Here is a 57,671-nt window from a genome sequence, read left to right as displayed (position 1 = left end):
TCTGCGGGTACACGGTCGTGGTCGCCGCGCCCGCGCACATGATGCCGAGGTCGACGAGCACCCACTCGACGCGGGTCGAGGAGGCGAGCGCCACCCGCTCCTGCGGGCCCACTCCCAGCTCGACGAGGCCCGCGGCGATGGCGTACACGCGCTGCGCGGCCTGCGCCCAGCTCAGCGACTTCCAGTCGTCGGGGCCCGTGCCGGTGGCCGAGGGCACCGGATAGCGGTAGGCCTCGGCGTCCGGTGTCGCCGTCACGCGCTCCAGGAAGAGGTTCGCCACGGAGGGCGGACGGTTCTCGATCAAGGTCTGTGTGTCGCTCACGACGTCCTCCGGGGCCCGCGGCAGTGCGGCTGGTTCAGCGGCTTGTTTAACTGGTGAGTAACCATTGGGCAGTGATCAGGGTAAGGGTCACCGTCCTGGCACGTAAGGGGCTCCGGCCTCCGATTTCATCGGACTCTCCCCCAACGTCCCCAGCCCACACACGGCCCTCACAAAAGCAGCGGGCGCCTGTCCGGAGAAACGGACAGACGCCTCGTGCTTCATGCGGTCCTCATGCGCGGGGACCGGCGCGGCGGGCTACTTCTTGCTCTTGCCGCCGCCGCTGTCGTCACTGGAGAGCACGGCGATGAAGGCTTCCTGCGGCACCTCGACGGAGCCGACCATCTTCATGCGCTTCTTGCCCTCCTTCTGCTTCTCGAGGAGCTTGCGCTTACGGGAGATGTCACCGCCGTAGCACTTGGCGAGGACGTCCTTGCGGATGGCGCGGATGGTCTCGCGGGCGATGACCCGGGAGCCGATCGCCGCCTGCACCGGCACCTCGAAGGCCTGCCGCGGGATCAGCTCCCTGAGCTTGGCGACGAGGCGCACACCGTACGCGTAGGCCTGGTCCCGGTGCGTGATGGCGGAGAAGGCGTCCACGACGTCGCCGTGCAGCAGGATGTCGACCTTGACGAGGTGCGCGGCCTGCTCGCCGGTGGGCTCGTAGTCGAGCGAGGCGTAGCCCTTGGTCTTGGACTTCAGCTGGTCGAAGAAGTCGAAGACGATCTCCGCGAGCGGCAGCGTGTACCGGATCTCGACCCGGTCCTCCGACAGATAGTCCATGCCGAGCAGCGAACCGCGCCGGCCCTGGCACAGCTCCATGATCGAGCCGATGAACTCGGACGGGGCCAGGAGGGTGGCGCGCACGACCGGCTCGTGGACCTCCGCGATCTTCCCCTCCGGGAACTCGCTCGGGTTGGTGACCTCGTGCTCGACACCGTCCTCCATGACCACGCGGTAGACCACGTTGGGGGCGGTGGCGATGAGGTCGAGGCCGAACTCGCGCTCAAGCCGCTCACGAATGACATCGAGGTGCAGCAGCCCCAGGAATCCAACGCGGAAACCGAAGCCGAGCGCGGCGGAGGTCTCCGGCTCGTAGACCAGCGCGGCATCGTTGAGCTGCAGCTTGTCGAGCGCGTCGCGCAGCTCCGGGTAGTCGGAGCCGTCGAGCGGATAGAGCCCCGAGAACACCATCGGCTTCGGGTCCTTGTAACCGCCCAGCGGGGTGTCGGCGCCCTTGTGCAGGGAGGTGATCGTGTCACCGACCTTGGACTGCCTGACGTCCTTCACGCCGGTGATGATGTAGCCCACCTCGCCGACGCCGATGCCGTCGGCCGGGGTCATCTCGGGCGAGGACACACCGATCTCGAGCAGCTCGTGCGTGGCCCCGGTGGACATCATCCGGATCCGCTCGCGCTTGTTGAGCTGACCGTCGACGACTCGTACGTACGTCACGACGCCCCGGTAGGAGTCGTAGACCGAGTCGAAGATCATCGCGCGGGCGGGCGCGTCCTTGACGCCGACCGGGGCCGGAACCTCGGCGACGACCTTGTCGAGCAGCGCCTCGACGCCCATGCCGGTCTTCGCGGAGACCTTGAGCACATCCTCGGGGTCGCAGCCGATGAGGTTCGCCAGCTCCTCGGAGAACTTCTCGGGCTGGGCGGCCGGCAGGTCGATCTTGTTGAGCACCGGGATGATCTTGAGGTCGTTCTCCATCGCCAGATACAGGTTGGCGAGGGTCTGGGCCTCGATGCCCTGGGCGGCGTCGACGAGCAGGATCGTCCCCTCGCACGCGGCGAGCGAGCGCGAGACCTCGTACGTGAAGTCCACGTGACCCGGCGTGTCGATCATGTTGAGGATGTGGGTACTGCCCTCGTCGGGCCCCACGGTCGGGGCCCAGGGCAGCCGCACCGCCTGGGACTTGATCGTGATGCCGCGCTCTCGCTCGATGTCCATCCGGTCGAGGTACTGAGCACGCATCTGCCGCTGCTCGACCACACCGGTCAGCTGGAGCATCCGGTCGGCGAGCGTCGACTTGCCGTGGTCGATGTGCGCGATGATGCAGAAATTGCGAATCAGAGCCGGGTCGGTGCGGCTCGGCTCGGGCACATTTTTAGGGATCGCGGGCACGCAGGGTCCTGTCTCTTGAGGCCTTCTGCCTCAGGTCGGCCTCGGTTGGGATCAATACGTAGCCTCCATGGTCCCATGAGCGGGGCGCTGCGCCCGGTTTGGGCCACCTGGAGGACGGCTGATACCGTGGGCAGCTGTGTCTCATGCCCTCTAAGCCGAGGCACGCACTCAGTGACAATCACCGGTACGGGTCCCTGACCGGCCCCGTGCCTGAACCTGAAAAGGCTCATTTCGTGGCGAACATCAAGTCCCAGATCAAGCGGATCAAGACCAACGAGAAGGCGCGACTGCGCAACAAGACGGTCAAGTCCTCCCTCAAGACCTCGATCCGCAAGGCCCGCGAGGCCGTTGCCGCCGGTGACGTCCAGAAGGCCGTCGAGGCCCAGCGCGCTGCCGCGCGTCAGCTCGACAAGGCCGTCTCCAAGGGCGTCATCCACAAGAACCAGGCCGCCAACAAGAAGTCGGCGCTTGCTTCGAAGGTCGCGTCCATCCAGGGCTGAACCTGACCTGACCTGATCGACCGTCGGTGGGACCCGGGCGGGCCCTCTCTCTCCGCCCCCGACCGACACCCAAGAGCCCGCACGCGACTGCGTTCGCCACGCGGGTGCGGGCTCACAAAGCTTGACCCGAGGCCCCGCCCTTTTCAGGGCGGGGCCTTCGGCGTTCCCTGGGCACGATCGAGCACCCATTCCCCGCCCGCCCGGCTATCTCCAGCCCGTCCGGCGTTTGAGGACAAGGGGGTCTGGGGGCGCAGCCCCCAGGGACGGGACGGGAAGGGGCGGCGGGGGCGATTCCCCACCGCGCCGCGCACCGCGCTACCCGCGCCCCCGCGCACGCGCAGCCCGCGCCACAGTCACCACAGCCTTCTCCAGGGCGTACTCCGGATCGTCCCCGGCCCCCTTCACCCCCGCATCCGCCTCCGCGACCGCCCGCAACGCAACAGCAACCCCATCCGGCGTCCACCCCCGCATCTGCTGCCGCACCCGATCGATCTTCCACGGCGGCATCCCCAACTCCCGCGCAAGATCCGCCGGCCGCCCCCCACGCGCGGACGACAGCTTCCCGATCGCCCGCACCCCCTGCGCCAACGCACTGGTGATCAGCACCGGCGCCACCCCGGTCGAGAGCGACCACCGCAGCGCCTCCAGCGCCTCGGCCACCCGCCCCTCCACGGCCCGGTCGGCGACGGTGAAGCTGGACGCCTCGGCCCGCCCCGTGTAGTACCGCCCGACGACGGCCTCGTCGATGGTCCCCTCGACGTCGGCGGCGAGCTGCGACACCGCGGACGCCAGCTCCCGCAGATCACTCCCGATGGCGTCGACGAGCGCCTGGGAGGCCTCGGGGGTGGCGGACCGCCCGATCGCGCGGAACTCGCTCCGCACGAAGGCCAGCCGGTCCGCCGGCTTCGTCATCTTGGGACAGGCGACCTCCCTGGCCCCGGCCTTGCGCGCCGCGTCCAGCAGGCCCTTGCCCTTGGCGCCACCGGCGTGCAGCAGCACCAGCGTGATCTCCTCGGCGGGCGAGCCGATGTACGCCTTCACGTCCTTGACCGTGTCCGCGGACAGGTCCTGCGCATTGCGTACGACGACGACCTTGCGCTCGGCGAACAGCGAGGGGCTGGTCAGCTCGGCCAGCGTCCCCGGCTGCAACTGATCAGAGGTGAGGTCCCGGACGTCGGTGTCCGCGTCCGCGGCGCGCGCGGCCGCCACGACCTGCTGCACCGCGCGGTCGAGCAGCAGATCCTCCTGCCCCACCGCGACGGTGAGGGGAGCGAGCGGTTCGTCGTTTGCACTCTTCCTGGCCATCGCGCCAAGCATCCCACGCGCCACTGACAACCCCCCGCCCAGCGGCTCATCAAGCCCCTGCGGCGGGCGGGCACTTCAAGCCCCCGCTGCTCAAGCCCCTGCGGCGGGTGAGCATTCCAAGCCCCTGCGGCGGGTGAGCATTCCAAGCCCCTGCGGCGATTGAGCAGCGGGGTTCGGGGCGGAGCCCCGAGTCCTCACCGGGGACGGCCTCGCGGCAACAGCCCTATGGCTCCTCGCGCCAGCCGTCCCACTCGCCCGCGAACCCGTCCAGCGCCTCGGCGGACAGCCGCCCCTCCGCGTCCTCGACGACCAGCAGCCACTGCGCGTCCTCGGCGTCGTCCTCACCGGCCAGCGCGTCCCGTACGAGCTGGGGTTCCTCGGCCACCCCGAAGCGCTCCCGGAGCGCCTCCGAGGCCTCCTCCGCGGCGTCCCGGTCGGGCAGCACCAGTACGTGTCTCACATCGCTCACGCCACCATTTTCCGGCACACCGACGGCGCCGCACGCACGGGGTCAGCCCTTGAGGACGACCACGGAGTCAGCCCTTGGGCACGACCTGTATGTCGAGCTCGATGCGGACGCTGGAGCCGACGACGGCGATGCCCCTCGCCAGCATGGTCTGCCAGCTCACGGTGAAGTCGTCGCGGTGCAGCTCCGTGGTCGCCCGGCAGGCGGCCCGAGTCTCGCCCTCCATGCCGGTGCCCACGCCCAGGTACTCGGCGTCCAGCGTGACCGTCCGGGTCACACCGTGCAGCGTGAGCGCCCCGGTGATCGCCCAGCGGCCGCCGCCCCTGTGCACGAAGCGCTCGCTGTAGAACTCCAGCGTCGGGTAGCGCTCGACGTCGAGGAAGTCGGCCGACCTGAGGTGGTCGTCGCGCATCTTGACGTTCGTGTCGATGGACGAGGCGTCGATGACGACGTGCATCGCGGAGTCCTCGACCCGCTCGGCCACCCGCAGCACACCGGCGAACGTGTTGAACCGGCCGTAGACCCGCGCCATCCCGATGTGCCGCGCCGTGAACCCGATCGAGGAGTGCATCGGCTCGACCTCCCAGTCCCCCGGCGTCGGCAGCGCCGGAGGCGCGGACACCTGGAGCGTGACGTCACCGAGCGCCGCCTGCTCGCCCTCGGCCACGGCCGCCCCGCCGCGGAACGGCGCGTACCCCTCGGCCGACACGGCGAGCCGATAGTCCCCCGCGGGCACCGTCGCCACGAACGAGCCGAACGGGTCGACGCCCCCGCTCACCACCTTGCGCCCCATCGCGTCGTTCACCGAGAACTCGGCGCCGCGCACCGGCTCGCCCACGGCGTCGATGATCCGGCCGCTGAGCACCCCCGCGCCCGGCGGCATCGCCCTCCCCCCGCGAGAACTCGAATCTACTGACCGGTTAGTACGGTTTCTCCGCCGGAGTCCGAACATGCCCTACCCACCCCAGAACGCCTGGACAACTACCTGATCTGCTGCATTCGACAAGCATTCGATCATCGTGGGCAGTTTCGAGGCAACATGCGCCCACATGACAAGAACGCCGCCCTGAGCAGCATCGACCGCGCTACGGGGCGACCCGGAGCTCCCCACCACCCCCTCCCACGACCGCCACCGCCCCGTCCCGGTCCGTCCTGAGCACGGCCGCACCGCGCGCCCTCAGCGCCGCCAGCGTGCTGGGTGCCGGGTGGCCGTACGGGTTGTCGCGGCCCACCGAGATCAGCGCGACGCGCGGCGCGGCCCTGCGCAGCAGTTCCGGATCCTGGTAGGCCGAGCCATGATGGGCGACCTTGAGCACGTCGACCGAGGGCAGCCGGGCCCCGGCAGGCGTTCTCAACAGGGCGCGCTGCGCCGGGGGTTCGAGGTCGCCGAGGAGCAGCAGGGTCAGCCCCGCGACGCGGACGAGCAGCGTCACGCTCGCGTCGTTCGGCCCGTCCGGCGTCGGGGCCGGGGGCAGGCCGGAACCCGCGCCCGCGTCCGGCGGGGGCCACAGCACCTGCCAGTCGAGCGGCCCCGCCCTGCGCCGCTCCCCCGCCACCGCGCGCACCACCGGGACACCGCGCCGGGCGGCCTCCCTCCGCACGAACGCCACCTGGTCCGGCGGCTCCTCGAACCCGGTCGTCTCGATCTGCCCCACGGCCCTCCCCCGCAACACCCCCGCGAGCCCGGCCACATGGTCCGCGTGGAAGTGCGTGAGCACCACCGCCGGGATCCGGGTGACGCCCAGCGAGCGCAGGCACCGGTCGACGAGCAGCGGATCCGGGCCCGCGTCCACCACCACTCCTGCCCCCGCCCCCGCGTCGAGCACCAGGGCGTCGCCCTGCCCCACGTCGCACATGGCCAGACGCCAGCCGGTCGGCGGCCAGCCCGTGACGCCCCGCACGAGCGGCGCGGGCCGCGTGACCGCCAGGACGAGCAGCAGCGCACAGACCCCGCAGATCCACGGCGACGCGAGTGCTCTGCGCCCCGCGAGCACGAGGACCGCCGTGCCGAGCGCGAGCAGCGCTCCGCCGCGCCAGCCACCCGGCCAGTCCACCCCACTGCCGGGCAGCGCGGCCCCGGTCCGGGCGAGGTCCGCGATCCATCCGGTGGGCCAACCGGCGCACCAAGCAAGGGACTTCGCCACCGGCAGCGCGAGCGGCGCCGCCGCCAGCGCCGCGAACCCGAGCACGGTCGCGGGCGCGACCGCGAACTCCGCGAGCAGATTGCACGGCACCGCCACCAGGCTCACCCGCGCCGCCAGCACCGCGACGACCGGAGCGCACACCGCCTGCGCGGCAGCGGCGGCCCCCAGGGCCTCGGCGAGCCGCCCGGGCACCCCGCGGCCACGCAGCGCCGCGCTCCACCGCGGGGCCAGCGTCAAGAGCGCGCCGGTGGCGAGCACCGACAGCAGGAACCCGTAACTCCGCGCCAGCCACGGGTCGTACAGGACGAGCAGCAGCACCGCCGTGGCCAGGGCGGGGATCAGGGATCTGCGGCGCCCGGTCGCCACGGCGAGCAGCGCGATCAGCCCGCACGACGCCGCCCGCAGCACGCTCGGCTCGGGCCGGCACACCACGACGAAGCCGAGCGTGAGGACCCCGCCGAGCACCGCGGTCGTCCGCAACGGCAGCCCGATCCGGGGCGCGAGGCCGCGCCGCTCGACGCGTTGCGCCGTACCGGGCGGGCCGATCAACAGGGCCAGCAGAATCGTGAAATTAGCCCCACTAACCGCCATAAGGTGCAGCAGGTCCGTCTCCTCGAAGGCGGCATGCAGCTCCGGTGTCACGCGCGCCGTGTCGCCGACGACGAGCCCGGGGAGCAGTGCGCGCGCGTCCGCGTCGAGCCCTCCGGTGGCCTCGCGCAGCCCCGCCCGCAGCGCCCCGGCCACCCGCTGCGACCGGCTCGGCGCCGCCACGACCCGTGCCCGCTCCTCGCTCCCGACCCGCAGCACCGCCGCGACCCGGTCCCCCGCGACCATCGGCGGCGCGAGACTCCCCCGCACCCGCAACCTGGTACTCGGCAGCACCGCCAGCCAGGAACTGCCGCGCACCTGCGTCGACTTGCCGGGCGCACGCGCGGACACGGAGCCCGTCCCCTCTCGGCCTCCACCACGCTCCCCGCCCCCTCCGCCCCCTCCATGTTCCTTGTCCCCTCTGGCGTCCCCCTTGCCTCCCGCGTTCACCAGGACCAGCACGGGCGCCCGCGTCCGCACCGTCTTCCCGCCCGGCCCCGTCACCCGCACCGCATCCGCCTCCACCAGCACCGACGCCGGTGCCGCGTGGTCCCCGCGGATCCGCGGCCGGGTGCGCCGAGGGTCGGAGGTCACCTCCAACTCGACGTCCACGGGGGCGAATCGGGCCCCGAGCTCGGGCACGGGGCCGCGCCGCAGGTCGGCCCCGTGCAGACCGGCGGAGGCCGCGGCCGCGGCGGTGCACAGGAGCAGCGCCGCCGCCGAAGGACCGCGCCAGGACCGCGCCGCACTCCCGGCCCCGCCGCGCCCCGCGATCAGCAGCCCCGCCCCACCGAGCGCACACGCCACCGCCACGAGCCCCGCCCACCACGGCGAACCGGTCACCGTCAGCGCCGCCGTGCCCCACGCCGCCAGCGCGGGCGGCACCAACCTCAGGTCCGGCGGCCCCTCTTGGCGAGGATGCGCGTCGCCGAGTCGCCCCACCCCGGCCGACGTCTCCCGGTCACCCCTCACGACCGCGCGACGCATGACCGGGCGATTCGTGACCGGGCGATTCGTGACCGGGCGGCTCATCGCCGTGGCCGGACGATCCATGGCTGGGGGATTCGCGGCCCGGCGGTTCATGGCCCCGCGGTTCATGGCCCCGCGATTCACGGCCCGGCGGTTCATGGCCGCACGGCATTCTGCAGATCCTCGAAGCGGCGATCGCCGATGCCATTGACCTCGCGCAGTTCGTCGACGGAGCGGAAACCGCCGTGCTCCGTGCGGTAGTCGACGATGTGCTGCGCCAGTACGGGGCCGACGCCCGGCAAGGTGTCGAGCTGTTCCAGGGTGGCCGTATTGAGGCCGATCGGGCCCGCCGGGGCCGACGCTCCTGCGGACCCGCCCGACGGCGCGGCGGCGGCCGCCGCCGCGGGCTCGCCCACCTGGACCTGCTCGCCGTCCACGAGGAACCGCGCCCTGTTGAGCCCCGCGGTGTCCGTACCGGGGCGCAGCCCGCCGGCCGCCCGTAACGCGTCCGCGACGCGGGCCCCGGCGGGCAGCCGATGGATCCCCGGCCTTCGCACCTTTCCGCTCACGTCCACGACGATCCCGGCGGTGCCGCTCGCCACGGCCCCCGGCCCCACCGCGGTCGGCGAGGCGCCACCGCCAGGGGGCGGCCCCACGGCTCGCGGCGCCGCCGCCCGCACCGTCTCGGGCGCCCGCACCGGCTGCGGGCGCCCCGCCCAGAAGTGCTGCACGGCGAAGAGCCCCACCACTGCGACGAGGACGCCCAGCGCCACGGCCCCGCGCCGCTCGACCCCGCACCGCGTCTGCACCCACAGCGGCAGCCGGTCCCGCAGGGCGAAGGCCGCACGCTCCCGCCGCGAGGGCGCCGGGGCCACGGCGGGCTCGACCGGCGGCTCTGGCTCGCGCGCCCACGACGGAACGGGAGCCGCCCGTGCCGTACCCCGCATCTCCCGCTTCGGTGGCGCGAACAGCGCCTCCGCCCGCAGCCGGGTCCGCTCCGCCTCGACACGCCTGCGCCGAGCGCGCCGCCGCACCACGTGCCGCTGCCGGGCACGGCTGTCCGATGCGGCGCCGCGCCCCGGCCCGCTCGATGCGTTTGCCGTCCGTGCCCGTGATCGAAGTTCCATGTCACGAGACGGTAGGCACCGCGCCGCCGACTAGTGGATCTTGCTCAATTTCCGGGGACAACCCACCAGTTGTGGAAAACTCCGTCACCCACGTAGGGCGACGGAGTACGCGTCGCCCTACGTCCGCGGCGAGACCACGGCCCCCAGCAGTCCCGGTCCCGTGTGCGCCCCGATCACCGCACCCACTTCGCTGACATGCAGCTCGGCCAGGCCCGGCACCTGCTCGCGCAGCCATCCCGCGAGCGCCTCCGCCCGCTCCGGCGCGGCCAGATGGTGCACGGCCACGTCGACCCGCGCGCTGCCCGCCCGCTCGGCCACGATCTCCTGCAGCCGCGCGATCGCCTTCGACGACGTACGGACCTTTTCCAGGAGTTCGATCCGGCCGCCGTCGAGCTGGAGCAGCGGCTTGACCGCGAGCGCGGACCCGAACAGCGCCTGCGCGGCGCCGATCCGGCCGCCCCGCCGCAGATAGTCCAGCGTGTCGACGTAGAAGTACGCCGAGGTGCCCGAGGCCCGCTTCTCCGCCGCGTTCACCGCCTCGTCGGCGGTGCCCCCCGCGTCGGCCGTCTCCGCCGCCGCGAGCGCGCAGAAGCCGAGGGCCATGGCCACCATCCCGGTGTCCACGACGCGCACCGGGACCGGGGCCTCGCGCGCGGCCAGCACCGCGGCGTCGTACGTCCCGGAGATCTCGGCGGACAGGTGCAGCGAGACGATGGCGGTGGCGCCGGACTCGGCCACCTTGCGGTAGGTCTCCGCGAACAGCTCCGGGCTGGGTCTCGACGTCGTCACCGACCGGCGCTTCTGCAGCGCCTCCGCGACCGAGCGGGCGGAGATCTCCGTACCCTCCTCGAGCGCCCGGTCACCCAGGACCACGGTCAACGGCACCGCCGTGATGCCGTGGCGCTCCATCGTCCACTGCGGCAGGTAGGCCGTTGAATCGGTGACGATCGCGACATGGCGGGACATGCACCGGAGATTACCTGCCGCGGTCTCCCGGCGGCAGCCCGGCCCCTGTCTCCCGGCCGTCGGCCGACGTGGTCCCGCGGGCGATCAAGTCGTGCTCTCCGGACGGGGTTTCTTCTCCCACGGATACACGGGGCGTACACCTGGCGGAGTGATCGCGGCCCGGTTCTGCTCCCGACCCCGCCCCTGCCCGCGGTCCGTCCGCGGCTCCTCCCAGGCGGCCCCCGGCTCGGACCCTGTCCCGGATCCCGCACCCGGTCCCGGCTCGGTCGTCCAGTGCCTCAGCGCCCCGGCCTCCAGGTCGATCTGCGAGCTCAGCGCGTCCAGGTCGTCGCTCGCGAACCGGCCGGCCCGGTCGCGGGCCGCGTGCCGCAGCGCGTCGGCGGACCGTGTGATCTGCTCCGTGCGCGTCCTGAGCTCCGGCAGCACCCGCGCCACCTGCCCCTTGTCGGGCTCGCTCTCCAGGCGCTTCAGCTCGGCGTCCACCTCGTGCCCGTGCGCGCTCAGGCGCTCGAAGAGGCCGAGGGACTCCTTGAGCGAGGAGTCCTCCGCCACGCGCTCGTGCAGCGCGTCCTGCGTGGCCCGCATGGAGGTGCGCAGATGCAGCCGCAGTTGAGCCAACTCGGCTGCCGTGCCGGGCTGCACATAGCTCTTGGCGCGCAGTGTGGTGTCCTCCACCGCCCGCCGCGCCTGCTCGACCTTGCGGTCCACCCCGCGCTTCGCCGCCCCGACCGCCTTCACCGTCACGTACCCGCCGAACGCCAGGAACGCGACGAAGAGCAGCGCAATGATCACAAGCACAATATCCATAGCGCTCTCTCCTCCAGGTCGCCCCGCCGGGCCGCTCTCTCCACCGTAAACGGAGCGGGCAGGCCGAGGGTTCCAGCAGAACCCCCAACCTGCCCGTAGGGAACAACCCTGAGCCGTGGGACCGCGGCTACGCGGGCACGATGTTCACCAGCTTCGGCGCCCGCACGATCACCTTGCGGATGCCGGCGCCGTCCAGCGCGGCGACGACCTTCTCGTCGGCCAGGGCGATCTTCTCCAGCTCCTCGTCGGAGATCGCCGGGGAGACCTCCAGGCGGGCCTTGACCTTGCCCTTGATCTGGACGACGCAGGTCACGGCCTCGTCGACCGCGTACGCGGGGTCGGCGACCGGGAACTCCTGGTGGACGACGGAGTCGCTGTGGCCCAGCTTGCGCCACAGCTCCTCGGCGACGTGCGGGGCCAGCGACGCGACCAGCAGCACCAGGCGCTCGGCGACCGAACGCGGCAGCGAACCTCCCGCGTACGACTTGACCAGGTGGTTGTTCAGCTCGGTGACCTTGGCGATCGCGGTGTTGAACCGCATGCCCGCCAGGTCACCGCCGACGCCGTCGATCGCCTTGTGCAGGGCGCGCAGCGTGGCCACGTCGATGTCCGCCTCGGGCACGTCCACGACGGTGACCTCGCCGGTCTCCTCGTCGACGACATTGCGCCACAGGCGCTGCAGCAGCCGGAACTGGCCGACCACCGCGCGCGTGTCCCACGGCCGGGAGACGTCCAGCGGGCCCATCGCCATCTCGTAGAGACGCAGCGTGTCCGCGCCGTACTCGGCGCAGATCTCGTCCGGCGTGACGGCGTTCTTCAGGGACTTGCCCATCTTGCCCAGCAGCCGGGAGACCTTCTCGCCCTGGTAGTAGTAAGCGCCGTCGCGCTCCTCCACCTCGGCGGCCGGTACGGCGATCCCGCGCGCGTCCCGGTAGACGTACGCCTGGATCATGCCCTGGTTGTACAGCTTGTGGAACGGCTCGGCCGACGAGATGTGGCCCAGGTCGAACAGCACCTTCGACCAGAAGCGCGCGTACAGCAGGTGCAGCACGGCGTGCTCGGCGCCACCGACGTACAGGTCGACGCCACCGGTGGGCATGCCCTCGCGGGGGCCCATCCAGTACTGCTCGATCTCCGGGTCGACCAGCTTCTCGCTGTTGTTCGGGTCCAGGTAGCGCAGCTCGTACCAGCAGGAGCCCGCCCAGTTGGGCATGGTGTTGGTCTCGCGGCGGAACTTGCGAGGGCCCTTGCCGTCGCCCAGGTCCAGCGTGACGTTGACCCAGTCCTCGTTGCGCGACAGCGGCGTCTCGGGCCTGGTGTCGGCGTCGTCCGGGTCGAAGGTGCGCGGGCTGTAGTCGTCGACCTCGGGCAGCTCCAGCGGCAGCATCGACTCGGGCAGCGCGTGGGCGATGCCGTCCTCGTCGTAGGCGATCGGGAAGGGCTCGCCCCAGTAGCGCTGGCGGCTGAACAGCCAGTCGCGCAGCCGGAAGTTGACCGTGCCCGCGCCGATGCCCTTGCGCTCCAGCCACTCGGTCGTGCGGGCCTTGGCGTCGGCGACGCCCAGGCCGTCCAGGGAGATGTCCTCGCCGCTGGAGTTGACCAGCTTCGCGTCGCCCGAGACGAACGCGTCGTCCCACGTGGCCGGGTCGGTGCCGCGCTCGTCCGAAGGCTGCACGACACAGCGCATGGGCAGCTCGAAAGCGCGCGCGAAGGCGAAGTCGCGGCTGTCGTGCGCCGGGACGGCCATGATCGCGCCGGTGCCGTAGCCCATCAGTACGTAGTCGGCGATGAAGACCGGCACCTGCTCGCCGCTGACCGGGTTGATCGCGTACGCGCCCGTGAAGACGCCGGTCTTGTCCTTGGCCTCGGCCTGGCGCTCGACGTCGGACTTCGAGGCGGCCTGCTTGCGGTAGGCGGCGACGGCCTCGGCGGGGGTCGCGTGACCGCCCGTCCACACGTCGTGGGTGCCCTCCGGCCAGGCGGCCGGGGTGATCTTCTCGACCAGCTCGTGCTCGGGGGCCAGCACCATGTAGGTGGCGCCGAACAGGGTGTCCTGGCGGGTCGAGAAGACGGTGATCTTCTCCTCGCCGGAGCCGGAGCCGGAGCCGGCACCCTCGGCGGACGGTACGGCGAAGTCGATGCGCGCGCCCTCGGAGCGGCCGATCCAGTTGCGCTGCTGCAGCTTGATCGCCTCGGGCCAGTCCAGGCCGTCCAGGTCGTCGATCAGGCGGTCCGCGTAGGCCGTGATGCGCATGTTCCACTGGCGCAGCTTCGACTTGAAGACGGGGAAGTTGCCGCGCTCGGAGCGGCCGTCTGCGGTGACCTCCTCGTTGGCCAGGACGGTGCCCAGGCCCGGCGCCCAGTTCACGGGCGCGTCGGAGGCGTACGCCAGGCGGTAGTCGCTCAGGATGTCGGCGCGCTCGGCCTCGCTCAGGCCGCCCCAGTCGCCGCCGCCGGGCACGGCCCGCTCACCGGTCTCGAACTGCTTGACCAGGTCGGCGATCGGACGGGCCTTCTTCAGGTCGTCGTCGTACCAGGAGTTGAAGATCTGCAGGAAGATCCACTGCGTCCACTTGTAGACCTCCGGGTCGATCGTGGCGAACGACCGGCGGTTGTCGTGCCCCAGGCCCAGGCGGCGCAGCTGCGCCTTCATGGTGGCCATGTTGGCCTCGGTCGACGTGCGCGGGTGGGTGCCCGTCTGCACGGCGTACTGCTCGGCGGGCAGGCCGAACGCGTCGAAGCCCAGGGTGTGCAGGACGTTGTGGCCGTTCATCCGCTGGAAGCGCGCGAAGACGTCCGTGGCGATGTAGCCCAGCGGGTGGCCGACGTGCAGGCCCGCACCGGAGGGGTACGGGAACATGTCCATGATGAACTTCTTGGGCCGCTCCGCGACCTGCGGGTCGCCCGCCAGGTCACCGCTCGGGTTCGGCGCCTCGTAGGTGCCGTCGGCGTCCCAGAAGTCCTGCCAGCGTGCCTCGATGTCGGCGGCCATGGCCGCCGTGTAGCGGTGCGGCGCGACCGCCGCCTCGGAAGCGGTGGCGGTGTTCGTCTCGCTCATGATCCTCAAAGCTCCATCGATCGTGTCTGCCAGCGGCCCGTGCCCAGGAAATGAAAAAGCCCCTCGCACAGGAGGGGACGCCGCGCCGATTCCGACCACTCACCCCGGGGGCGGGTCGGGACTGATCAGCGCGGCTCGCTAAGCAGAAGGCGTACGGCACGCATGGCGTCAGGGTACCGCAGCCTCCACTCCGCCTGCGACGGGCTTCCCCGCGGCCCACCGCACCCCACGGGTTACTCGGCGTACCGCCCCCTATCGGGACAACGCAAAGACCAAACATCTCGTAGATAACAGCGAGATAACTCAAACCTCGTACTGCCCGGTATGCCTCGATCTAGAGTGCGGGCCGTGGGACCACCGTGCCGAACCGTTCGGAGTCACCCCCATGAACCCTCGAACCCCCCGCTCCCTGAACTCCCTTCGCACACCGGGGAGTTCAGTCACCCCCGGTGCCAGCCGTCGTAGGAGAACAGGGCTGCTCATCGCGGGAATCGTCCTCCTGTTACCCGTGCTCGTGTCCACCGGCGGCGACGCTCTGCGGACGACGCTCGACTTCGGTGCGGGCGTGCTCTGCCTGGTCTCGCTGACCTCGTCCGTCGTCTGGGGCCTGGTCGCCTCCGACCGGGTCTTCCTCACCTCGCGGCAGCGGCTGCTCGCACAGGCCGTGCACCGGATCACCGCGGTCTCCTCGCTGGTCTTCCTGCTGCTGCACATCAGCGTGAAGCTCGCGCTCTCGCACGTGACGCTGCTCGGCGCGCTGGTCCCGTTCTCCGGGGGCTTCATCGGCAGCGCGGGCCTGATCGGCCTGGGCGCGACCGCCGGACTCCTCATGGTCGCCACGGGCGTCACGGGCGCGCTGCGCAGCTCCATGGCCTCCCGGCTCGCCACCCGCTGGCGCGCGACCCACATGCTCGCCTATCCGGCCTGGTGCTTCGCCCTCATGCACGGCCTGTACGCGGGCCGGCCCGCGAAGGCGTACGTGACCGTCCTGTACTGCCTGGCCCTGGTCGCGGTCGCCGGCGCGATCGCCCTTCGGGCGTCGCCGCAGGCCGTGCGGCGCAAGGTGGCGGTGCGCATCCTCGAATTCCTGGACGCGGGACCACGCGCGAGCGGCTCCAGGCGGGCCGGCTCTCCCCTCCCGCAGCCCCGCACGGAGCCCGCGCCCGCCGCTCCCCAGCCCCGTCCTGAGCCCGCCCCGCGGCCCGCCTTCGACCCGCCTCCCCCGACGCAGGCCGACATCGGCTTCGCGGCCGCCTACCGCGCGGTGTCCGCCGTCCCCCGCTCGGAGCTGCCCACGCAGTCGGTCCCGTACCTGGAGCAGTACGCGGAGCCCACGGCATCCGCGCCCACCGAGCGCTGGCCCGCCCCTTCCCCGCCACCGCCGGCCCAGGCCCCGCCCTCCCTGTACGACCCGACGTACGACACCCCCTACGGAGGCGTGCCCGGCTACCCCGCCTCCTACGGGGACGGCACGAACAGCGGCGCCTACGAAGGGGGCCACGAAGACCTCCATGGGGGCCTCTACGCAGACCTCTACAAAGAAGCGCCCGATCCCACCGAACCGCTCCCCGGCCCCTACCAAGCACCCGCTTCCGGCGAGCCCTGGACCACGCCCTACGGAGGCACGCAGTGAACACCGCACTGCCCGACGTCCCGGAAGTCCGGGTCGTCGGACTTCCCCAGCTCACTTCGGGGTTCGACCTCGTGGAGCGGCTCGACCTCGACATGCACCTGAAGGTGCACGGACCGCTGGAAGCCATGGCGGGCGAGCCGCTCGCGCGGCTGGCCCAGGCGATATCCCTGCGCGGCCGGGGCGGCGCGGGCTTCCCCTTCGCCAAGAAGCTCCGCGCGGTCGCGGAGTCGGCGATCCGGCGCGGAGTGCGCCCGGTTGTCGTCGTCAACGGCAGCGAGGACGAGCCGGCCTGCCGCAAGGACACCGTGCTGATCAACCGGGCCCCGCACCTGATCCTGGACGGCGCCCTGCTCGTCGCGGAGGCGATCGGCGCGCGCACACTCGTCATCGGCGTGACCCGCGACAGCACCGAGGCGTCGATGCAGGCGGCCCTCGCCGAGCGCGGCCTGACGAACCGTCGGAACGCACCGCTTCGCGCACGCGTGCAGCGCAATCCGGTGCGCATGGTCACCGGGGAGTCCTCGGCCCTGATCCGCTCGGCGGACGGCGGCCCGCCCATGCCGCCGGGCCGCAAGGTCCGCGCCTCCGACTCCGGAGTCGGCGGTGCCCCCACGCTTTTGTCGAACGCGGAGACCTTCGCCCAGCTCGCGATCGCGACCCGCACGGGCGCCGAGCGCTACTGCCGCACCGGTCTGCACGACGAGCCCGGCACGGTCCTGCTGACGCTCTCCGGGGCGGTCGCCCGCCCGATGGTCCTGGAGGTGCCGTCCGGCGTGCCGCTGCGCTACGTACTCCAGCTCGCGGGCGCTCCCCCGCTCCCCCAGGGCGTCCTCACGGGCGGATATCACGGCAAGTGGCTCGACGGGGTCGGCGCGCAGGACGCCATCGTGTCCCGCGCCTCCCTGGAGGCCTCTGGCGGTGCGCTCGGCGCCGGGGCGATCCTGCCGATCGGCCCGGACACCTGCCCGCTCGGCGAGGCCCTGAAAGTGGCGCAGTGGCTGGCCTCGGAGAGCGCGGGCCAGTGCGGCCCCTGCTACCTGGGACTGCCCGCTGCGGCGCGCGGCCTCGAGGACGTGCTGAACGGAGGCGGCCCGGCCGCCCTGGAGGCGCTGCGCGAGGTCACGCGCGCGGTGAAGCGGCGCGGGGCGTGCAAGCACCCGGACGGTTCGGCGGCGTTCATCGAATCGACGATCTCGGCTTTCACCGACGACCTGGCCGCGCACGTTCTGGGCGCCGGCTGCGGCCGCCCGGTACTCGGTGTGCTGCCGCTGCACGCGGAGGCGCCGGCGAGCCCGACGTCCAGCGGGAAGCGGCTCGCCGTCGACTGGACGCTGTGCCGGGGCCACGGCCTGTGCGCGGACATCGTGCCGGAGCTGCTGCAGTTGGGCCCCGACGGCTTCCCGACGGTCGCGGAGGCGGCCGTGCCCGGCTACTCGGAGGCGAACGCGGTGCGGGCCGTGCGCCGCTGCCCGGCGCTGGCGCTGCGGATCGAGGAGGACGCCTCGGCGGCCGCGCAGGACCGCAGGCCGTCGCGCCCCGCGCTCCCGCCCGGCCGCAGCCGCGCCCGGAGGTAGCGGGTCACATACCTGGGCCACGGTCACGTACCTGGGTACATACGAAGACGGGCCATCCGAATCGGATGGCCCGTCTTACATTTCTGTGGAGCTAAGGAGAATCGAACTCCTGACCTCCTGCATGCCATGCAGGCGCTCTACCAACTGAGCTATAGCCCCATGCTTTGGTTCCCCGGGGCTTCCCTGTCGGTCTCCCCGGCGGCGTCGCCAACATTACACGGTCACCAGGGTGCATCACCAAATCGTTTCCCTTCCGCCCCCTTCTGTATGGAAAAGTCGCCCTTGACGACTACTAGTGTTCCCTCATGTGACTGTGCTCGCCCTGCCCCGCACCCGCCACGCACCGGCTGCGCTCGGAGCCTGCCTGCTCTCGTTCGCGGCCTTCGTGATCGCCCAGCGCGCGGCCGACGTCTCGATGATCGATCTGATGGTCTACCGGGCGGAGGGCTGGACGGTCCGCACGGGCGGCGACCTGTACGCGATGCGCGCGACCTACGCCGATCTGCCGACCACCTACCCGCCGTTCGCCGCGCTGCTGTTCCTGCCGCTGACGTTCCTGGACGTCGTGACCATGAAGGTCGCCGCGACCGCCCTGAACCTCGCCCTCCTCTTCGGCTTTGTGCACCTCTCCTTGCGCCTCGTGCGACGCCACGCGCGCGTGGAGCACGCCTTGTGGGTGGCGGCCGCCGCCGTGTGGTGCGAGCCGGTGTGGACGACGCTGCGCTACGGGCAGGTCAACCTGCTGCTCGCCGTGCTCGTCCTGTGGGATCTGACGCGCCGGCCGGGGCACCGCTGGGCGGGCGTGGGGATCGGCGTCGCGGCGGCGATCAAGCTGACGCCCGCGCTGTTCGCCGTCTTCCTGCTGTGCACGGGGCTCGCGCAGTTGGCGCGGCGCGGGGCCTGGCGGCCGTGGGTGCGCGGGGCCTGTGTGGCGGTGGGCTCGTTCGTCTGCGTGACCGTGCTGACGGCCGTCGTCCTGCCGCGCGACTCCCGGCACTTCTGGACGCGGACGGTCTTCGAGTCGGACCGCCCCGGCCACGCCGAGGAGACCGGCAACCAGTCGCTGCGGGGCGTACTGGCCCGGCTGCTGCACACCGGGGACCCCGGGGTCTGGTGGACCCTCGCCGCCGCCGTGACGGCCATCGCCGGGCTCACGGTCGCGGTCGCGGCGGCGCTGCGCGGGCGCCTCGCCCAGGCGACGGTGGCGTGCGCGACGACGGCGCTCCTGGTCAGCCCGGTCTCGTGGTCCCACCACTGGGTGTGGTGCGTGCCGTTGGCGCTGCTCGTGTGGGAGTCGGGCCGTCAGAAAGCCGCGCTCGCCCTGGCCTTGACGTTCTGCGCCTACGCGCTGTGGTGGGTGCCGCACACCGACGGGCGGCCCGAACTCCACCAGAACGCGGGGGAGTCGATGCTTTCGGCGCTCTACGTAGGAGTGGCCTGCGCCTTCCTGGCGTACTCCGGGCTCAGGCTCTGGCGAACGAGTAGAAGCGTTTGAGCGTGCAGTGCTCGTCCAGGAGGCGGCCGTAGATCGGCTCGCCCTCCAGCTCCCGGTACGTCTCGATCGGGTCGCCTTTTATGATCAGCGCCCGCGCGCATTCCTCGCACCAGTACTGGTAGTCGGGGTTCAGCGGCTCCATGTCGCGCACGATGGGCGTGCCGCTGCCGCACCAGTCGCACTTCCTCCTGTGTGCACCCATGTGTTCCGCTCAGCTCCAGCTGTGGCCGCAGGCCGTGCACACGTACGAGATCCCGCCGTTGTCGCCGAGCATCTGGGCGACGTGGGAGGAGCCGCAGGACGGACAGTCGAGGGACGGGACTTCTTCCGAACCGGCCGGGGGCTCAGCGGGTATCGCTGCCATGCCGAGGAAGCGATCGGCTTCCTCGTTGATGCTCAAGGGCATCGCGCACTCCCTCCCCAGCGGGCCGCCTTCGTCGGTCGGACACAGCCCCGTTCCGGCCGTCCGATTCTGCCACGGCGGAAGCGACCCGGTCAGCGACGCCCGCGTACCAGTCCGGACACGACGTCCGCAGAGGTATACGCCCCGGACGCCCCGGCATCTCAAACCCGCCGCAAAATCGGCAACGAAAAATCCCGCCCCTTACGGGACGGGATCTCTGATTCCTGTGGAGCTAAGGAGAATCGAACTCCTGACCTCCTGCATGCCATGCAGGCGCTCTACCAACTGAGCTATAGCCCCTCGCGTTCTTCCCCCTCCGGGCTTTCCCCGGCGGGCCGAACAAGAAGAACTTTAGCCTGCGACCTGCCGGAAAGTGAAATCCGGCCCCAGCGCCCCTAGTCGTCGTCGCCGAGGACCGGTTCCGGCAGCGTGCCCGCGTTGTGCTCAAGCAGCCGCCAGCCGCGGGCGCCCTCGCCGAGGACGGACCAGCAGCAGTTCGACAGGCCGCCGAGCCCCTCCCAGTGGTGGGCCTCCAGGCCGAGCAGCCGGCCGATGGTGGTGCGGATGGTGCCGCCGTGACTGACCACCACGAGCAGGCCGTCGTCGGGCAGCTTGTCCGCGTGCCGCAGCACGACGGGAGCGGCCCGGTCGGCGACCTCGGTCTCCAGTTCGCCGCCGCCGCGGCGCACGGGCTCGCCGCGCTTCCACGCCGCGTACTGCTCGCCGAAGCGGCCGATGATCTCCTCGTGCGTGAGGCCCTGCCACTCCCCCGCGTACGTCTCGCGCAGGCTCTCGTCGTACGAGGCGTCGAGGCCCGTGAGCGCGGTCAGTTCGGCGGCGGTGGACGCGGCCCGATCGAGGTCGGACGCGACGATCGCGTCCGGCTTCAGGGAGGCGAGCAGCCGGGCGGCACGGCGGGCCTGGGCGACACCGGTCTCGGTCAGCCCGATGTCCGTGGTGCCCTGGAAGCGGCGCTCCAGGTTCCACGCGGTCTGGCCGTGCCGCCACAGGATGACGCGCCGCCCCCGGGAGGTGCTGGTCACAGCACGTCCTCGGCCTCGGCCTCGGCGGCCCGCTCCTTGGCGTGCTCCTCGCCCTTGCCGCGGGTGGCCTTGGCCTCCTCGGGCAGGTCGATCTCGGGGCAGTCCTTCCACAGCCGCTCAAGGGCGTAGAAGACGCGCTCCTCGCTGTGCTGGACGTGGACGACGATGTCGACGTAGTCGAGCAGGATCCAGCGGGCGTCACGGTCGCCCTCGCGGCGCACCGGCTTGGCGCCGAGCTCCTTGTTCAGCTTCTCCTCGATCTCGTCGACGATCGACTTGACCTGGCGGTCGTTGGGCGCCGAAGCGAGCAGGAAGGCATCCGTGATGGACAGCACATCGCTGACGTCGTAGGCGATGATGTCGTGCGCGAGCTTGTCTGCGGCCGCCTGTGCGGCGACGTTGAGGAGCTCGATGGAACGGTCGGTGGCGGTCACTACAAGGCTTTCCGTCGGCGGTCTGAATCCCCTTCGAGATTCCTCAGGGGGGTACCACAAGGGTCTCACGGTCCGCCGACACGCCTCACGGCCTTACCGGTGGCCCCACGCGCGCGGGCGCCGGGCCACCGGTGGGCGGTCACTGCCCGGTGTAGTCCCGGCCCAGCACCACGGAGACGTCCGCGTTCCTGGCCGCCTTGCCCTTCGCCACGGACGACGTCGGCAGGCCCAGCGTCTTGGCGACCTCTACGGCGTCCTTCTTGTGCGAGGCGTCCGCGTACGTGACCCGGGAGGTCGCGATCGCCGTTCCGGTTCCACCCGATACGAACGTGTAGCCGCCGTTGACCAGGGCGACGCGGGCCTTCTCGGTGCGGGCCTTGTCACCCGTGGCGTTCTCGATGCCGACGCGCGGCGAGTCGCCACTGGCCGGGGACTTCACGGTGCCGCCGAGCACGTTCTCGACCACGGAGTCCGCGGTGGAGCGGGAGATGGCGCCGCCGCGCTGCACCGGCAGCACCTCGCTCTTGTAGTCGCCCTCCTTGGCCCGGTCGGCGAGCTTGGCGAGGAAGGCGCCGAGGTCCTTCTCGGTCAGCGACGGGTCGAGGATCTGGGCGAGCGTCTGCACCGTGGTCGTCGCGGCCTGCGGGTCCGACGACAGCTTGCGCAGCACGCCCTGCATGACCTGCCCGAACCGGCTCAGCTGCGCGGTCTGCGGCTCGCCCTTGGCCCGGTACGTCGCGTACGCCACGGCGGCCGGGCCGCTGAGGGTCTGGTCCGCGCCCTTGTGGACGAGCACGGTGCCCTTCTTGGCGGGGTCGGGCACGCTCGTGTCGGTGCTGACGTCGATGTTCCCGACGAGCTCGACGAGGTTGTTGAGGTACGGGGTGTCGAGCCGCCAGGTGCCCTGGATGTCGGTGCCGAGCAGGGTGTCCAGGCCGTCGCTCGTGCCGGAGGAGCCGTCCTCGTCGACGGACTTGGCGAGTGTGGTGCCGGTGCCGTCCTCGTCCGCCAGGGCGAGGGAGTTCGGCAGCAGGACGGAGGTGGCCCGCTTCGTGGTGGTGTTGTTCACGAGCAGCGCCGTGGACGTCCCCCCGCCCTTGGTGTTGTGCAGGTGGACGACGATGACGTCACGGTTCTGCGGACCGGTCGCGGCGGCCGCGCCCGCCTTCGCCGCGTCCTTCGACAGGAACGGCAGCTTGTCCTGGGACCAGAGGTAGCCGGCGCCGCCGACCACGCACAGGGCGAGGACGACGACGAGGGCGACGCCCCGGTTGCGGCTGCGGCGCCGCGCCTCCTCGCGCCGCTCGGTGCGCGACTCGGTGAACTTCAGCCAGTCGATGACGTCTTCGGAGTCCTCGTCCGGCTCCTCGACGAACTCGAACTGCTCGGTGCGGTAGTCGCGCTCGGGGTGCGGGGCCTGCGGCGGCGCGGGCGCCTGAGCCGGCTGCGGGGCCTGCTGCGGGATGTACGCCGTGGCCTGCTGGGGCTGAGGCTGGTACGGCTGCTGGGCCTGCTGCGGCGCTCCGCCGTAGGTGTCGTACGAAGGGGCCTGTTGGGACTGGTAAGGCTGCTGGGGCTGCTGCCCGGTCGGCTGCTGCTGCTGCCCGGTCGCGTACGGGTCGTAACCGTATCCGTACGGGGAGTTCTGGTCGTACGACGGCGCTTGCTGGACCGGCCGGTAGACCGGCCGGCCGGACTCGTCATATCCGACCAGCTCGTAATTCTGCTGGTCGTAACCGTCGTATCGGTCGTTCACCGATGCCCCTCTCGGCGGTGCAGGGTTCAGTCGCCTCGGTACAGCTGGCGCTTGTCGATATAGCGCACCACACCGTCCGGCACCATGTACCAGATGGGGTCACCCTTGGCGACCCTGTCGCGGCAGTCCGTGGACGAGATGGCGAGGGCGGGAACCTCGACGAACGAGACGCCGCCCTCCGGAAGACCCGGATCGGCGAGCGTGTGGCCCGGCCGCGTGACTCCGATGAAGTGTGCCAGGGAGAACAGCTCGTCGGTGTAACGCCAGGTGAGGATCTGGCCGAGAGCGTCGGCACCCGTGATGAAGAAGAGGTCGGCCTCGGGGTTGAGCTGACGCAGATCGCGCAGCGTGTCCGTCGTGTACGTCGGACCACCGCGGTCGATGTCGATGCGGCTCACCGAGAACTGCGGGTTCTCGGCGGTCGCGATGACCGTCATCAGATAGCGGTCCTCGGCCGGAGAGACGTTCTTCTCGCTCTTCTGCCAGGGCTGCCCGGTGGGCACGAACACGACCTCGTCCAGATCGAACTGCGCGGCGACCTCGCTGGCCGCCACCAGGTGTCCGTGGTGGATCGGGTCGAACGTGCCGCCCATGACGCCGAGGCGTCGCTTGGTCGGTGAGGCCCACTCGTGATCCGGGCCGCCGGCCGGGCTGTTGACCGGGCCGGTAGGCATGTCCTGCGCTCCCATGCGTGCAGAGCCTACTGGCCCGTTCCCAGTGGTCCCGTCCGGGTCAGCGGTCGCGGTTGAAACGGGTGGTGATCCACAGCAGCAGCAGGAGGATGACGAAAGCGGATCCGCCGACGACGAGGGGGTTGAGGCTTTCGTGGTTGCCGCCGTTCTCGCCCTCGGCGGCGAGAGTGGCGAGCTGGGCAGCGGTGCTGTGGAGGCTCATCTTCAGCAGGACCTATCCGGTGTGGAATCGGGAGAAAGACTTCTGACCCATCGTAAGCGGTGGGTTCAGTCGTCGCTCTTGTAGCCCCGCAACAAGAACCAGGCGAGGAAGCCCGCGCCCAGAAAGCCCACAATCAACACGGTTCGCAACAGGTTTCCCGCTCCCTGTTCCGACGCCGCACTGATGACGTGATCGATGTGCTCCATGACGGTTCGCTCCTTCGGTGTGCTGCCCAGTCACGGTATATCCGCCTAGTGTGGACCCCACCTTGGGGGCACGGCCGGAACACGGCGATACACGTCGAATCTCACGGACATGGGGGAAGTCGGATGCCCGACGAACCGAACGAGCAGCACGAGAACGTACCGAGCAGGCAGCGTCGGCGCTTCCCGGGGATCTCCTCGCGGGCGTACGAGCACCCCGCGGACCGCTCGGCGCTCGTCGCGCTGCGCAAGCTCAGCGGGTTCGACACGGTCTTCAAGGCGCTGAGCGGGCTGCTGCCCGAGCGCAGTCTGCGCCTGCTGTTCCTGTCGGACTCGGTGCGGGTGTCCGACGAGCAGTTCGCGCACCTCAACACGATGCTGCGGGACGCCTGTTACATCCTGGACCTGGAGAAGGTCCCGCCGATGTACGTCAATCAGGACCCGCAGCCGAACGCGATGTGCATCGGCCTCGACGAGCCGATCATCGTCGTCACCACGGGACTTGTGGAGCTCCTCGACGAGGAGGAGATGCAGGCCGTGGTCGGCCACGAGGTGGGCCACGCGCTGTCCGGCCACTCGGTGTACCGGACGATCCTGCTGTTCCTGACCAGCCTCGCGCTGCGCGTCGCGTGGATCCCGCTCGGCAACCTCGCGATCATGGCGATCGTGACGGCGCTGCGCGAGTGGTTCCGCAAGTCCGAACTCTCCGCGGACCGCGCCGGGTTGCTGGTCGGCCAGGACCTGCAGGCGTCCATGCGCGGCCTGATGAAGATCGCCGGCGGCAACCATCTGCACCAGATGAACGTGGACGCGTTCCTCAAGCAGGCCGAGGAGTACGAGGCCGGGGGCGACCTGCGCGACTCCGTGCTGAAGATCCTCAACGTGATGCCGCGCTCGCACCCGTTCACCACGGTGCGCGCCGCCGAGCTGAAGAAGTGGGCGGAGAGCCGCGACTACCAGCGCCTGATGGACGGTCACTACCCGCGCCGCAGCGAGGACAAGGACACCTCGGTGACGGACTCGTTCCGCGAGTCGGCCTCGCAGTACACGGAGAACATGAAGAACTCGAAGGACCCGCTGATGAAGCTGGTCAGCGACATCGCGGGTGGCGCGGGCGACCTGGGCGGCCGGGTGCGGCGCGGCTTCGGGAACTTCGGCGGCGCGGGCGGCGGGGGCAACAGCGGGAACCACGGCACGACCGACGAGGGCGAGGGCACGGGCAACGGCAGCGGCGAGCGCTGATCCGCCCCCCTGATCCGCCCACCTCCCCGAACCGACCGCCCGGACTACACGTGCGGCTGCGCGTCCGGCGCGAGAGCGCCGCACAGCGCGGTCGCACTGTCCGTCGCGTACGGGTCGGTGCCGGCCGGGCCGCCCTGCTTCGCGCTCTGGCCCGCGAGCAGCGGATGCAGATATCCGGCCGCGTCGGACGAGCAGGCGAGCGGGCCCGCCTGGACGTACGAGACGAGCAGCTCGGTCTGGTGGTTGCGCAGGTCCTGGCGGTCGAAGCGGAAGTGCATGGAGCGGCGGACGGTGAACAGGGAGGCCTTGGGCTTCCCGTCGCCGTCGGCCGCCTTCTTGTCGCCCTTGTCGACGGGACGCAGCGCGTAGACGAACGTGTGGTCCGAGGTCACTTCGAGGGTGTCCGCGTCGGTCTCGGCCACGTGCAGCGCGCCGCGGACCCGGATGCGCGAATCGGCGAGGGCGGCCTGCGAGGGGTCGAAGCGGACGAGCCAGCCGGTGGCCGCGTGCCGCCCGTCGGTGACCGGCCTGTTGACGCTCTGGTCGAACTGCGGGAGTTGCTGCGGGTCGATCAGCATCCGCACCGGGCGTACGGCGCCGCGCGTCAGCACGTCGGGGTCGAGCGAGGAGTCGACGAGGTAGTCCTTGGCCGTGGTCAGCGCGGTGACGACCTGGCTGTCGGAGAAGTGCGCGGTGGCCTTGGGGTCGGCCGGCAGGTCGATGGCGCGGGCGGCGTACTTGAACCGGGCGGCGGGGCTGTGCTCGTACAGCTCGTGCACGGAATCGGAGCCGGGGACGCGGCCCGTCGGGGCGAGCGGTATGACGGTCATCCGCAGCGGTTCGGTGTTCCGGACGGCCGGGGTGGTCCGGTACGGGCTCCGTACGCCCATGTAGACCGCGGTGCCGAACGCGATCACGATCAGGACGACGAGGATGACGGCCTGCCGGGTGAGGCCCCGGCGCAGCACGGGCAGGCGGCGCACGGCCGGGGAGTGGTCGCCGATGCGCTCCTGCGCGGAGAACTCCTGGAGCCGGGCAGCCTTGACGAACGATTCGTCGAACACGACGGATCGGTACTCTTCCTCGCTGCCGCCACTACCGGGACCGCTGTCCGGTGTCCCCTCCGGTGGGTCTCCTGGCCCGCTCATACCTTCAGGGTAGGTCTCCCCGACGCCAGGTAAACGCCCCGGTGCACGGTCAACTTCCACGCCCCCCGCGCGAGCGCCCCGAGCGCCGCCTCACGGAGTCCGGGGAACCGCCGAAACCGCAGGCTGTGAGTAGTCCGCGGAGGCGGAAGGCGTCCCCGGAACGTTCTTCTCCAGTTCGGTCGTCGCGGGCGGCGGGACCTCGTCCTGGCTGCCCGATGACGCGCCCCGGTAGACAGCCGTGAAGGCGAGGGCGACCATGCCGATGCCCATCAGCAGGGCGAGCGCCCAGGCGACGGGCCTGCGCCAGCGGACGCTGCCCGCCTGCCGGCCCTCGCGGTCGAGCTCCTCCTCGTACAGCTCGTCCGACTCGTCCCCGTAGCAGCCGAATTCGCCGTCTTCGCCGCGGCCGTACCCGTCCGCCTCGTCGTAGAACTCGTCGTCGGGCGCCGGCCGGATGCGGGTCCTGCGGGCCTCGGCCTCCTGGGCCTCGGCGCGCGCCTGCGCGGCGGCGAGCAGTCGCTCGACCGCGGTGGGCTCATGGACCTCGGCAGCCTTGACGAAGTCCTCGTCGAAGACCACGGAGGCGAACTCTTCGTCCCAGCCCCCGCGGTCGTGGTCGTCGTCGGGCTCCCAGCCGTCCGGGAACGGCGAGCCCCCCACGTCCTCCGGCACGCGTCCAGCGTAGACCGAAGGGGTCAATTTGGGCAGACGGTAAGGGAATTCATCGGGTGTGGCCGTCGCCCGTGACGATGTACTTCGTGCTCGTCAGCTCGGGCAGACCCATCGGGCCGCGGGCGTGCAGCTTCTGCGTGGAGATGCCGATCTCGGCGCCGAAGCCGAACTGGCCGCCGTCGGTGAACCGCGTCGAGGCGTTCACGGCGACGGTCGTGGAGTCGACGAGCTGCGTGAAGCGGCGGGCGGCCGCCTGCGAGGTCGTGACGATGGCCTCGGTGTGTCCCGAGGACCACAGGCGGATGTGCTCGACCGCCCGGTCCATGTCGTCGACGACCGCGGCCGCGATGTCGTACGAGAGGTACTCGGTCTCCCAGTCGTCCGGGGTCGCCTCGACCACGGTGGCCTTGGATCCGGCCGCGTACTTCGTGATCCGCCGGTCCGCGTGCACCGTGACGCCCGCCTCCGCCAGCGCGTCGAGGGCGCGCGGCACGAACGCGTCGGCGATGTCCTGGTGGACGAGGAGCGTCTCCGCCGCGTTGCACACGGAGACGCGGTGCGCCTTGGAGTTGACGAGGATGGCGACCGCCATGTCGAGGTCGGCGTCGGCGTCCACGTAGACGTGGCAGTTGCCGGTGCCGGTCTCGATCACGGGGACGGTCGAGTTCTCGACGACGTTCTTGATGAGCGAGGCGCCGCCGCGCGGGATCAGCACGTCGACCAGGCCGCGGGCGCGCATCAGCTCGGTCACCGAGTCGCGGCTCTCGCCGGGGACGAGCTGGATCGCGTCGGCGGGCAGTCCCGCGCCGCCGACGGCGTCGCGCAGCACGCGGACGAGCGCGGTGTTCGACTCGTACGCCGATGAACTGCCGCGCAGGAGGACCGCGTTGCCCGACTTGAGGCAGAGGGCGGCGGCGTCGACCGTGACGTTCGGGCGGGCCTCGTAGATGATGCCGACGACGCCGAGCGGGACGCGGACCTGGCGCAGGTCGATGCCGTTCGGGAGGGTGTTGCCGCGCACGACCGTGCCGACGGGGTCGGGCAGGGCGATGACGTCGCGCACGTCGGAGGCGATGGCACGGACGCGCTCCGGGGTGAGGGTGAGCCGGTCGATGATCGCCTCGGGCGTGCCTGCCTCGCGGGCCTTGGCGATGTCCTTGGCGTTGGCCTCGACGATTTCCGCCGTACGTACTTCCAGGGCGTCGGCGATGGCACCGAGGGCGTCGTCCTTGTGGGCGCGCGGCAGGGCGGCGAGGTCGTGGGCCGCGGACCTGGCGCGGTACGCGGTCTGGGTGACCGGGGTCATCGAGTCGTACGGGTTCAGCGGCAGCGACGTCATGCTCCGCAGGGTATCGGGGGCGTGGGGGCGGTCCACCGTTTGTTTCGGGGGGTGAGACATGGCTGAAATGCGGCCTTGGCCACAGTGGCTGAGGTTTCCGCCTCGTTGCGGCTAACCGTGGCTGGGGTGCGCAGTTCCCCGCGCCCCTGGGTCAGAAGGGGTGGACGCCCACCGGGGTTGCCGGGAGAGGGCCGAAGCCCTCCGCGATGCGTTGGTGGTAGGTCTGGCGGTCGATGACCTCCAGGCCGACGATCTCCCAGGGCGGGAGCTGCGACGTACGGCGGTGTTCGCCCCACAGGCGCAGGGCCACCGCCGCCGCGTCGTGCAGGTCGCGGGCCTCTTCCCAGTAGCGGATCTCGGCGTGGTCCACGGCGTAGCGGCTCGTCAGCAGGAAGGGGTGGTCGTGCGCGAGCTGTTCGAGGCCGCGGCGCACTTCCGCGAGCGACGCTTCCTCGCCGGAGACGCTGAGCGTGACGTGCCACAGTCGGGGGCCCTCCTCGGCGCTCCCCTCAGCGGCCTCCCCAGCGGTCTCCTCGTCGTACGCGTCTCCCGCGGCCACGCTCGTCAGCGCCCGCTCCGCCGACCCTCGGGGCCCCTTGGACGCGACCCCCGGGCGCGCTCGTCTCACGACGGCCTCCTTTGAGCAATGGTCGTGCGGACCTTCCCCGGATGAACTCCCTGCCTCAAGAGTTGAGCAGGACACGGAGCTTCTTGGGGCGGTTTTGGGGAAGGTCCCCCACGGGTGGCAGGCTTTCGGCCTTTCACACAGGGGGTTTCGAAGGCGCGCGGCCCGTTTCAAGCCTGGAGGATGACCAAGTCGTCCCTGTGTACGACTTCCCGCTCGTAGGCGGGACCGAGGTCGCGGGCCAGCTCGCGCGTGGAGCGGCCGATCAGCTGCGGGATCTCCTTGGCGTCGAAGTTGACGAGCCCGCGGGCGACGGCGCGCCCCCGCTCGTCGCGCAGTTCGACGGGGTCGCCCGCGCCGAACTCGCCCTCCACGGCCGCGATCCCGGCGGGCAGCAGCGAGGTGCGCCGCTCGACCACGGCCCGTACGGCGCCGTCGTCGAGGGTGATCGCGCCCTGCGGCGTCGACGCGTGCTGGAGCCACAGCAGGCGGTCGGCGCTGCGGCGGCCCGTGGCGTGGAAGTACGTGCCGGTGTCGCGGGCGGCGAGGGCGTCGGAGGCGTGGCTCGCGCTCGTCAGCACCACGGGGATGCCGGCGGCCGCCGCGATCGAGGCGGCCTCGACCTTGGTGACCATGCCACCGGTACCGACGCCCGCCTTCCCGGCGGAGCCGATCTTGACGTGCGCTGTGTCGGCGGGGCCGCGCACCTCGGCGACGCGGGAGCTGCCGAGCTTGGCGGGGTCGCCGTCGTAGAGACCGTCGACGTCGGAGAGCAGGACAAGGAGGTCCGCGTGCACGAGGTGGGCGACGAGCGCCGCGAGCCGGTCGTTGTCGCCGAAGCGGATCTCGTCCGTGGCCACCGTGTCGTTCTCGTTGACGATCGGGAAGGAGCCCATCGCCAAGAGCTGGTCGAGGGTCCGCGAGGCGTTGCGGTGGTGGGCGCGGCGCGCCATGTCGTCGCTGGTCAGGAGGACCTGGCCGACGCGGAGTCCGTAGCGCGCGAAGGAAGCGGTGTAACGGGCGACGAGGAGGCCCTGGCCGACGCTCGCCGCGGCCTGCTGGCGGGCGAGGTCCTTGGGGCGGCGGGTCAGGCCCAGCGGGGCGAGTCCCGCGGCGATGGCGCCGGACGAGACGAGGACGATCTCCTTCTCTCCCGCTCCGCGCTGCTTCGCCAGGACGTCGACGAGCGCGTCGACACGGTCCGCGTCCAGGCCCCCCGCCGCCGTGGTGAGTGACGACGATCCGACCTTGACGACGATCCGGCGGGCGTCCGCCACACCTTGGCGCGCCGCCCCTGCTGCTGCCCCAGTTGTTGCCCCTGACATGCCTGGCAATGTACGTGACCTGCCCCTTCGACCGCTCTTGGGTTTCGAGGTACGGACAACACCGTGGACGCCCCGTAATCAGGACGGGGTCAGGACAGGAAATTGGTCCCGCCCTTTCACGCCATTTGACCCTGTTTCTGCTGCTTGCGGGTCTGGAGGATTGCTAGGGGACCACTGAAAGTCATACGGTCAGTGGTCAGCATTTCCGCGAGGTGGACCTCCCCCACGGTCCCCCCACCCTCCGAGACCCCCTGCCAGGAGCCCAGCCCGTGCCCTCCGCCGGACGTGCCTCGCGCCGCCTCGTGCAGCTTTCAGCTCTGTTCACGATGTTCGCGCTCTATGTGGCCCAGCTCGTCAGCGCGCTCGTTCCGTATGTCCCCCTCTTCGTCGCCGCGAGCGCGGCCGGACTCGCCCTCGACACCTACCTGCAGTACAAGCAGCCGGGGCTGCTCTCGCTGCTCGGCAAGATCCGCTTCGACGTCACGGTGCGGCAGCTGCTGCGCGACATGTTGATCTTCGTCGGCCTGCTGCGCATCAGCGGCATCAACCCGCTCGACGAGCAGGCGCCGCTGCTGGTCATGGTGCTCGCGATGTACCTGCTGCACTTCGCCTGCCAGGCCGCCGCGGTCCTGGTGCGCCGCACCCGCACGCTGCCGATCGTCACGCGCAACATCGACGCGTCCGCGCTGAACCTGTGCGCGTCGCCGCCGCGCCTGCTGGCCCGGCGGGCGGCCCACCGCCTGCTGACCTTCGCGATCCCGTCCACCCTCGGCCTGGTGATCACCGCGGCGACGACCAACGCCCTGTGGGGCGTCATCGGCATCGGCGTCTCGATCGTCCTGTTCCTCTTCGGCACGGCCTACCTCGGCACGTGGCTGCTGCCCAAGAAGCGTCCGCTGAACGACGACAAGGTCATCGCCTGGCTCGACGCGTGGCTGGCCGACTACCGGCCCACCGTCGGCATGTACTTCTCCGGCGGCACCACCTCCGCGTACCAGGCGAACATGTGGCTCTCCACGCTCGCCGCGGTCGACGGCAAGCCGCTGATCGTGCTGCGCGAGCGCTTCATGGTGAACAAGATCGACGCCACCGATGTGCCGATCATCTGCTTCCCCAAGGTCGCCACGATGTTCTCCCTGGAGAACTCGACGCTGAAGATGCTGCTGCACCCGGCGAACGCCGCGAAGACCTCGCAGGTCCTGCGCATCCCCACGATCAAGCACGCGTTCACCAACCACGGCGAGTCCGACAAGCTCTCGTCCTGCAACCCGTACGCGAAGGCGTACGACGAGGTGTGGGTGGCCGGTCCCGCGGCGCGCGACCGCTACCAGCTCGCCGACGTCGGCGTCGACGACCGGGACGTCGTCGAGGTGGGCCGGCCGCAGCTGGCGCCCATCGAGCTCGCGGACGGGCCCGCCACGGGTTCGTACACGACCGTTCTGTACGCCCCCACCTGGGAGGGCTGGGACGGCAACCCCGGCAATACGTCGGTGATCCTGGCCGGCGAGAACATCGTCCGGCACCTGCTGGCCGACGACCGGGTGCGCCTGATCTACAAGCCGCACCCGATGACCGGTTCGCAGGTCCCCGCCGCCGGTGCGGCCAACGAGCGCATCATGGCGATGATCGAGGAGGCCAACACCCGCCGCTCCGGCGCGCGTCCGGGTCCCGAGGCCGCCGTCGAGCTCGAGCGCCGCTTCGAGGCGCTGAACGAGCTGACCTCCACCAAGTTCCCCAAGGGCACGGACGAGATGGAGCGGATGATGCTCCAGGGCCGGCCCGACGGGGACCGGGCGGCGGCGGTGGCCGAGGCGACCAAGGCGTGGGAGGAGGCGTACTGGGCCTCGTTCCCCGAGTGGGAGCACCTGATCATCACCCAGGCGCGGCCCGCGATCTTCACGTGCTTCAACGCGGCGGACGTCCTCGTCTCCGACGTCTCCTCGGTCGTCTCCGACTGGCTGAGCAGCGAGAAGCCGTACGCGGTGGCCAACACGTCGGGGCTTTCGGAGGACGACTTCCGTACGGGGTTCCCGACGGTGCGCGCGGCGACGGTCCTGTCGCCCGAGGCGACCGAGGTTCCCGGGCTGCTCGCGGTCGTGCGCGGCGAGGCGGAGGACGCCCACGCCGAGGCCCGGGTGGCCCTGAAGGAGCACCTCCTCGGCCCCTCGGACCCGCCGTCCATCGACCGCTTCAACGTCGCTGTACGCGCCCTGTGCGCCAAGGCCGACGAGCGGCGGGCCCGGATGGCGGCGCGCGGCGAGGACGAGGTGCCGCCGACCCGCGAGGACTCCGTCGAGGAGCAGGCGGCCGAGGCGGAGGCCGCGGAGGCGGTGGCCGAGGCGGAGCCTGAGGACACGGTGACCGCGTAACGCCTTTGCGGCGTGCGGCGCATGCGGAGGGGCCCGGGAGACGTCTCCCGGGCCCCTCTGCGTGTCCACGCCCCCGTTTCCCCACGCCACGGGGCTCCGCCCCGGACCCCGCGCCTCAAACGCCGGCGAGGCTTGAAAGGCCTGCTCAATCGCCGCAGGGGCTTGATGTGGCCGCCGCCGCCTTGGGCAATCTGCCGCCTGGGGCGGCAGGGTGGGCAAGGCGGCACCCCGGTGCAGCGCACCCGGTACGACGGCCGCGGCCACGGTTCAGCCCCGCTTGGGGGACCCGGTCGCCTGAGGCTAGAAGGGTTCGAAGTCGTCGTACTCCTGCTGGGAGTCGTCGCGCTCCGCCTGGCGGTCACGGCGGCGCTGCGCGGCAGGACGCGGCGCCTCCATACGGTGGTCCTCGCCACGGCGACCCAGCATCTCGGCGCCCGCCATCATCGTGGGCTCCCAGTCGAAGACGACCGCGTTGTCCTCGGGACCGATCGCGACGCCGTCACCGTGCCTGGCGCCCGCCTTCATCAGCTCGTCCTCGACACCGAGCCGGCTGAGCCGGTCCGCGAGGTAGCCGACGGCCTCGTCGTTGTTGAAGTCGGTCTGCCGCACCCAGCGCTCTGGCTTCTCACCGCGCACGCGGAACAGCGGCTCACCGTCGGAGTCCTCGCGCTTGACCGTGAAGCCCGCGTCGTCCACGGCCTTCGGCCGGATGACGATCCGGGTCGCCTCGTCCTTCGGCTTGGCGGCACGCGCACCGGCCACCAGCTCGGCGAGCGCGTACGACAGCTCCTTGAGGCCCTTGTGGGCGACGGCCGACACCTCGAAGACGCGGTAGCCGCGCTCCTCCAGGTCGGGCCGCACCATGTCGGCGAGGTCCTGGCCGTCGGGCACGTCGATCTTGTTGAGGACGACGAGGCGCGGCCGCTTCTCCAGGCCCGCCCCGTACTCCTTCAGCTCCGCCTCGATGACGTCGAGGTCGGACACCGGGTCGCGGTCGGACTCCAGCGTCGCCGTGTCGAGGACGTGCACGAGCACCGAGCAGCGCTCGACGTGCCGCAGGAACTCAAGGCCGAGGCCCTTGCCCTGGCTGGCGCCGGGGATCAGACCCGGCACGTCCGCGATCGTGTAGACGGTCGAACCGGCCGTCACCACGCCCAGGTTCGGAACCAGCGTCGTGAACGGGTAGTCGGCGATCTTCGGCTTGGCGGCGGAGAGCACAGAGATCAGCGAGGACTTGCCGGCGCTCGGGTAGCCGACGAGGGCCACGTCCGCGACGGTCTTCAGCTCCAGCTGGACATCGCCCTCGTCGCCCGGCACACCGAGCAGCGCGAAGCCGGGCGCCTTGCGGCGGGCCGAGGCGAGGGCCGCGTTGCCGAGACCGCCACGACCGCCCTGCGCGGCGATGTACGTGGTGCCCTGGCCGACGAGGTCGGCGAGCACATTGCCCTGCTTGTCGAGGACGACCGTGCCGTCGGGCACCGGCAGGACCAGGTCCTGGCCGTCCTTGCCGGACCGGTTGTCGCCCGCGCCGGGCGCGCCGTTCGTCGCCTTGCGGTGCGGCGAGTGGTGGTAGTCGAGGAGCGTCGTGACGTCCTGGTCGACGACCAGGATCACGTCACCGCCACGGCCGCCGTTGCCACCGTCCGGGCCGCCCAGCGGCTTGAACTTCTCCCGGTGAACGGAGGCACAGCCGTGGCCCCCGCTACCCGCGGCGACATGCAGCTCGACGCGGTCCACGAAGGTGGTCATTGGTCAGTGCCTCCAGAAACGTACGGGAATGTCTACAGCTCAACACGCGAAAGGCGGACCCGCTTCCCCGGAAGGGAAGTGAGGTCCGCCTCGCGAAAAAATCCAGGTCAGAAAGCCGTCAGGCGTTTCAGACGACCGGGACGATGTTCACGACCTTACGGCCACGGTGGGTACCGAACTCCACCGCACCCGCGGCGAGCGCGAACAGCGTGTCGTCCTTGCCACGGCCAACCGAGTTGCCCGGGTGGAAGTGGGTGCCGCGCTGGCGGACCAGGATCTCACCGGCGTTGACGGCCTGACCGCCGAAGCGCTTCACGCCGAGCCGCTGAGCATTGGAATCGCGCCCGTTCCGAGTGGACGATGCGCCCTTCTTGTGTGCCATCTTGTCTCAGTCCCTTACTTCGCAGCCGTGGGGATACCGGTGACCTTGATCGCCGTGTACTGCTGGCGGTGACCCTGGCGACGGCGGTAGCCGGTCTTGTTCTTGTAGCGAAGGATGTCGATCTTCGCGCCCTTGTGGTGGTCCACGACCTCGGCCTGGACCTTGATGCCGGCCAGCACCCACGGGTCGCTGGTCACGGCGTCGCCGTCGACAACGAGCAGCGTAGAGAGCTCTACGGTGTCGCCAACCTTGGCGGTGGGAAGCTTGTCAACCTCAACGATGTCGTCGACAGCAACCTTGTGCTGACGACCACCGCTGCGCACGATGGCGTACACGGATCTCTCTTTTCGCTCGGAACGGGACCCCCGCAGTCCAGCCGCGCGAGGCGGCCTCTCCCGGATTTCACGAGGGAACCTGGCGAAAACCGAGAGGAAAAAGGTTTACGGGAGCAAGGCGTATCGATGGACACGCCGACGGTCAAGGTTACGGGGCGCCCCACAGAAGGGCAAACCGGCCCCTGACCGGCAGGCTCACGTGGTCTTGACCTCACCGTCCTGCGGCAGCGTCTTGACGCCCTTGCACAGGCTCGTGTTGTCCGAGACTCCCGGGTAGGCGATGCCCCACACCTTGTCGAAGTGCGTGCGGTACGTGTCGTGCACGGAGTCGTCGTCGATCTTGACGTACGCCTCGTCGTTCTCGCGCAGCGCCGGGTCCGAGGCGTTCTGGGAGCCGGTGAACGTGATCTTGTTGCGCGCGCCGTCGTACATGCCGTCGATCGCCACGTACTTGGTGTGGATGATGTACGGCGTCGTCGGCGAGGTCCGCGGGTCGTTGTAGCAGCGCACCGGCGGGGCGCCCGTGGCGTGCATCGACTTCCAGGTGCCGCTGTCGGACGTCGCGTACTCGATCTGGACCGTGCAGCCCGCCTTCTTCAGCGAGACCAGCTTGTCGGCGATGGCCTGCCGGGTGATCTGGAAGATCGCGGCGCGCACGATCGTCTTCTTCGTGGCGCCGGTCGCCGCATCCTTGTAGGTGCACGCGACGTTGTTGAGCACCGAGTGCAGCGTGTCCGTGGAGTTGGTGGTGCCGGCCCGCGGGAAGAAGTACGCCTTGTAGTGGCCGTTGCTGACCGTGCGGTAGTCCCAGTTCGCCCAGTCCTTGGCGGCCATGTCGTCGAAATAGTCCGCGTACGCGCCGTACAGGACCCGGTTGTTGGGTAGCTGGAGCGCGTCGTTGAAGAACTTCGTGCTCGCGGACGGCGTGGAGTTCGCGGTGGTCTGCACGACGACGTTCGTGGCGCCCTCGACGGCCGAGAACAGCCAGAACTTGTTGTGCATGATCGACTTCCCGAACTTGGGGTCGCCGAGGCAGGACTTGTTCGTGGGACACAGCTGCACGAAGGACGGGTTGGCGCGACTGGTGCCGAACAGCGAGACCAGCTGCGCGTACACCGGGTTGTCCGGCCGGTCCGTCTTGCTCGTCGAGTCCAGCAGGATCTGCACGCGCACGCCGCGGTCCCTGGCCCTCTTCAGCGCGTCGACGATCGTCTGCTCCCACACGTGGAAGACGGCGACCTTGATGGTCGAGCCGGGCAGTGCGGCGTCCGTCAGCTCGACGAGCCTGGTGCGGATCGCGTACTGCTCCTGGGCGGTGCCCACCGGGTTGTTGAAGATCGGGCCCTCGGTCCAGGTCCGCGCCCCGTCCGCCTGCGCGGTGCCCGCGGCGACCCCCGCCTGCACCCCGGCCGCCGAGAGCACGGTGGCCAGGGCCACCATCTGCCGTCCGGCCTTGGCCGGCTTCACGGCACGGTGTCTGCCCGTGCCTCTGAGACGCACGTGCGTCATCGTTTCCCTCCCCTGACACGAGTACGCGTCTCCCCAACGCCCACCCATGCCCTTCACTTGTATGACTGCATGAGTTTTACAGGCAGTTGGCCGCGCACCAAGAGGCAGGGGGCGAATAGAGCGCTCTTCGAGACCTCTCACGTCGCCCACGTCGCCGAAAACCACGGCAATGACCGACTTGCCCGTACATACGGCGACGCCCCGCACAGCAGCGCTGTGCGGGGCGTCGTCACTCGGTCCGGGCGGAGCCTCAGGCCTCGTCGGCCGCGGCCGAGACGGACGGCAGCGACTGCTGCTCGGCCGCCGCGGACTTCTTCGCGGTCGTCTTCTTGGCCGTCGTCTTCTTCGCGGCAGTCTTCTTGGCGGTGGTCTTCTTCGCCGCCGCCTTCTTGGCCGTCGTCTTCTTGGCTGCCGTCTTCTTGGCGGCCGGCTCGGACGGGGCCTCCTCGGAGGCGGGCTCCTCGGTCGCGGCCGTCTTCTTGGCCGCCGTCTTCTTGGTGGCGGCCTTCTTCGCCGTCGCCTTCTTGGCCGTCTTACGAACGGCCTTCTTGGCGGCGGGCGCCTCCTCGGGCGCGGGCGCCTCCTCCGTGGCCGAAGGGACGACCATGACGGCCGTGTCCTCGGCAGCGGTCGGGGCGGTCGCCTTGCGGACGGCGCGACGGCGCGGGCGGGCCGGGGCCGCGGCCTCGGTCACCTCGGCCTTCGGCTCCTCGGGCGCCTCCTGTACGGGCTCCGGCTCGGCCTTCACCGGCTCCGTGACGGTCACCGCGGCGGCCTCCTCCGAGGAGGCCTTCGGGGAACCGGCGGGAGCGGACGCCTTGCGCGTGGCACGGCGGCGCGGGCGCGGCGCGGGGGCCTCGTCCTGCACCGGCTCGGGCGCGGGGGCCGGGGCCGGCTCCGCGGCCTTCGGCTCCTCGACGACCGGCTCGGGCGCCTGGGCCTCTGCCTCGGCCTCCGCGGCCCTGCGCTCCGCGGCCCGCTCGGCCTTCGACTTCCTGCCGGACCTCGCCGGCTTCTCGGCCTCCGTCTGCGGGGCACCGGCCGGGGCCGACGCACGGCGCGTGGCGCGGCGACGCGAGCGGCCACGGCTGCCCGCGGCTTCCTCCGCCTCGGCGGCGCTGGAGTACAGCTCCTCGTCGGGAACGAACTCGGGCTCGGGCAGCGCCACCGGGGCGGCCGCCTCGGCGGCGACCTCGGCCTCGGACTCGGGCTGCTCGGCAGCCGGGGTCTCGTGCTGGTGGTCCGCGCCGTTGCCGCCGCGACCGCGCTTCTTGCGCTTGCCGCCGCCACCGGCGGCAGTGGGCTGCTCCATGTGCACGATGACGCCGCGGCCATTGCAGTGCACGCAGGTCTCGGAGAAGGACTCCAGGAGGCCCTGGCCGACGCGCTTGCGCGTCATCTGGACCAGGCCGAGCGAGGTCACCTCGGCGACCTGGTGCTTCGTGCGGTCCCTGCCCAGGCATTCGAGCAGGCGGCGCAGGACCAGGTCCCGGTTGGACTCCAGGACCATGTCGATGAAGTCGATGACGACGATGCCGCCCAGGTCGCGCAGCCGCAGCTGGCGCACGATCTCCTCGGCCGCCTCGAGGTTGTTCCTCGTCACGGTCTCTTCGAGGTTGCCGCCCTGGCCGGTGAACTTACCGGTGTTGACGTCGACCACGATCATGGCCTCGGTCTTGTCGATCACCAGGGAGCCACCCGACGGCAGCCACACCTTGCGGTCGAGCGCCTTGGCGAGCTGCTCGTCGATCCGGTACGTCGCGAAGACGTCGACCTCGGACGTCCACTTGGACAGCCGGTCCGACAGGTCGGGCGCCACGTGGTTGACGTAGCCGTGGATGGTGTCCCACGCCTCTTCACCACTGACGATGACCTTGGAGAAGTCCTCGTTGAAGATGTCGCGCACGACGCGGACGGTCATGTCCGGCTCGCCGTACAGCAGGCTCGGCGACGAGGTCGAGATCTGCTTGGACTTCTTCTGGATGTCCTCCCACTGGCCCTGCAGACGCTCGACGTCGCGGCGCAGCTCGTCCTCGCTCGCGCCCTCGGCGGCGGTGCGCACGATGACGCCCGCGTCCTCGGGGACGATCTTCTTGAGGATGGTCTTCAGGCGCGAGCGCTCGGTGTCGGGCAGCTTGCGGCTGATGCCGGTCATCGAGCCCTCGGGCACGTAGACCAGGTAGCGGCCGGGCAGCGAGACCTGGCTGGTCAGGCGGGCGCCCTTGTGGCCGATCGGGTCCTTGGTGACCTGGACGAGCACGGACTGGCCGGACTTGAGCGCGGTCTCGATGCGGCGCGGCCCGTTGGCCATGCCGAGCGCCTCGAAGTTGACCTCACCGGCGTAGAGCACCGCGTTGCGGCCCTTGCCGATGTCGATGAAGGCGGCCTCCATCGACGGCAGCACGTTCTGGACCTTGCCCAGGTACACGTTGCCTACGTAGGAGGTCGACTCCTCCTTGTTGACGTAGTGCTCGACGAGGATGTCGTCCTCGAGCACGCCGATCTGGGTGCGCTCGCCGTGCTGGCGGACCACCATGACGCGCTCGACGGCCTCGCGGCGCGCCAGGAACTCGGCCTCGGTGATGATCGGGACGCGGCGGCGCCCCTGCTCACGGCCCTCGCGGCGGCGCTGCTTCTTGGCCTCCAGACGCGTGGAGCCCTTGATGGACTGCACCTCGTCCGAGGACGTCGACCGCTCGGCCCGCTCCTCCTTCTTGCGCGGCTCGCGGACCTTGACGACCGTGCGCTCCGGGTCGTCGGCCGTCTGCTCGCCCTCGGAGGAGCCGTCACCGGCGCGACGGCGACGGCGACGGCGGCGACGGCTGCTGCTGGAGCCGCCGGAACCGGCGGAGTCGTCGTCGCGCTGCTCGTCGGACTCGGACCGGTCGTCCTCGGACTCCCCGGCGGCCGACTCGGCGTCGTCGTCCGACTCGTTGTCGTTCTCGGCGTCGTTGTCGATGTCGCCGGACTCGCCGCGGCGACGGCGACGGCCGCCCCGGCGACGGCGGCGGGCCGGGCGGTCCCCGTGCTCGTCCTGCTCGTCGTTCTCGGCGTGCTCGGTGTTCTCGGTGCTCTCGGCGTGCTCGTCGCTCTCCGCGGCCCGCTGGTCCTTGGCCTCGGTGGCCTCGGCGTCCTTGGCGGCCTCGGTCGCGGCGGGCGGCTCGTCGGAGGCGCGACGGCGGCGACGACGGCGCGGCCCCTGCTCCTCCTCGACGACGGCGGCGGCCGGCTCGGGCGCAGGCGCGGGCTCGGGCTCCTTCTCGACGGCGGCCTCGGCCGCGGCGGCCGCGGCGGCCCGCTCCGGCGTCTGGAACATCGGCTCGGTGAAGACCGGCGCCTGGAACGTGGCGACGGAGGCCCGCTTCGGGCGCGTCTCGTCGTCCTGCTCGTCCCGGCCCGCCCTCGCCGGCTTCGAACCGGACCTGGCGGACTTCGTGGCCTTGGTGGCCCTGGACGCCTTCGGCTCGGCGAAACCGCCGGCGGCCTTGCGGGTGGCGCGGCGCCGGCGACGCGGCGACTCGTCCTCGCCGTTCTCGGCGTTCTCGGCGCTCTCCGTGGGACCGGCGTTCTCCGTGGTCTCCGCCTCCGTCGTCTCGGCGGCGATGGCGTCGGAGATCTCGGGGGGACCGGCGGGCGCGCTGGGCGCGGAGGCGCCACGGGTGGCACGGCGACGGTTGCGGCGCGGTCCCGAGTCGTCGGCGGCCGGCTCCGGCTCGGCGGCGGGCGCCGCGGCGGTCTCGGCCTGCGGCTCCTCGACGGAGGCGGCCGGGGCGGCCGGGGCGTCCGGAGTCGACACGGTGCGGGTGGCACGGCGACGGCTGCGGCGCGGCGCGGCGGGCTCCTCGGCGGCGGCCGGCTCCGGCTCCGCGGCGGGCTCGGCGACGGCCTCGGCGGGCTCCGCCACCACGGTCGTCGTCTCGGCCTGCTCGGCGGGTGCACCGGTGGGCGCGGAGGCGCGTCGGGTCGCGCGGCGGCGCGGGCGGCCGGCGGGCGCCGGGGCCTCGGCGGCCGGGGAGGTCTCGGGGGGCTCGACGGGCGCCTCGGCGGCGGCCGGAGTCTGAGTGGCAGTGGCCGGTATGGCCACAGCGGCGTCCTCGGTGGCGGCGCCGTTCGCCGCTACCGGCGGGCCCGCGGGGCGCGACGCGGCCCGGCGCCGACGGCGCGGGGGCAGGGTGTCGCTGGGGCTGTCCAGCTCAGGGTTGGTGGCTTCGGTCTCGGGCATGCGGGTGGATCTCCCGTCGGGCCTCCGGGCGCCGCGCCTGATCCGTGACCGGTGACGTCTGCGGCTCACGCGCATCGAGTCGAGCGCGGTGCCGCCGGTCCGGGGCGCGGGCGCCGCACGGAGGCTCTCTAGTCTGTTCTCGCCGGTTCCGGTACGCGATGTACGTACGGCCTGGCGAAAGTCCTTGGGTGGGTGCGCTGCCCGACCCAGATGGCTCCCGAGTACGAGGGCGGCGCTACGACGACCGCCTTACGCGGGACCTTCCACGGCAGGCGCCGTCGCGGTGGCAGTTCCTGCGGTCGCCTTTTGTGGGGCGGCCCCAGCTGCCTCGCGGTCGAGCGCGAGCGGGTCGGTCACCGTGCCTGTCTCTGCGTCGAAGAGCCCCTGCGCCAGCCTGGTCACCGCTGCGGGGACCGGCGGCGCCAGGTCGGCCACGGCGCGGAGACCGGACAGGACGTCGTCGGGTCGTACGGCAGGCGTCACGTGCCGAACAACCAGCCGCAGTATCGCACAGGGCGCGTCGCTGGGCCTATCAGCCGGACCAGCCGAAACGTCGGAGACCTCGTGAGCCCCGTACGCGTCAAGGCTGACGACGGCCTCACGGGCGTCGAACGTCCGGATCCCGCTCTTTGTCTTCCTCTGTACCTCGACGGTCTCCGCGGTGCGGAACGCCTCCGCGGCGCGCGCGGCCTCTTCGACGCTCACGCCGTCGAGACGCAGCTCCCACACGGAGGCGGTGAGCCGGTCGGCGAGGCCCGAGGTGCGGGCCTCCACGGCGTCCACGATGTCGAGGCCCGTGGGCATCGACTCGTCGAGGAGCTCCCTGAGCTTCTCGGGGTCGCGCGGCGCGGTGAGCGCGATCTCCAGGTACTCGGCCTCACTGCCCGTGCCGGTGGGTGCGGCATTGGCGTACGACACCTTCGGGTGCGGCGTGAACCCCGCCGAGTACGCCATGGGCACCGCGGCGCGGCGCAGCGCGCGCTCGAAGGCGCGCTGGAAGTCTCGGTGGCTGGTGAACCGGAGGCGGCCGCGCTTGGTGTAGCGCAGTCGGATGCGCTGCACCGCGGGTGCGGGCGGCGGGCCTACGGGCTGTCGCTTGCCCAGTGTCCTAGTCCTTAATGAATGCGGTCTTCGTGGGTGCGGTCGTACTGCTGTCAAGACTACGTCCCTGCGGGCCACCCGGTTCCCGCTGGTCGCTGACCTGCGGTTCAGGCCGCGGCGCCGGGCCGAACAGCACCCGTCGCACATCGGCCCGCGCCTGCCGGGCCGCGGCGCGCACGCTCGCGGCCACGCGCCCGACGGGCCGCAGTACGTAGTCGCGCACGACGTGCCCGACCGGGGTGAGCACGGTGCGGTACACCCAGCGCAGCGGATCCACGATCAGCCACCGCAGCACCCGGCCGACGGCACGGGACACATACCCGGCGATCCGCCAGGCGACGCACAGCGCGTCCCAGATCTCGCGCAGCACCACGCCGAGCACCCGCCCGACCGGCACCAGTACGCAGCGCCACACCGCGAGCAGCGGCACCACGACCAACACCCGTACGAGCCAGGCGAGTCCACTGCCCAGCGGCGCCAACACATAGTCGCGCAGCGCCCTTCCGACCGGCGCGAGGACATGGATGTACAGCCACACCGCGGGGACGACCAGCAACACCCGCCCGAGCCACCGCAGTCCACGCCCGACGGGCGCGAGCACGTAGCGCCACAGCATCAGGCACGGCCACACCAGCAGCCCGTACAGCACCCAGCCGACGGCCCGCGCGAGCGGCAGCAGCAGCCACCGGCCCACGAAGCGTCCGACCGCCACGAGCGCGTCCCACACGAGCCGCACGGGCACCACGAGGACGACCATCACGACCCGCAGCGGCAGCCGGATCGCGGCCGCCAAACAGCCTTCGGGCGCCGGTTCGGGGCGCTGCCGCCCCTCGCGCTTCTCCAAGTCCATGCCTCTCCAGACGCTCGCGGAGCCGTCGCGGATGCGGCCCCGCGTAGCCGGTCCGTGCGCGTACGCCGTATGTTCGGTGAAGTCTGCAATATCGCAGTTATGCCTGTAGGGGGAGGAGTCACACATGATCACGCTTACGAAGGAAGACGGCCCCGCTGACCTGGACGGGGTGACCCACCTGTCCATCGGGGTGTCCTGGGACCCCACCGCCGGCGCCAGCGGAGGCGTGCTCGGTGCGCTGCGCCGCAAGCAGGGCACGGACCTCGACCTGATCGCCGTCGCGATGCAGGGCGGGGACCCGGTGCGCCTTGCCGGGCTCGACTCGCTGGACCCGATGGGCAACGGCTCGCTCGCGCACAGCGGCGACAACCAGACCGGCAAGGGCGAGGGGGACGACGAGACCGTCACCGTCGAGTTCTCGCGCCTTCCGCAGCAGATCACGTCGATCGTGTTCGTCGCCGCCGCGTACAAGAAGGGCAGTTCGTTCCAGAAGGCCCGCAACATCAGCTTCAAGGTGTACGACGCGACGGGCGGCAGCTCCCAGCAGGTCGCCGACATCTGGCCGTCCCTGATGACCAGTGACAACGGCTGCGCGGTCGCCAAGGCCATGCGGGTCGGCAGCTCCTGGAAGCTCGAAGTGATCAACACGCCGGGCAAGATCAAGCAGGGCGACGAGCACGCCCTGATGCGCTTCGCCGCGAGCAAGTAGGCGCAAGTACCGCGAAGGGGCGGCCGGTTGGAGAACCGGCCGCCCCTTCGCGTGTGCGGGTTCCGCTACTTGACGACCGTCAGCGGCAGCAGCTTCTTGCCCGTCGGGCCGACCTGGATCTCGGTGTCCATCGCAGGGCACACGCCGCAGTCGAAGCACGGCGTCCAGCGGCAGTCGTCGACCTCCGTCTCGTCGAGCGAGTCCTGCCAGTCCTCCCAGAGCCAGTCCTTGTCGAGACCGGAGTCCAGGTGGTCCCAGGGCAGGACCTCCTCGTACGTGCGCTCACGCGTCGTGTACCAGTCGACGTCCACGCCGTACGCGGGCAGCGTCTTGGCGGCGCAGGCCATCCAGCGGTCGTAGGAGAAGTACTCGCGCCAGCCGTCGAAGCGGCCGCCGTCCTCGTAGACGGCGCGGATGACGGAGCCGATGCGGCGGTCGCCGCGCGAGAGCAGTCCCTCGACGATGCCGGGCTTGCCGTCGTGGTAGCGGAAGCCGATGGAGCGGCCGTACTTCTTGTCGCCGCGGATCTTGTCGCGGAGCTTGGCCAGGCGCTCGTCCGTCTCCGTGGAGCTGAGCTGCGGCGCCCACTGGAACGGGGTGTGCGGCTTCGGGACGAATCCGCCGATCGACACCGTGCAGCGGATGTCGTTGCCCGCGACCTCGCGGCCCTTGGCGATCACGTTCGCCGCCATGTCCGCGATCTGCAGGACGTCCTCGTCGGTCTCGGTGGGCAGGCCGAGCATGAAGTACAGCTTCACCTGGCGCCAGCCGTTGCCGTACGCGGCCGCGACCGTACGGATCAGGTCCTCTTCGGAGACCATCTTGTTGATGACCTTGCGCATCCGCTCGCTGCCGCCCTCGGGGGCGAAGGTGAGGCCGGAGCGGCGGCCGTTGCGCGTCAGCTCGTTGGCGAGGTCGATATTGAAGGCGTCCACGCGGGTCGAGGGGAGGGACAGACCGATCTTGTCCTCCTCGTACCGGTCCGCCAGGCCCTTCGCGACGTCGCCGATCTCGGAGTGGTCCGCGGACGAGAGGGAGAGCAGGCCGACCTCTTCGAAGCCGGTCGCCTTGAGGCCCTTGTCGACCATTTCGCCGATGCCGGTGATGCTTCGCTCCCGTACGGGGCGCGTGATCATGCCGGCCTGGCAGAAACGGCAGCCGCGGGTACAGCCGCGGAAGATCTCGACGGACATCCGCTCGTGGACCGTCTCCGCGAGCGGCACGAGGGGCTGCTTCGGGTACGGCCACTCGTCGAGGTCCATCACGGTGTGCTTGGACACCCGCCACGGGACGCCCGACCTGTTCGGCACCACGCGGCCGATGCGGCCGTCGGGGAGGTACTCGACGTCGTAGAACCCCGGGATGTAGACGCTGCCGGTCTTCGCGAGGCGGAGCAGGACCTCCTCGCGACCGCCGGGACGGCCCTCGGCCTTCCAGCGGCGGATGATCTCCGTCATGTCGAGCACGGCCTGCTCGCCGTCGCCGATGATCACGGCGTCGATGAAGTCGGCGATCGGCTCGGGGTTGAACGCGGCGTGGCCGCCGGCGAGCACGATCGGGTCGTCGAGCCCGCGGTCCTTGGACTCCAGCGGGATGCCGGCCAGGTCGAGCGCGGTCAGCATGTTCGTGTAGCCGAGCTCGGTGGAGAAGCTGAGCCCGAAGACGTCGAAGGCCTTCACCGGGCGGTGCGAGTCGACCGTGAACTGCGGAACCTCGTGCTTGCGCATGAGTTCCTCGAGGTCCGGCCACACGCTGTAGGTGCGCTCGGCGAGGACGCCCTGGCGCTCGTTGAGCACCTCGTAGAGGATCATGACGCCCTGGTTGGGCAGACCGACCTCGTACGCGTCCGGGTACATGAGCGCCCAGCGGACGTCGCACTCCTCCCACGGTTTGACCGTGGAGTTCAGCTCACCGCCGACGTACTGGATCGGCTTCTGCACATGCGGCAGCAAGGCTTCGAGCTGCGGAAAGACAGACTCCACCGTCGAGGCGGCGGCTTCGGCAGACATACCGTTGACCTTCGTGAGCTGACAGGGGTGACCATCTAGCCTAACCCGCCGAGAGGTCAGGCTCCGCCGCCCGCTCCCACAGCCTGGGCAGCCTCCGCTCCTCGTCGGCTGCGGCCGCCTGCTCCTGGCCGTACAGCAGGCCCCAGGTGAAGGCCGTCTCCCCGGCGGCGTGCGCCTGGATCGCGATCTGGCGCAGGGTCTCGCGGGCGACGACCGAGTCCTGGTGCTCACCGAGCAGGGTCTGCACCTTCTTCATCCGCTTGGCGAACTTCGTGGCCTGCTTGCCGAGCGCGGGCACGGCCGTCTCCCCCGCGTACCGGGCGCGCTTGGCCGCCTTGCGGGCCTCGTGCAGCGCGAGGTCGCGGTCCGTGCCGGGCGGCAGCGACAGGGCGTGCTCGATGCGGGTGGCGAGCCGGGCGTGGTCCTTGAGGGCGGCCTTGGCGAGGGCGCCCGTGGCGGGCTTGGCGGCCCGCGGCAGCAGCGCCGGATCGGCGAGCAGCGCGTCGAGGGCTTCGAGCAGGTCGAGGTAGCGCTTGCCGTCGAGCACGGCGACCGTGTGGCGGCGCGAGCCCTGGCGCCGGGCCACCGCCCAGATCCGCAGCCGGCCGCGGACCGGCCCGAGCAGCAGGGTGCGCGGCACGGCGTCGATCCGCGCGGTGAGCCGCTCGGTGAGCACCTCGCGGTCCCGGTCGATGCCCAGCTCGGCGGCGAGCCACTTCAGCTCCTCGCCGACGGGCGCGGTGACGGCCGGGTCGAGCACCTTCTTGTACGTCTTGAACGCGCTGCGCATCCGGCGGGTGGCCACGCGCATCTGGTGCACCGAGTCGGGCAGGTCGCGGCGCACGGCGGGGTCGAGCTCGACGAGGGCGTCGCGCTGGGCGCGCAGATGGGCGAGGACGTGGTCGCCGGCGGTGTCCGCTCCCGCTCTGGCGGACGTCTCCCGCTCCGTACGGCGCGTGGCTCCGGTCTCCTCCAGGGCGCGGGCCAGCTTCGAGGTGGCGGCGGAGCGCTCGACGCCGGCCTTGCGGAGGCGTTTCTCGACCTTGCCGAGGAAGGCCGGGTCGGCGCCGTCCGCGAGTTCGACCTCGATCTCGGTCCAGGCGGTGGTGCGCTCGCCGTCGGGCCGTTCGGCGCGGACGGCGTCGACGCACACCTCGGCGAGGAGTGAGCCGTCGGCTCCGGTCAGGTGGGACACGTCCCGCGACGACCGGAGCCGGACGACGGGGATGAGCTCGTCGCCGCGGACCCGGGAGCGGACGAGGCCCGCGAGGGTGCGGGGGAGGGTGGCAGAGGGCGGGGCCTGGACCTCGTCGCGGACGCCCTCGCTCAGTGCGACCGGGAGTTTGAGGTGCCAGCCCGCGTCGGCGCCGCCGCTGCGGTGGCGCAGGGTGATGCTGTCCGTGGCGAGGCGCTGGTCCTCGGTGTCGTAGTAGACGGCGTCGAGTTCGACGACGCCCTTGTCGATGACGGCCTCTACGCCGGGGACCTTGAGCAGGTCGGGCAGCCGGAAGTGGTCGGTCGGGGCGTCGTACTTTCGCTCGATCTCGCGCTTTGTCTCCGCCATGACCTGAATTTAGGCGTAACCGGCACCGGCGCCAAGGTCTCGGGGCTCCGCCCCGGACCCCGCGCCTCAATCGCCGGCGGGGCTATTTATAGCCCCTGCGGCGATTGAGCAGGCCCGTCCGGCAGGACTTTCGGGAAGGGGCGGGGTGGGGCAGACAACCCCGCCGCAGCCTCACGCCGACATCGGCCTCTGCACCTTGATCGATTGCAATAGGCCCACCGCCACCCACACCGCGAACATCGATGAACCGCCGTACGACACGAACGGGAGCGGGAGGCCCGCCACCGGCATGATGCCCAGCGTCATGCCGACGTTCTCGAACGCCTGGAACGCGAACCAGGCGATGATGCCGGCCGCCACGATCGTGCCGTACAGCTCACTCGTGCCGCGCGCGATCTTGCACGCCCGCCACAACAGCACGCCGAGCAGCAGCAGGATCAGGCCCGCGCCCAGAAAGCCGAGCTCCTCGCCGGCCACCGTGAACACGAAGTCCGTCTGCTGTTCCGGCACGAACTGGCCGGTGGTCTGCGAGCCGTGGAAGAGGCCCGCGCCGGAGAGCCCGCCCGAACCGATCGCGATGCGCGCCTGGTTGGTGTTGTAGCCGACGCCCGCCGGGTCGAGCGCGGGGTTGGCGAAGGCCGCGAAGCGGGCGATCTGGTAGTCGTCCAGGACGCCGAGCTTCCAGATGGCCACCGCGCCCGCCGCGCCGACACCGATGAGGCCGAGCACCCACCGGTTCGAGGCGCCCGACGCGAGCAGCACGCCGAGCACGATCATCACCATCACCATGACGGACCCGAGGTCCGGCATCAGCATGACGACCAGCATCGGGACGGCGGCGAGGCCGAGGGCCTGCAGCACCGTGCGGTGGTCGGGATGTTCGCGGTCGCCCGCGTCGACGCGGGTCGCGAGCAGCATCGCCATGCCCAGGATGATCGTGATCTTCACGAACTCGGAGGGCTGGAGCGAGAATCCGCCGCCGACGACGATCCAGGCGTGCGCCCCGTTCACGGTCGCGCCGAGCGGGGTGAGCACGAGGAGGACGAGGAAGACGGAGATGCCGTACAGGATCGGGACGGCCGTGCGCAGCGTGCGGTGGCCGAGCCAGATCGTGCCCGCCATCAGCGCGACGCCGATGCCGGTGTTCATCAGGTGCCGGAACAGGAAGTAGTAGGGATCGCCCTGGTTGAGCTCGGTCCTGTTGCGGGTCGCCGAGAAGACGAGCGCGGCGCCGATGAACGACAGCGCGATCGCCGACAGCAGTATCGGCCAGTCGAGCCTGCGCACCACCGAGTCGCGGGCCATGAGCCGCGTCATGGTGGAACGCTGCGGCCCGTAGCCGGAGACGGAGAAGCCATTGCCGGTCACGGGTCAGTCCCTCCTGCTGTTTCCGTACGAGGAGGTGGGCAGCGTCGCCGCCAGCTCCTGCTGGTCGGGCGTCGTGTCCCTGCCCGGCTGGAACGGCTTGATCTCCGGGGCGTCGATCGAACCGTCCTTCTGGATCTTCGGCAGGTTCTTCTCCGGCTCGGGCAGCAGGGCCTTCTTCTTGTTGATGCCGCCCTTGTTGTCGACGCCGTAGAGCGCGTCGTAGATCTTGCGGACGGCGGGGCCGGAGGCTCCGGAACCCGTACCACCCTGGGCGATCGTCATGACGACCGAGTAGTCCTTCGTGTACGTGGCGAACCACGACGTCGTCTGCTTGCCGTAGACCTCGGCGGTACCGGTCTTGGCGTGCATCGGGATCTTGTTCTGCGGCCAGCCGCCGAAGCGCCAGGCGGCGGTGCCCCGGGTCGCCACGCCCGCGAGGGCCTGGTCGATGTGGCGCTGGGTCTGCTTGGTCATGGGCAGCTTGCCCTGTGCCTTCGGCGCGATCTCGTTGACCTGCTTGCCGTCGGGGCTGATCACGGCCTTGCCGACCGCGGGCTGGTAGAGGGTGCCGCCGTTGGAGATGGCGCCGTAGATCCTGGCCATCTGGATCGGGGTGACGAGCGTGTCGCCCTGGCCGATGGAGTAGTTGACCTCGTCACCGGCGCGCATCACGTTGCCCTGGCGGCAGTTCTCCCAGTTGAGCCGCTCGACGTAGGAGCCGTCCCGCTTGCCGCCCTTGCACCAGGCGTCCTTGTTGGCCTTCCAGTACTGCTGCTTCCACTTCCGGTCGGGCACCCGGCCGTTGACCTCGTTGGGCAGGTCGATGCCGGTCTCCTTGCCGAGACCGAACTGGTGGGCCGTCTTGTAGAAGGAGTCGTCGGTGTTGACGCCGCCCTTGGGGTGGATGCCGCCGAGCTTCTGCCACTCCTTGTGGGCGAGGCCGTAGAAGACGGTGTCGCAGGAGACCTCGAGAGCGCGGCCGAGGCTGATCGGGCCGAAGTTCTCCGACTCGAAGTTCTTGAAGACCTGGCTGCCGATCGAGTACGAGCTGGTGCACGGGTAGCGGCCGTTGAACGGGTAGCCGGCGTTGACCGCGGCGGTCGACGAGATGACCTTGAAGATCGAGCCGGGCGCCGACTGGCCCTGGATCGCCCGGTTGAGCAGCGGGTAGTTGGACTTCTTGCCGGTGAGCTTGGAGTAGTCCTTGCCGGAGATGCCGCCGACCCAGGCGTTCGGGTCGTACGTCGGGTTGGAGGCCATGGCGACGACGCGGCCGGTCTTGGCCTCCATCACGACGACCGAGCCGGCGTCGGCCTTGTAGTTGGTGCCCGTGTTCTTGTCGAACTCGTGGCGGGCGGCCTTCATCGCCGCGTTCAGCTCCTTCTCGGCGACGGACTGCACGCGGGCGTCTATCGACGTGACGACGTTCGCCCCGGGCTCGGCCTTGTCGCTCTCGGCGCGGCCGATGACGCGGCCGAGGTTGTCGACCTCGTAGCGGGTGACGCCGGCCTTGCCGCGCAGGTCCTTGTCGTACGTGCGCTCCAGGCCGCTGCGGCCGACCTGGTCGGAGCGCAGGTAGGGCGAGTCGGAGTTCTTGGCCTTCTCGATCTCCGCGTCGGTGACCGGGGAGAGATAGCCGAGGACCTGTGCGGTGTTGGAGCCGCCGGGTCCCGCGTAGCGCCGCACGGCGGTCGGTTCGGCGGTGATGCCGGGGAAGTCCTCGCTGCGCTCGCGGATCTGCAGCGCCTGCTTGGGCGTGGCCTCGTCGGTGATCGGGATCGGCTGGTACGGCGAGCCGTTCCAGCAGGGCTGCGGCGTCTTCGCGTCGCAGAGCCGGACCTTCTCCTCGACGGTCTTGGCCTGGAGACCGAGGACCTTGGCGAGCTTGGCGAGGACGGCCTTGCCCTCGTCGTCCATCTTCATCAGGTCGGTGCGGGAGGCGGAGACCACCAGCCGGGTCTCGTTGTCGGCGAGCGGGATGCCGCGGGCGTCGAGGAGGGAGCCGCGGGTGGCGGGCGTGACGACCTGCTGGACGTGGTTCCCGGAGGCCTCCTTGGCGTACTCGTCGCCATTGCGGATCTGGAGGTACCAGAGGCGGCCGCCGAGGGTGAGCAGGAGGGAGAGGACGAGGATCTGGAGGATGATGAGGCGGATCTGGACGCGTGGAGTGCGGCCCGTCTCGGGAATGTTGGTCATGGGCGCAGCCCATTCGCTGGAAGGGCGGTGGTGGGCGACGGGTGGGCGGTCACGGTGGCGTGCTCCCCCTCTCAGTACGTGTACGAGTGCGGCCAGTGGTACGTGTACACGCTGAACCTGTGCGCGTACGCCACCCGGGTGGTCAACTGCCGTGCGCTCACAGGCGTTTGACCCCCTTGATGCGGCCCGCACGGGAAGCGCGCGCCTTGGCCGTCCGCATCCGCAGGCCGCCGCTCTTGCCACCAATGCTCAGGCCCGTGCCACCGCCGGAGAGCCAGCCGGAGGAGACGTCGGCGGCCTTGGCGGAGCCGCCGGAGGTCTCGCCCAGCGGATCGTTCTCGGCGCGTCTGGCGAGCGCCATCACGCCGGGTACGACGAAGGGCGCGAGCAGCAGGTCGTAGAGCGCGGCGGTGAAGATGAGGCTGCCGAGGCCGACGTCGCGGGCGGCGGTGTCGCCGACGAGCGCGCCCACGCCCGCGTACAGCAGGGTCGTGCCGATGGCGGCGCCGACGACGACGAGCATGGGTCCTGCCGCCGAACGCAGCTGGCCGCTGTCGGGCTTGGCGAGGCCCGCCAGATAGCCGATGACGCAGAGCACGAGGGCGTAGCGGCCGGCGGCGTGGTCGGCGGGCGGGGCGAGGTCGGCGAGGAGTCCCGCGCCGAAGCCGACGAAGGCGCCGCCCACGTGTCCGTACACGAGGGCGAGGCCGAGGACGGTGAGGAGCATCAGGTCCGGGACGGCGCCGGGCAGTTGCAGCCGGGCCAGGACACAGACCTGGAGGACGAGGGCCACGACGACAAGGACCGTGGAGAGCAGCATTCGGTTGAAGCGCATGATTCCTTGCTCCTCCTGCTACTGCTGCTGGTCTGCGTTGTTGTCTGCGGCGTTCTCGCCGTTGCCGTTGGCCTCGGCGTTGCCATTGCCGTTGCCGTCCGCGCCCGGGGTGGCCGTCACGGTCACGGTGGGCGTCGGCTTGGGCTTGGCGGGTTTCTTCGGCAGCACCGTGTCCCGCGGGTCGGTGCGCGGCGCCTGCACGACGACACCGACGATGTCGAGCTTGGTGAAGCCGACGTACGGCTTCACGTAGACGGTGCGGGTGAGGTCGCCGCCGGAGGGGTCGACGCGGACGACGCGGCCGACCGGGACGCCGGGCACGAACGGCTTGTCGGCCTGCGAGCCGAAGGTGACGAGCCGCTCGCCCTTGCTCACCTTGGCCTTGCCGTTGAGGAGCTGGACGCGCAGCGGGCGGTCGCCCTGCCCGGAGGCGAAGCCGAGCTCGTCGGACTTCTCCATGCGGGTGCCGACGGTGAAGTCGGGGTCGTTGGCGAGCAGCACGGTGGCGGTGTTCGGGCCGGCGGTCGTCACACGGCCGACGAGTCCGTCGCCGTTCAGCACCGTCATGTCGCGCTTGATGCCGTCATTGGCGCCCGCGTCGATGGTCACGGTCCAGGAGAAGCCCTGCGCCGAGCCGATGGCGATGACCTGGGCGCCCTTGATGCCGTACTGGCCCGCGCCCGCCGTCTTCAGCATGGCGTCGAGCTGGCGGACCTTGCTGCGGTTGCGGTCGCCGCTGCCGAGCTTGGCCTTCAACGCGGCGTTCTCGTGCTCCAGTTCACCGATGCGGTTGTGCCGCTTGTCGGAGTCGCGGACCGCGCTTATGGCGTTGCCGATCGGGTCGACCGCGCCGGACACCCCGTTCTCCACGGGGCCGAAGACCGTGGCGGCCGCGTGCCGGGCACCGTCGACCGGCGAGTCCTCGCCGCCGCGGATGTCCACCGTGATCAGTGCGAACGCGATGGCGATCAGCAGCACCAGGAGCAGCCGACTCTCTCGTGTGTCCCTCACGTGCGGCGGCCGTGCCTTCCTCTGTCGATTGAGTCGAGCGGTGCTCGGCCGTGCCGAGCGATGCTGCGGAGGATTTCTTATGCCTTGCCTATATATCAACGATCCGCCGCACGAGGTGGCAGGCACTCGTACGGCGGACGTTTTCGCTTCAGATCATCTGCGCGGCGAAGCGTCCAGAACCTGCTGGAGCGCCTCGAACTCCTCGACGCACTTGCCGGAACCGAGCGCCACACTGTCGAGCGGGTCCTCGGCGATGTGGATCGGCATGCCGGTCTCGCGGCGCAGCCGTTCGTCGAGGCCGCGCAGCAGGGCGCCGCCACCGGTGAGAACGATGCCGCGGTCCATTACGTCACCGGACAGTTCGGGCGGGCACTTGTCGAGGGTGGTCTTCACGGCGTCGACGATCGCGTTGACCGGTTCCTCGATCGCCTTGCGGACTTCCGCCGCCGAGATGACGACGGTCTTCGGCAGCCCTGACACGAGGTCACGGCCGCGGATCTCGGTGTGTTCGTCGGAGTCGAGGTCGTACGCGGAGCCGATCGTGATCTTGATCTGTTCGGCGGTGCGCTCACCGAGGAGGAGCGAGTACTCCTTCTTGATGTGCTGGATGATCGCGTTGTCCAGCTCGTCGCCCGCGACGCGGATGGACTGCGCCGTGACGATTCCGCCGAGCGAGATCACCGCGACCTCGGTGGTGCCGCCACCGATGTCGACCACCATGTTGCCCGTGGCCTCGTGGACCGGGAGCCCGGAGCCGATGGCCGCGGCCATGGGCTCCTCGATGATGTGCACCTGGCGGGCACCGGCCTGCGAGGAGGCCTCGATGACCGCGCGGCGCTCGACACCGGTGATGCCGGACGGCACGCAGACGACGACACGAGGCCGGGCGAGGTAGCGCCGCTTGTGCACCTTCAGGATGAAGTAGCGGAGCATGCGCTCGGTGATCTCGAAGTCGGCGATCACGCCGTCCTTCAGCGGGCGGACCGCCACGATGTTGCCCGGCGTGCGCCCGATCATCTTCTTGGCTTCGGCGCCGACCGCGAGGATGCCGCCGGTGTTGGTGTTGATAGCGACCACGGACGGCTCATTGAGCACGATCCCTCGACCCCTGACGTACACCAGCGTGTTGGCGGTCCCGAGGTCGACAGCCATGTCACGGCCGATGAACGACATTGAGTTCCCCATCAGGATTCGTCTGGCCTTCCCAAGTGGAGCGTTTGATGGCTTGTCAGGTAGGCGAGAGGTGGACGCGTGTGGCGTGGAGGCTCCATCGTAGTCTCGCCTGCACGATCACGGCGCGAGGGTCTTCGCCATTGTCAGCATGGGAGTCCCTGCCCCGCTAATGGGGACGTCCCGACGGAGGAGTGCGTTCCCCCGATTGGGCCGCATATGCAAAAGAGCGGCCCGAATTCTCGGGCCGCTCCTGGTCAGTGGCGCTCCGTGACTGACACTGCATCAGAAAACGAACTCGCCGGTCTCATGGAGCGGACACCGGGTGTCTCACGGGAGTGAGTCGAAGTCCGGAATACGAGAAGACCGGAAAAGCGACCCGTCACGCGAAATCGGGGAAGAAAAGCTTCAGCTCGCGCGCCGCGGACTCCTCGGAGTCGGAGGCGTGGATCAGGTTCTCACGGACGATGGTGCCGAGGTCGCCGCGGATCGAACCGGGGGCGGCGGCGATCGGGTCCGTGGGACCGGCCAGCTGGCGTACGCCCTCGATCACCCGCTCGCCCTCGACGACCAGGGAGACCACCGGCCCGGAGGACATGAAGTCGACCAGCGGCTCGTAGAACGGCTTGCCCTTGTGCTCGCCGTAGTGCGCCTCCAGCGTCTCCTGGCTCAGGCTGCGCAGTTCGAGCGCGCTGATCGTCCAGCCGGCCTTGCGCTCGATGCGGCCGATGATCTCGCCGATCAGGCCGCGGCGGACGGCGTCGGGCTTGAGCAGGACGAGCGTGCGCTGGGTCATTCGCGGGACTCCTTGTAGGCCTAGTGTGCGGTGACGCCCGAGGTTACAGGGCGTGACCATCGCCGCGGCAGGCGGGCGGGCGCCGGGGCCTGGCCGGGGCTGGGCCCAACCCCGGGGCTCTGCCCCGGACCCCGCTGCTCAATCGCCGCAGGGGCTGGATTTGGCGCCGCACGCCTCAAGCCTGGCCGGCCTGGGCTGCGAAGCGGGCCTTTGCCTCGTCGACCTTGCGGCCGAAGTGGACCGAGGCCCACCACAGGCCCGCGAAGCAGGCGCCGAGGAAGAACATGACCGGGACGAAGAAGCCGCTGATGATCAGGGCGATCTGCAGCGCCCAGCCGAGCTGCACACCGCCGGGCCGCGTCACCATGCCGCACAGCAGCACGCTGAGCAGCATCGCGATGCCGCTCACCGTCCACACCAGGCCGGCCGAGAGGTCGGGGTCCTTCATGGCGACGAGCCCGGCGAAGCCGATGACGAAGAACTCGGCGAGCAGGGTCGAGGAACAGAGAATACGCACGGCGATCAGCCCTTCCCCAGAAGCAGCCGGGCTTCGCCGACCGTGATGACGGAACCGGTGACGAGCACTCCCCCGCCCGCGTACTCGCCCTCTTCCTCGGCGAGCGTGATCGCGGCCTCGATCGCGTCGTCGAGGCGCGGCTCGACCTGGACGCGCTCGTCACCGAAGACCTCCACCGCGATGCCCGCCAACTCGTCGGCGTCCATGGCCCGGTGGCTGGAATTCTGCGTGACGACGACCTCCGCGAGGATCGGCTCGAAGGCCTCCAGGAGCCCCCGTACGTTCTTGTCGCCACTGGCGCCGACGACACCGATGAGGCGGCTGAAGTCGAAGACCTCGCCGATCGCCTCGGCGGTGACGCGGGCGCCCGCCGGGTTGTGCGCGGCGTCGAGCACGACCGTCGGCGAGCGGCGCACGATCTCCAGGCGGCCCGGCGACGTGGCCGAGGCGAACGCGGTGCGGATGGTGTCGATGTCGAGCAGGCGCGCGTGCTGCGAGCCGATACCGAAGAACGCCTCGACGGCGGTGAGCGCCACCGCCGCGTTGTGCGCCTGGTGCGCGCCGTGCAGCGGCAGGAAGATGTCCTCGTACTCGCCGCCGAGCCCGCGCAGCGTCACCAACTGGCCGCCGACGGCGACCTCGCGGCGGACGACGCCGAACTCCAGGCCCTCGCGGGCCACCGTCGCGTCCGTCTCCACGGCCTTCTTGAGGATCACCTGCGCCGCGTCCACCGGCTGCTGCGCCATGATCACGGAGGCGTCCTGCTTGATGATCCCGGACTTCTCGCCGGCGATCTCGCCGGGCGTCTCACCGAGCCGGTCGGTGTGGTCGAGGTCGATGGGGGTGATGACCGCGACCGATCCGTCGATCACGTTCGTCGCGTCCCAGCTGCCGCCCATGCCGACCTCGACGACCGCCACGTCCACCGGGGCGTCGGCGAAGGCCGCGTAGGCCATGCCCGTCAGCACCTCGAAGAAGGAGAGGCGGTACTCCTGCTGGGCGTCGACCATCTCGACGTACGGCTTGATGTCGTCGTACGTCTCGATGAAGCGCTCGTGGCCGATCGGGGCGCCGTCCAGGCTGATCCGCTCGGTGATCGACTGGACGTGCGGTGAGGTGTACCGGCCGGTGCGCAGGTCGAAGCCCGTGAGCAGGGCCTCGATCATGCGGGCCGTGGACGTCTTCCCGTTCGTGCCCGTGATGTGGATCGAGGGGTACGCGCGCTGCGGCTCGCCGAGCACGTCCATCAGCGCGGCGATGCGGTCGACGGAGGGCTCCAGCTTCGTCTCGCCCCAGCGCGTGGCGAGCTCCGCCTCCACCACCCGCAGCGCCTTCTCCACCTCGGGGTCCTCCGGGCGGGCCGGGATGCCGTCGCCCTGCGGCGGGGCCGACTGGGTGCGCAGGGTGCGGCTGCCCGCCTCGATCACCGCGAGGTCGGGGTCGCGGGTGGTCTCTTCGCCGACGATCTCTTCGAACTGGTCGGCGTCGTCGGGGTTGTCGGGGGAGCCGTAGTCGCTGCTGTCGCGCGGGGGGAGGTCACTCACATACGCCAGTCTACGGAGGTCCACCGACAGCGTGCCCGACGCCACCCGTCGTCCCCTTTCGGGACTTTCGCCCTGTCCGTTTCGGGACCTTGGTCCCTCCGGAACCGTCTCCCGCCCGGCAAACTTGCTGATCATGGACATAGGCATCGATCTCGGCACCGCCAACACCCTTCTCTACGTGCGCGGTCAGGGCATCGTGCTGAACGAACCCTCGGTCGTCGCCATGAAGGCGGGCGGGCGCGGCGAGGTGCTCGCCGTGGGCAGCGAGGCGAAGGAGACCATCGGGCGCACGCCGGGGTCGATCACCGCGATCCGGCCGCTGCGCGGCGGCGTGATCAGCGACTACGAGGCCGCCGAGGCGATGATCCGGCACTTCGTCCGCAAGGCGGTGCCGGGGCGCCGCCCCCGTATCCGCATGGTGGTGTGCGTGCCCAGCGGGGTCACGCCCGTGGAGCGGCGGGCCATCGAGCACGCGGCGCGGCGGGCCGGGGCGCGGACCGTGCACCTGATCGAGGAGCCGATGGCGGCGGCGATCGGGGCGGGGCTCCCGGTGGCGGATCCGCGCGGGTCGATGGTCGTGGACATCGGCGGCGGCACGAGCGAGGTCGCCGTCATCTCGCTGGGCGGCGTGGTCACTTCGCAGTCCCTGCGGGTCGGCGGCGACCGGTTCGACGAGGCCATCACGGACTACGTGCGCAAGGAGCACGGGCTGCTGATCGGCGAGCGCACGGCCGAGGACATCAAGGTCGCGATCGGCTCGGCGTGGCCGGTGCCCGGCGAGGACTCGTTCGAGATGCGGGCGTTCACCGTGCGGGGGCGGGAGAAGGTGGCGGGCCTCCCGAAGACGCTGGAGCTGACGGTACGTGAGGTGCGGGCCGCGCTCGACGAGCCGGTGGAGGCGGTCATCGCCGCGGTGAAGGCGACGCTGGAGGAGTGTCCTCCGGAGCTGTCGGGGGACGTCATGGAGCACGGGATCGTGCTGACGGGCGGGGGTGCGATGCTGCCGGGCCTCGATCTGCGGATCGCCTCCGGCACGGGGATTCCGGTGTTCGTCGCGGACGATCCGCTGGACAGCGTGGCGCTGGGGTGCGGGAAGTGTGTGGACGACTTCGACGGGTTGCAGCGGATGCTGGCGGCGTGAGTTTTGCGTTGGGGCTGAGTTGGGTTCGCGGGTGCGGTGTTGCTGGGGTTGCGTTTGCGCCCACGCGGCGGAGCCGCACATCGAGACAGCCCCGCGCCCCTGAAGAACAGCCCCTACGTTCTTGCCGGG

The 57,671-nt window shown here is 70.9% G+C and carries 49 protein-coding genes and 2 tRNA genes (2 of these 51 running past the window's edge); 8 read left to right on the top strand and 43 right to left on the bottom strand.

Going from position 1 to position 57,671, the window contains the following annotated elements:
* Both ACIRHA_RS34785 and lepA read right to left on the bottom strand, forming a co-directional pair.
* Positions 1–322, bottom strand: partial view of an AMP-dependent synthetase/ligase gene (locus ACIRHA_RS34785; RefSeq protein ID WP_403854152.1) — the 5' portion only. The gene continues 1,568 nt to the left of window position 1, outside the view; 322 of the gene's 1,890 nt are visible here — the first part of the coding sequence; its start codon is at positions 320–322; the stop codon falls past the left edge of the window.
* Positions 323–577: 255 nt separating this feature from the next.
* The gene (lepA, locus tag ACIRHA_RS34780) at positions 578–2,449 is read right to left on the bottom strand and encodes a translation elongation factor 4 (RefSeq protein WP_403854150.1); all 1,872 of its coding nucleotides are present in this window, start codon (positions 2,447–2,449) and stop codon (positions 578–580) included.
* Positions 2,450–2,682: 233 nt separating this feature from the next.
* On the opposite strand from lepA, the gene rpsT reads away from it, so the two are divergent.
* The gene (rpsT, locus tag ACIRHA_RS34775; RefSeq protein ID WP_403854148.1) at positions 2,683–2,949 is read left to right on the top strand and encodes a 30S ribosomal protein S20; all 267 of its coding nucleotides are present in this window, start codon (positions 2,683–2,685) and stop codon (positions 2,947–2,949) included.
* Positions 2,950–3,264: 315 nt separating this feature from the next.
* Here the strand turns inward: rpsT and holA are convergent, their stop codons facing one another.
* The 8 genes from holA to leuS all read right to left on the bottom strand — a co-directional run bounded on the left by holA (position 3,265) and on the right by leuS (position 14,379).
* Entirely contained in the window at positions 3,265–4,254 is a 990-nt protein-coding gene (gene holA, locus ACIRHA_RS34770; RefSeq protein ID WP_403854146.1) for a DNA polymerase III subunit delta, read from the bottom strand.
* 223 nt (positions 4,255–4,477) lie between these two features.
* Complete coding sequence (locus ACIRHA_RS34765) at positions 4,478–4,723, bottom strand: hypothetical protein (RefSeq protein ID WP_403854144.1); 246 nt, start codon at positions 4,721–4,723, stop codon at positions 4,478–4,480.
* A gap of 67 nt (positions 4,724–4,790) precedes the next feature.
* The gene (locus ACIRHA_RS34760) at positions 4,791–5,603 is read right to left on the bottom strand and encodes a YceI family protein (protein WP_403854142.1); all 813 of its coding nucleotides are present in this window, start codon (positions 5,601–5,603) and stop codon (positions 4,791–4,793) included.
* A 202-nt stretch (positions 5,604–5,805) separates the two neighbouring features.
* Complete coding sequence (locus ACIRHA_RS34755; protein ID WP_403854140.1) at positions 5,806–8,439, bottom strand: ComEC/Rec2 family competence protein; 2,634 nt, start codon at positions 8,437–8,439, stop codon at positions 5,806–5,808.
* A gap of 137 nt (positions 8,440–8,576) precedes the next feature.
* Positions 8,577–9,548 (bottom strand): helix-hairpin-helix domain-containing protein, encoded by a 972-nt coding sequence (locus tag ACIRHA_RS34750; RefSeq protein ID WP_403854138.1) that lies wholly within the window; start codon positions 9,546–9,548, stop codon positions 8,577–8,579.
* A gap of 117 nt (positions 9,549–9,665) precedes the next feature.
* Positions 9,666–10,514 carry a DegV family protein gene (locus ACIRHA_RS34745; protein WP_403854136.1) on the bottom strand — a complete coding sequence of 283 codons (849 nt, stop codon included), beginning with the start codon at positions 10,512–10,514 and terminating at the stop codon, positions 9,666–9,668.
* A gap of 84 nt (positions 10,515–10,598) precedes the next feature.
* A complete protein-coding gene (locus ACIRHA_RS34740; RefSeq protein ID WP_403854134.1) occupies positions 10,599–11,321 on the bottom strand; it encodes a hypothetical protein in 723 nt (240 codons plus the stop codon).
* Positions 11,322–11,448: 127 nt separating this feature from the next.
* Entirely contained in the window at positions 11,449–14,379 is a 2,931-nt protein-coding gene (leuS, locus tag ACIRHA_RS34735) for a leucine--tRNA ligase (RefSeq protein WP_403854132.1), read from the bottom strand.
* A 508-nt stretch (positions 14,380–14,887) separates the two neighbouring features.
* On the opposite strand from leuS, the gene ACIRHA_RS34730 reads away from it, so the two are divergent.
* Entirely contained in the window at positions 14,888–16,012 is a 1,125-nt protein-coding gene (locus tag ACIRHA_RS34730) for a cytochrome b/b6 domain-containing protein (RefSeq protein ID WP_403854130.1), read from the top strand.
* Positions 16,009–17,586: an NADH-ubiquinone oxidoreductase-F iron-sulfur binding region domain-containing protein gene (locus ACIRHA_RS34725; RefSeq protein WP_403854128.1), complete on the top strand. Its 1,578-nt coding sequence runs from the start codon at positions 16,009–16,011 to the stop codon at positions 17,584–17,586. Before ACIRHA_RS34730 ends, ACIRHA_RS34725 begins: the two co-directional genes overlap by 4 nt.
* Positions 17,587–17,672: 86 nt before the next feature.
* Here ACIRHA_RS34725 and ACIRHA_RS34720 read toward each other — a convergent pair.
* Positions 17,673–17,745: transfer RNA gene (locus ACIRHA_RS34720), tRNA-Ala, on the bottom strand.
* A gap of 148 nt (positions 17,746–17,893) precedes the next feature.
* Here ACIRHA_RS34720 and ACIRHA_RS34715 point away from each other — a divergent pair.
* Positions 17,894–19,081, top strand: coding sequence for a glycosyltransferase 87 family protein (locus ACIRHA_RS34715; RefSeq protein ID WP_403854126.1), 1,188 nt, complete (start codon positions 17,894–17,896; stop codon positions 19,079–19,081).
* On the opposite strand, the gene ACIRHA_RS34710 is transcribed toward ACIRHA_RS34715, so the two are convergent.
* The 9 genes from ACIRHA_RS34710 to ACIRHA_RS34670 form a co-directional block, all read right to left on the bottom strand.
* Positions 19,050–19,283, bottom strand: a complete 234-nt coding sequence (locus ACIRHA_RS34710) for a hypothetical protein (RefSeq protein WP_266719727.1) — start codon at positions 19,281–19,283, stop codon at positions 19,050–19,052. The two genes, ACIRHA_RS34715 and ACIRHA_RS34710, sit on opposite strands and share 32 nt — an antisense overlap.
* A 9-nt stretch (positions 19,284–19,292) precedes the next feature.
* The gene (locus tag ACIRHA_RS34705) at positions 19,293–19,487 is read right to left on the bottom strand and encodes a hypothetical protein (RefSeq protein ID WP_403854124.1); all 195 of its coding nucleotides are present in this window, start codon (positions 19,485–19,487) and stop codon (positions 19,293–19,295) included.
* 224 nt (positions 19,488–19,711) lie between these two features.
* Positions 19,712–19,784, bottom strand: a tRNA-Ala gene (locus ACIRHA_RS34700).
* Between the two features lie 95 nt (positions 19,785–19,879).
* Positions 19,880–20,527 carry a histidine phosphatase family protein gene (locus ACIRHA_RS34695; RefSeq protein ID WP_403854122.1) on the bottom strand — a complete coding sequence of 216 codons (648 nt, stop codon included), beginning with the start codon at positions 20,525–20,527 and terminating at the stop codon, positions 19,880–19,882.
* Positions 20,524–20,961 (bottom strand): ribosome silencing factor, encoded by a 438-nt coding sequence (gene rsfS / locus ACIRHA_RS34690; RefSeq protein ID WP_403854120.1) that lies wholly within the window; start codon positions 20,959–20,961, stop codon positions 20,524–20,526. The genes ACIRHA_RS34695 and rsfS overlap by 4 nt, the downstream gene beginning before the upstream one ends.
* Before the next feature lie 139 nt (positions 20,962–21,100).
* The gene (locus ACIRHA_RS34685) at positions 21,101–22,717 is read right to left on the bottom strand and encodes an LCP family protein (RefSeq protein WP_403854118.1); all 1,617 of its coding nucleotides are present in this window, start codon (positions 22,715–22,717) and stop codon (positions 21,101–21,103) included.
* A gap of 26 nt (positions 22,718–22,743) precedes the next feature.
* Positions 22,744–23,406: a nicotinate-nucleotide adenylyltransferase gene (nadD, locus tag ACIRHA_RS34680; protein WP_403854116.1), complete on the bottom strand. Its 663-nt coding sequence runs from the start codon at positions 23,404–23,406 to the stop codon at positions 22,744–22,746.
* Positions 23,407–23,449: 43 nt separating this feature from the next.
* Positions 23,450–23,611, bottom strand: a complete 162-nt coding sequence (locus tag ACIRHA_RS34675) for a hypothetical protein (protein ID WP_403854114.1) — start codon at positions 23,609–23,611, stop codon at positions 23,450–23,452.
* 65 nt (positions 23,612–23,676) lie between these two features.
* Complete coding sequence (locus ACIRHA_RS34670) at positions 23,677–23,817, bottom strand: hypothetical protein (RefSeq protein ID WP_403854112.1); 141 nt, start codon at positions 23,815–23,817, stop codon at positions 23,677–23,679.
* Positions 23,818–23,940: 123 nt separating this feature from the next.
* Between ACIRHA_RS34670 and ACIRHA_RS34665 the strand changes: the two genes are divergently transcribed.
* Positions 23,941–25,056 (top strand): M48 family metallopeptidase, encoded by a 1,116-nt coding sequence (locus ACIRHA_RS34665; protein WP_403854110.1) that lies wholly within the window; start codon positions 23,941–23,943, stop codon positions 25,054–25,056.
* 44 nt (positions 25,057–25,100) lie between these two features.
* Here the strand turns inward: ACIRHA_RS34665 and ACIRHA_RS34660 are convergent, their stop codons facing one another.
* From ACIRHA_RS34660 to proB, 5 genes are all read right to left on the bottom strand, one after another.
* On the bottom strand, positions 25,101–26,204 hold the full coding sequence (locus ACIRHA_RS34660; RefSeq protein ID WP_403854108.1) for a hypothetical protein: 1,104 nt from the start codon (positions 26,202–26,204) through the stop codon (positions 25,101–25,103).
* Between the two features lie 90 nt (positions 26,205–26,294).
* Positions 26,295–26,903 carry a hypothetical protein gene (locus ACIRHA_RS34655; RefSeq protein ID WP_403854106.1) on the bottom strand — a complete coding sequence of 203 codons (609 nt, stop codon included), beginning with the start codon at positions 26,901–26,903 and terminating at the stop codon, positions 26,295–26,297.
* A gap of 22 nt (positions 26,904–26,925) precedes the next feature.
* Positions 26,926–28,215 carry a glutamate-5-semialdehyde dehydrogenase gene (locus tag ACIRHA_RS34650; protein ID WP_403854104.1) on the bottom strand — a complete coding sequence of 430 codons (1,290 nt, stop codon included), beginning with the start codon at positions 28,213–28,215 and terminating at the stop codon, positions 26,926–26,928.
* Between the two features lie 151 nt (positions 28,216–28,366).
* Positions 28,367–28,843: a hypothetical protein gene (locus tag ACIRHA_RS34645; protein ID WP_403854102.1), complete on the bottom strand. Its 477-nt coding sequence runs from the start codon at positions 28,841–28,843 to the stop codon at positions 28,367–28,369.
* Between the two features lie 167 nt (positions 28,844–29,010).
* On the bottom strand, positions 29,011–30,117 hold the full coding sequence (gene proB / locus ACIRHA_RS34640; RefSeq protein WP_403854368.1) for a glutamate 5-kinase: 1,107 nt from the start codon (positions 30,115–30,117) through the stop codon (positions 29,011–29,013).
* A 317-nt stretch (positions 30,118–30,434) separates the two neighbouring features.
* On the opposite strand from proB, the gene ACIRHA_RS34635 reads away from it, so the two are divergent.
* The gene (locus ACIRHA_RS34635) at positions 30,435–32,534 is read left to right on the top strand and encodes a hypothetical protein (RefSeq protein ID WP_403854100.1); all 2,100 of its coding nucleotides are present in this window, start codon (positions 30,435–30,437) and stop codon (positions 32,532–32,534) included.
* Positions 32,535–32,834: 300 nt separating this feature from the next.
* On the opposite strand, the gene obgE is transcribed toward ACIRHA_RS34635, so the two are convergent.
* The 7 genes from obgE to ACIRHA_RS34600 all read right to left on the bottom strand — a co-directional run bounded on the left by obgE (position 32,835) and on the right by ACIRHA_RS34600 (position 42,682).
* On the bottom strand, positions 32,835–34,283 hold the full coding sequence (obgE, locus tag ACIRHA_RS34630; protein ID WP_403854098.1) for a GTPase ObgE: 1,449 nt from the start codon (positions 34,281–34,283) through the stop codon (positions 32,835–32,837).
* Positions 34,284–34,410: 127 nt separating this feature from the next.
* Positions 34,411–34,665: a 50S ribosomal protein L27 gene (gene rpmA / locus ACIRHA_RS34625; protein ID WP_326024204.1), complete on the bottom strand. Its 255-nt coding sequence runs from the start codon at positions 34,663–34,665 to the stop codon at positions 34,411–34,413.
* Between the two features lie 14 nt (positions 34,666–34,679).
* The gene (rplU, locus tag ACIRHA_RS34620) at positions 34,680–35,000 is read right to left on the bottom strand and encodes a 50S ribosomal protein L21 (RefSeq protein WP_326024203.1); all 321 of its coding nucleotides are present in this window, start codon (positions 34,998–35,000) and stop codon (positions 34,680–34,682) included.
* A 195-nt stretch (positions 35,001–35,195) separates the two neighbouring features.
* Entirely contained in the window at positions 35,196–36,509 is a 1,314-nt protein-coding gene (locus ACIRHA_RS34615) for a phospholipase D-like domain-containing protein (RefSeq protein WP_403854095.1), read from the bottom strand.
* Between the two features lie 250 nt (positions 36,510–36,759).
* Positions 36,760–40,731, bottom strand: a complete 3,972-nt coding sequence (locus tag ACIRHA_RS34610; protein ID WP_403854093.1) for an Rne/Rng family ribonuclease — start codon at positions 40,729–40,731, stop codon at positions 36,760–36,762.
* Between the two features lie 249 nt (positions 40,732–40,980).
* Positions 40,981–41,793, bottom strand: coding sequence for a TIGR03936 family radical SAM-associated protein (locus ACIRHA_RS34605; RefSeq protein WP_403854091.1), 813 nt, complete (start codon positions 41,791–41,793; stop codon positions 40,981–40,983).
* Positions 41,794–41,839: 46 nt separating this feature from the next.
* Positions 41,840–42,682 (bottom strand): hypothetical protein, encoded by an 843-nt coding sequence (locus ACIRHA_RS34600; protein WP_403854089.1) that lies wholly within the window; start codon positions 42,680–42,682, stop codon positions 41,840–41,842.
* A gap of 124 nt (positions 42,683–42,806) precedes the next feature.
* Between ACIRHA_RS34600 and ACIRHA_RS34595 the strand changes: the two genes are divergently transcribed.
* On the top strand, positions 42,807–43,391 hold the full coding sequence (locus tag ACIRHA_RS34595; protein ID WP_351344269.1) for a TerD family protein: 585 nt from the start codon (positions 42,807–42,809) through the stop codon (positions 43,389–43,391).
* Between the two features lie 65 nt (positions 43,392–43,456).
* Here ACIRHA_RS34595 and ACIRHA_RS34590 read toward each other — a convergent pair whose 3' ends face one another.
* From ACIRHA_RS34590 to ACIRHA_RS34545, 10 genes are all read right to left on the bottom strand, one after another.
* A complete protein-coding gene (locus ACIRHA_RS34590) occupies positions 43,457–45,400 on the bottom strand; it encodes a TIGR03960 family B12-binding radical SAM protein (protein WP_403854086.1) in 1,944 nt (647 codons plus the stop codon).
* A gap of 40 nt (positions 45,401–45,440) precedes the next feature.
* On the bottom strand, positions 45,441–46,964 hold the full coding sequence (locus ACIRHA_RS34585; RefSeq protein WP_403854084.1) for a CHAD domain-containing protein: 1,524 nt from the start codon (positions 46,962–46,964) through the stop codon (positions 45,441–45,443).
* 171 nt (positions 46,965–47,135) lie between these two features.
* Positions 47,136–48,332 carry a rod shape-determining protein RodA gene (gene rodA / locus ACIRHA_RS34580; RefSeq protein WP_403854082.1) on the bottom strand — a complete coding sequence of 399 codons (1,197 nt, stop codon included), beginning with the start codon at positions 48,330–48,332 and terminating at the stop codon, positions 47,136–47,138.
* A 3-nt stretch (positions 48,333–48,335) separates the two neighbouring features.
* Complete coding sequence (gene mrdA, locus ACIRHA_RS34575; RefSeq protein WP_403854080.1) at positions 48,336–50,528, bottom strand: penicillin-binding protein 2; 2,193 nt, start codon at positions 50,526–50,528, stop codon at positions 48,336–48,338.
* Between the two features lie 157 nt (positions 50,529–50,685).
* Entirely contained in the window at positions 50,686–51,363 is a 678-nt protein-coding gene (gene mreD, locus ACIRHA_RS34570; RefSeq protein WP_403854078.1) for a rod shape-determining protein MreD, read from the bottom strand.
* 18 nt (positions 51,364–51,381) lie between these two features.
* Positions 51,382–52,374, bottom strand: coding sequence for a rod shape-determining protein MreC (gene mreC / locus ACIRHA_RS34565; RefSeq protein WP_403854076.1), 993 nt, complete (start codon positions 52,372–52,374; stop codon positions 51,382–51,384).
* A gap of 153 nt (positions 52,375–52,527) precedes the next feature.
* Positions 52,528–53,547 (bottom strand): rod shape-determining protein, encoded by a 1,020-nt coding sequence (locus tag ACIRHA_RS34560; protein WP_266719674.1) that lies wholly within the window; start codon positions 53,545–53,547, stop codon positions 52,528–52,530.
* Between the two features lie 379 nt (positions 53,548–53,926).
* Positions 53,927–54,340, bottom strand: coding sequence for a nucleoside-diphosphate kinase (gene ndk, locus ACIRHA_RS34555; RefSeq protein WP_403854074.1), 414 nt, complete (start codon positions 54,338–54,340; stop codon positions 53,927–53,929).
* Positions 54,341–54,515: 175 nt separating this feature from the next.
* A complete protein-coding gene (locus tag ACIRHA_RS34550; protein ID WP_403854072.1) occupies positions 54,516–54,857 on the bottom strand; it encodes a DUF4233 domain-containing protein in 342 nt (113 codons plus the stop codon).
* A gap of 5 nt (positions 54,858–54,862) precedes the next feature.
* Positions 54,863–56,401, bottom strand: coding sequence for a bifunctional folylpolyglutamate synthase/dihydrofolate synthase (locus tag ACIRHA_RS34545; RefSeq protein ID WP_403854070.1), 1,539 nt, complete (start codon positions 56,399–56,401; stop codon positions 54,863–54,865).
* Positions 56,402–56,534: 133 nt separating this feature from the next.
* Between ACIRHA_RS34545 and ACIRHA_RS34540 the strand changes: the two genes are divergently transcribed.
* Positions 56,535–57,542 carry a rod shape-determining protein gene (locus ACIRHA_RS34540; protein WP_403854068.1) on the top strand — a complete coding sequence of 336 codons (1,008 nt, stop codon included), beginning with the start codon at positions 56,535–56,537 and terminating at the stop codon, positions 57,540–57,542.
* Positions 57,543–57,655: 113 nt separating this feature from the next.
* On the opposite strand, the gene ACIRHA_RS34535 is transcribed toward ACIRHA_RS34540, so the two are convergent.
* Positions 57,656–57,671: the 3' end of a sensor histidine kinase gene (locus tag ACIRHA_RS34535; RefSeq protein WP_403854066.1), read on the bottom strand. 1,181 nt of this gene lie beyond the right edge of the window; the window shows 16 of its 1,197 coding nt (coding positions 1,182–1,197); its start codon lies off the right edge, out of view; it ends in the stop codon at positions 57,656–57,658.

The sequence above is a fragment of the Streptomyces sp. NPDC102360 genome, from assembly GCF_044766085.1.
Lineage (GTDB): Bacteria > Actinomycetota > Actinomycetes > Streptomycetales > Streptomycetaceae > Streptomyces.
Note: the sequence above shows the minus strand (reverse complement) of the source record. Positions and strands in the feature narration are given on the sequence as shown.

What these genes read in the sequence shown, in the direction of transcription:
- holA (WP_403854146.1), bottom strand. Translation starts at nt 4,254, where the DNA reads ATGGCCAGGAAGAGTGCAAACGACGAACCGCTCGCTCCCCTCACCGTC.
- ACIRHA_RS34760 (WP_403854142.1), bottom strand. Translation starts at nt 5,603, where the DNA reads ATGCCGCCGGGCGCGGGGGTGCTCAGCGGCCGGATCATCGACGCCGTG.
- ACIRHA_RS34755 (WP_403854140.1), bottom strand. Translation starts at nt 8,439, where the DNA reads ATGCGTCGCGCGGTCGTGAGGGGTGACCGGGAGACGTCGGCCGGGGTG.
- ACIRHA_RS34750 (WP_403854138.1), bottom strand. Translation starts at nt 9,548, where the DNA reads ATGGAACTTCGATCACGGGCACGGACGGCAAACGCATCGAGCGGGCCG.
- ACIRHA_RS34745 (WP_403854136.1), bottom strand. Translation starts at nt 10,514, where the DNA reads ATGTCCCGCCATGTCGCGATCGTCACCGATTCAACGGCCTACCTGCCG.
- ACIRHA_RS34740 (WP_403854134.1), bottom strand. Translation starts at nt 11,321, where the DNA reads ATGGATATTGTGCTTGTGATCATTGCGCTGCTCTTCGTCGCGTTCCTG.
- leuS (WP_403854132.1), bottom strand. Translation starts at nt 14,379, where the DNA reads ATGAGCGAGACGAACACCGCCACCGCTTCCGAGGCGGCGGTCGCGCCG.
- ACIRHA_RS34710 (WP_266719727.1), bottom strand. Translation starts at nt 19,283, where the DNA reads ATGGGTGCACACAGGAGGAAGTGCGACTGGTGCGGCAGCGGCACGCCC.
- ACIRHA_RS34705 (WP_403854124.1), bottom strand. Translation starts at nt 19,487, where the DNA reads ATGCCCTTGAGCATCAACGAGGAAGCCGATCGCTTCCTCGGCATGGCA.
- nadD (WP_403854116.1), bottom strand. Translation starts at nt 23,406, where the DNA reads ATGGGAGCGCAGGACATGCCTACCGGCCCGGTCAACAGCCCGGCCGGC.
- ACIRHA_RS34675 (WP_403854114.1), bottom strand. Translation starts at nt 23,611, where the DNA reads ATGAGCCTCCACAGCACCGCTGCCCAGCTCGCCACTCTCGCCGCCGAG.
- ACIRHA_RS34670 (WP_403854112.1), bottom strand. Translation starts at nt 23,817, where the DNA reads ATGGAGCACATCGATCACGTCATCAGTGCGGCGTCGGAACAGGGAGCG.
- ACIRHA_RS34665 (WP_403854110.1), top strand. Translation starts at nt 23,941, where the DNA reads ATGCCCGACGAACCGAACGAGCAGCACGAGAACGTACCGAGCAGGCAG.
- ACIRHA_RS34660 (WP_403854108.1), bottom strand. Translation starts at nt 26,204, where the DNA reads ATGAGCGGGCCAGGAGACCCACCGGAGGGGACACCGGACAGCGGTCCC.
- ACIRHA_RS34650 (WP_403854104.1), bottom strand. Translation starts at nt 28,215, where the DNA reads ATGACGTCGCTGCCGCTGAACCCGTACGACTCGATGACCCCGGTCACC.
- obgE (WP_403854098.1), bottom strand. Translation starts at nt 34,283, where the DNA reads ATGACCACCTTCGTGGACCGCGTCGAGCTGCATGTCGCCGCGGGTAGC.
- rpmA (WP_326024204.1), bottom strand. Translation starts at nt 34,665, where the DNA reads ATGGCACACAAGAAGGGCGCATCGTCCACTCGGAACGGGCGCGATTCC.
- ACIRHA_RS34615 (WP_403854095.1), bottom strand. Translation starts at nt 36,509, where the DNA reads ATGACGCACGTGCGTCTCAGAGGCACGGGCAGACACCGTGCCGTGAAG.
- ACIRHA_RS34610 (WP_403854093.1), bottom strand. Translation starts at nt 40,731, where the DNA reads ATGCCCGAGACCGAAGCCACCAACCCTGAGCTGGACAGCCCCAGCGAC.
- ACIRHA_RS34600 (WP_403854089.1), bottom strand. Translation starts at nt 42,682, where the DNA reads ATGGACTTGGAGAAGCGCGAGGGGCGGCAGCGCCCCGAACCGGCGCCC.
- ACIRHA_RS34595 (WP_351344269.1), top strand. Translation starts at nt 42,807, where the DNA reads ATGATCACGCTTACGAAGGAAGACGGCCCCGCTGACCTGGACGGGGTG.
- ACIRHA_RS34590 (WP_403854086.1), bottom strand. Translation starts at nt 45,400, where the DNA reads ATGTCTGCCGAAGCCGCCGCCTCGACGGTGGAGTCTGTCTTTCCGCAG.
- ACIRHA_RS34585 (WP_403854084.1), bottom strand. Translation starts at nt 46,964, where the DNA reads ATGGCGGAGACAAAGCGCGAGATCGAGCGAAAGTACGACGCCCCGACC.
- mrdA (WP_403854080.1), bottom strand. Translation starts at nt 50,528, where the DNA reads ATGACCAACATTCCCGAGACGGGCCGCACTCCACGCGTCCAGATCCGC.
- mreD (WP_403854078.1), bottom strand. Translation starts at nt 51,363, where the DNA reads ATGCGCTTCAACCGAATGCTGCTCTCCACGGTCCTTGTCGTCGTGGCC.
- ACIRHA_RS34560 (WP_266719674.1), bottom strand. Translation starts at nt 53,547, where the DNA reads ATGTCGTTCATCGGCCGTGACATGGCTGTCGACCTCGGGACCGCCAAC.
- ndk (WP_403854074.1), bottom strand. Translation starts at nt 54,340, where the DNA reads ATGACCCAGCGCACGCTCGTCCTGCTCAAGCCCGACGCCGTCCGCCGC.
- ACIRHA_RS34540 (WP_403854068.1), top strand. Translation starts at nt 56,535, where the DNA reads ATGGACATAGGCATCGATCTCGGCACCGCCAACACCCTTCTCTACGTG.